This window comes from Pseudoalteromonas sp. BSi20652, assembly GCF_000239855.1.
In the GTDB taxonomy this organism is placed as follows: domain Bacteria; phylum Pseudomonadota; class Gammaproteobacteria; order Enterobacterales; family Alteromonadaceae; genus Pseudoalteromonas.
This window is the reverse complement of sequence record NZ_BADT01000094.1, coordinates 1-47,772: the sequence shown is the minus strand read 5'-3', so window position 1 is coordinate 47,772 and position 47,772 is coordinate 1. Positions and strand designations below refer to the sequence as shown.

General features: G+C 37.4%; 44 protein-coding genes and 2 pseudogenes. 8 read left to right on the top strand and 38 right to left on the bottom strand.

The window, feature by feature from the left end; genetic code table 11:
- A pseudogene (locus P20652_RS17990) lies at positions 1-743 on the bottom strand (hypothetical protein); the annotation flags it as partial.
- A 175-nt stretch (positions 744-918) separates the two neighbouring features.
- On the opposite strand from P20652_RS17990, the gene yvcK reads away from it, so the two are divergent.
- Positions 919-1,791, top strand: a complete 873-nt coding sequence (gene yvcK / locus P20652_RS10020) for a uridine diphosphate-N-acetylglucosamine-binding protein YvcK (RefSeq protein WP_008168442.1) — start codon at positions 919-921, stop codon at positions 1,789-1,791.
- Here yvcK and P20652_RS10025 read toward each other — a convergent pair.
- Entirely contained in the window at positions 1,782-2,120 is a 339-nt protein-coding gene (locus tag P20652_RS10025) for an Hpt domain-containing protein (RefSeq protein WP_008168440.1), read from the bottom strand. The two genes, yvcK and P20652_RS10025, sit on opposite strands and share 10 nt — an antisense overlap.
- A gap of 21 nt (positions 2,121-2,141) precedes the next feature.
- On the opposite strand from P20652_RS10025, the gene P20652_RS20895 reads away from it, so the two are divergent.
- Together P20652_RS20895 and P20652_RS20890 are read left to right on the top strand one after the other, a co-directional pair.
- A complete protein-coding gene (locus tag P20652_RS20895; RefSeq protein WP_008168439.1) occupies positions 2,142-2,657 on the top strand; it encodes a glycosyltransferase family 4 protein in 516 nt (171 codons plus the stop codon).
- A 2-nt stretch (positions 2,658-2,659) separates the two neighbouring features.
- A complete protein-coding gene (locus P20652_RS20890; RefSeq protein ID WP_237707113.1) occupies positions 2,660-3,184 on the top strand; it encodes a glycosyltransferase in 525 nt (174 codons plus the stop codon).
- Here the strand turns inward: P20652_RS20890 and P20652_RS10030 are convergent.
- The 19 genes from P20652_RS10030 to P20652_RS20855 form a co-directional block, all read right to left on the bottom strand.
- Positions 3,159-4,559, bottom strand: a complete 1,401-nt coding sequence (locus tag P20652_RS10030; RefSeq protein WP_008168434.1) for a sigma-54 dependent transcriptional regulator — start codon at positions 4,557-4,559, stop codon at positions 3,159-3,161. The genes P20652_RS20890 and P20652_RS10030 overlap by 26 nt on opposite strands.
- Before the next feature lie 88 nt (positions 4,560-4,647).
- Positions 4,648-5,211, bottom strand: a complete 564-nt coding sequence (locus P20652_RS20885; protein ID WP_008168432.1) for a PP2C family protein-serine/threonine phosphatase — start codon at positions 5,209-5,211, stop codon at positions 4,648-4,650.
- A 55-nt stretch (positions 5,212-5,266) separates the two neighbouring features.
- Complete coding sequence (locus tag P20652_RS20880) at positions 5,267-5,986, bottom strand: response regulator (protein WP_008168430.1); 720 nt, start codon at positions 5,984-5,986, stop codon at positions 5,267-5,269.
- Positions 5,965-6,129 (bottom strand): hypothetical protein, encoded by a 165-nt coding sequence (locus P20652_RS20875; protein WP_237707112.1) that lies wholly within the window; start codon positions 6,127-6,129, stop codon positions 5,965-5,967. The genes P20652_RS20880 and P20652_RS20875 overlap by 22 nt, the downstream gene beginning before the upstream one ends.
- Positions 6,116-6,820 carry an AAA family ATPase gene (locus P20652_RS17975; RefSeq protein WP_033017416.1) on the bottom strand — a complete coding sequence of 235 codons (705 nt, stop codon included), beginning with the start codon at positions 6,818-6,820 and terminating at the stop codon, positions 6,116-6,118. The genes P20652_RS20875 and P20652_RS17975 overlap by 14 nt, the downstream gene beginning before the upstream one ends.
- Complete coding sequence (locus P20652_RS10035; RefSeq protein ID WP_008168424.1) at positions 6,817-8,898, bottom strand: SLBB domain-containing protein; 2,082 nt, start codon at positions 8,896-8,898, stop codon at positions 6,817-6,819. Before P20652_RS10035 ends, P20652_RS17975 begins: the two co-directional genes overlap by 4 nt.
- A 3-nt stretch (positions 8,899-8,901) precedes the next feature.
- Complete coding sequence (locus P20652_RS10040) at positions 8,902-9,756, bottom strand: OmpA family protein (protein ID WP_008168421.1); 855 nt, start codon at positions 9,754-9,756, stop codon at positions 8,902-8,904.
- 18 nt (positions 9,757-9,774) lie between these two features.
- Complete coding sequence (locus P20652_RS10045) at positions 9,775-10,083, bottom strand: STAS domain-containing protein (protein ID WP_008168420.1); 309 nt, start codon at positions 10,081-10,083, stop codon at positions 9,775-9,777.
- 167 nt (positions 10,084-10,250) lie between these two features.
- Positions 10,251-12,029 (bottom strand): sugar transferase, encoded by a 1,779-nt coding sequence (locus tag P20652_RS10050; RefSeq protein ID WP_033017415.1) that lies wholly within the window; start codon positions 12,027-12,029, stop codon positions 10,251-10,253.
- A gap of 36 nt (positions 12,030-12,065) precedes the next feature.
- Positions 12,066-12,350, bottom strand: coding sequence for a glycosyltransferase family 4 protein (locus P20652_RS20870; protein WP_237707114.1), 285 nt, complete (start codon positions 12,348-12,350; stop codon positions 12,066-12,068).
- A gap of 4 nt (positions 12,351-12,354) precedes the next feature.
- Positions 12,355-13,143, bottom strand: coding sequence for a glycosyltransferase (locus P20652_RS17970; RefSeq protein WP_008168414.1), 789 nt, complete (start codon positions 13,141-13,143; stop codon positions 12,355-12,357).
- Position 13,144: 1 nt separating this feature from the next.
- Positions 13,145-14,638, bottom strand: a complete 1,494-nt coding sequence (locus P20652_RS10055) for a GNVR domain-containing protein (protein ID WP_008168413.1) — start codon at positions 14,636-14,638, stop codon at positions 13,145-13,147.
- Positions 14,639-14,870: 232 nt separating this feature from the next.
- Positions 14,871-16,007 (bottom strand): glycosyltransferase, encoded by a 1,137-nt coding sequence (locus P20652_RS10060; RefSeq protein WP_008168410.1) that lies wholly within the window; start codon positions 16,005-16,007, stop codon positions 14,871-14,873.
- A gap of 1 nt (position 16,008) precedes the next feature.
- Complete coding sequence (locus P20652_RS10065) at positions 16,009-16,716, bottom strand: acyltransferase (protein WP_033017414.1); 708 nt, start codon at positions 16,714-16,716, stop codon at positions 16,009-16,011.
- 4 nt (positions 16,717-16,720) lie between these two features.
- Positions 16,721-18,073, bottom strand: coding sequence for an O-antigen ligase (locus P20652_RS17965; RefSeq protein WP_033017413.1), 1,353 nt, complete (start codon positions 18,071-18,073; stop codon positions 16,721-16,723).
- The gene (locus P20652_RS10070) at positions 18,066-19,061 is read right to left on the bottom strand and encodes an oligosaccharide translocase (protein WP_237707111.1); all 996 of its coding nucleotides are present in this window, start codon (positions 19,059-19,061) and stop codon (positions 18,066-18,068) included. Before P20652_RS10070 ends, P20652_RS17965 begins: the two co-directional genes overlap by 8 nt.
- 154 nt (positions 19,062-19,215) lie before the next feature.
- Positions 19,216-19,479 carry an oligosaccharide flippase family protein gene (locus P20652_RS20865; RefSeq protein ID WP_008168401.1) on the bottom strand — a complete coding sequence of 88 codons (264 nt, stop codon included), beginning with the start codon at positions 19,477-19,479 and terminating at the stop codon, positions 19,216-19,218.
- 39 nt (positions 19,480-19,518) lie between these two features.
- The gene (locus P20652_RS20860; RefSeq protein WP_008168399.1) at positions 19,519-19,977 is read right to left on the bottom strand and encodes a glycosyltransferase; all 459 of its coding nucleotides are present in this window, start codon (positions 19,975-19,977) and stop codon (positions 19,519-19,521) included.
- Positions 19,974-20,642: a glycosyltransferase gene (locus P20652_RS20855; RefSeq protein WP_008168396.1), complete on the bottom strand. Its 669-nt coding sequence runs from the start codon at positions 20,640-20,642 to the stop codon at positions 19,974-19,976. Before P20652_RS20855 ends, P20652_RS20860 begins: the two co-directional genes overlap by 4 nt.
- A 205-nt stretch (positions 20,643-20,847) precedes the next feature.
- On the opposite strand from P20652_RS20855, the gene P20652_RS10075 reads away from it, so the two are divergent.
- Positions 20,848-21,768 carry a glycosyltransferase family 2 protein gene (locus tag P20652_RS10075; RefSeq protein WP_008168393.1) on the top strand — a complete coding sequence of 307 codons (921 nt, stop codon included), beginning with the start codon at positions 20,848-20,850 and terminating at the stop codon, positions 21,766-21,768.
- A 74-nt stretch (positions 21,769-21,842) separates the two neighbouring features.
- On the opposite strand, the gene P20652_RS10080 is transcribed toward P20652_RS10075, so the two are convergent.
- From P20652_RS10080 to corA, 7 genes are all read right to left on the bottom strand, one after another.
- Positions 21,843-22,790, bottom strand: a complete 948-nt coding sequence (locus tag P20652_RS10080; protein ID WP_008168392.1) for an endonuclease/exonuclease/phosphatase family protein — start codon at positions 22,788-22,790, stop codon at positions 21,843-21,845.
- A gap of 33 nt (positions 22,791-22,823) precedes the next feature.
- On the bottom strand, positions 22,824-23,276 hold the full coding sequence (locus tag P20652_RS10085) for a hypothetical protein (protein WP_008168390.1): 453 nt from the start codon (positions 23,274-23,276) through the stop codon (positions 22,824-22,826).
- Entirely contained in the window at positions 23,276-25,444 is a 2,169-nt protein-coding gene (locus P20652_RS10090; RefSeq protein WP_008168389.1) for an LruC domain-containing protein, read from the bottom strand. Before P20652_RS10090 ends, P20652_RS10085 begins: the two co-directional genes overlap by 1 nt.
- Positions 25,445-25,589: 145 nt before the next feature.
- The gene (locus tag P20652_RS10095; protein ID WP_008168387.1) at positions 25,590-25,868 is read right to left on the bottom strand and encodes a hypothetical protein; all 279 of its coding nucleotides are present in this window, start codon (positions 25,866-25,868) and stop codon (positions 25,590-25,592) included.
- A gap of 127 nt (positions 25,869-25,995) precedes the next feature.
- A complete protein-coding gene (locus P20652_RS10100) occupies positions 25,996-28,380 on the bottom strand; it encodes a phosphoketolase (RefSeq protein WP_202799044.1) in 2,385 nt (794 codons plus the stop codon).
- A gap of 70 nt (positions 28,381-28,450) precedes the next feature.
- Entirely contained in the window at positions 28,451-28,690 is a 240-nt protein-coding gene (locus P20652_RS10105) for an SHOCT domain-containing protein (RefSeq protein ID WP_008168384.1), read from the bottom strand.
- 180 nt (positions 28,691-28,870) lie between these two features.
- Positions 28,871-29,968, bottom strand: a complete 1,098-nt coding sequence (gene corA / locus P20652_RS10110; RefSeq protein ID WP_237707110.1) for a magnesium/cobalt transporter CorA — start codon at positions 29,966-29,968, stop codon at positions 28,871-28,873.
- 666 nt (positions 29,969-30,634) lie between these two features.
- On the opposite strand from corA, the gene P20652_RS10115 reads away from it, so the two are divergent.
- Entirely contained in the window at positions 30,635-31,450 is an 816-nt protein-coding gene (locus tag P20652_RS10115) for a PRC-barrel domain-containing protein (protein WP_008168380.1), read from the top strand.
- Between the two features lie 183 nt (positions 31,451-31,633).
- On the opposite strand, the gene P20652_RS10120 is transcribed toward P20652_RS10115, so the two are convergent.
- Entirely contained in the window at positions 31,634-32,350 is a 717-nt protein-coding gene (locus P20652_RS10120) for an HAD family hydrolase (RefSeq protein ID WP_008168377.1), read from the bottom strand.
- A 509-nt stretch (positions 32,351-32,859) separates the two neighbouring features.
- Between P20652_RS10120 and P20652_RS10125 the strand changes: the two genes are divergently transcribed.
- Entirely contained in the window at positions 32,860-33,051 is a 192-nt protein-coding gene (locus P20652_RS10125; protein WP_008168376.1) for a DUF2934 domain-containing protein, read from the top strand.
- 166 nt (positions 33,052-33,217) lie between these two features.
- Here P20652_RS10125 and P20652_RS10130 read toward each other — a convergent pair whose 3' ends face one another.
- Positions 33,218-33,925 (bottom strand): Crp/Fnr family transcriptional regulator, encoded by a 708-nt coding sequence (locus P20652_RS10130; RefSeq protein ID WP_008168374.1) that lies wholly within the window; start codon positions 33,923-33,925, stop codon positions 33,218-33,220.
- A gap of 749 nt (positions 33,926-34,674) precedes the next feature.
- Here P20652_RS10130 and P20652_RS17955 point away from each other — a divergent pair.
- Positions 34,675-34,878 (top strand): hypothetical protein, encoded by a 204-nt coding sequence (locus P20652_RS17955; protein ID WP_033017420.1) that lies wholly within the window; start codon positions 34,675-34,677, stop codon positions 34,876-34,878.
- Between the two features lie 94 nt (positions 34,879-34,972).
- On the opposite strand, the gene P20652_RS10135 is transcribed toward P20652_RS17955, so the two are convergent.
- From P20652_RS10135 to P20652_RS10165, 8 genes are all read right to left on the bottom strand, one after another.
- Positions 34,973-35,431 carry a hypothetical protein gene (locus tag P20652_RS10135; RefSeq protein WP_008168369.1) on the bottom strand — a complete coding sequence of 153 codons (459 nt, stop codon included), beginning with the start codon at positions 35,429-35,431 and terminating at the stop codon, positions 34,973-34,975.
- Between the two features lie 52 nt (positions 35,432-35,483).
- Complete coding sequence (gene hflC / locus P20652_RS10140) at positions 35,484-36,467, bottom strand: protease modulator HflC (protein ID WP_008168367.1); 984 nt, start codon at positions 36,465-36,467, stop codon at positions 35,484-35,486.
- Positions 36,464-37,405: an FtsH protease activity modulator HflK gene (hflK, locus tag P20652_RS10145; protein WP_008168365.1), complete on the bottom strand. Its 942-nt coding sequence runs from the start codon at positions 37,403-37,405 to the stop codon at positions 36,464-36,466. Before hflK ends, hflC begins: the two co-directional genes overlap by 4 nt.
- 497 nt (positions 37,406-37,902) lie before the next feature.
- A complete protein-coding gene (gene nhaA, locus P20652_RS10150; RefSeq protein WP_008168362.1) occupies positions 37,903-39,267 on the bottom strand; it encodes a Na+/H+ antiporter NhaA in 1,365 nt (454 codons plus the stop codon).
- 296 nt (positions 39,268-39,563) lie between these two features.
- Positions 39,564-43,739: a DEAD/DEAH box helicase gene (locus P20652_RS10155; protein WP_008168361.1), complete on the bottom strand. Its 4,176-nt coding sequence runs from the start codon at positions 43,737-43,739 to the stop codon at positions 39,564-39,566.
- A complete protein-coding gene (locus P20652_RS17950) occupies positions 43,732-44,226 on the bottom strand; it encodes a hypothetical protein (RefSeq protein WP_139048209.1) in 495 nt (164 codons plus the stop codon). The genes P20652_RS10155 and P20652_RS17950 overlap by 8 nt, the downstream gene beginning before the upstream one ends.
- Positions 44,227-44,267: 41 nt before the next feature.
- The gene (locus P20652_RS10160) at positions 44,268-45,740 is read right to left on the bottom strand and encodes a hypothetical protein (RefSeq protein ID WP_008168358.1); all 1,473 of its coding nucleotides are present in this window, start codon (positions 45,738-45,740) and stop codon (positions 44,268-44,270) included.
- Entirely contained in the window at positions 45,737-47,005 is a 1,269-nt protein-coding gene (locus P20652_RS10165; RefSeq protein WP_008168356.1) for a hypothetical protein, read from the bottom strand. Before P20652_RS10165 ends, P20652_RS10160 begins: the two co-directional genes overlap by 4 nt.
- Before the next feature lie 487 nt (positions 47,006-47,492).
- Here P20652_RS10165 and P20652_RS21445 point away from each other — a divergent pair.
- A pseudogene (locus tag P20652_RS21445) lies at positions 47,493-47,772 on the top strand (NUDIX hydrolase); the annotation flags it as partial.

Below are 47,772 nucleotides of genomic sequence, written 5' to 3'. Positions count from 1 at the left end.
TCTTCACGGTTTTTAATTAGTTGATTGAATTGCTGCCATTTATCAACATTTTTTTGCTCGCTCTCAGTAATTATATTTTCAATGCGATGACCCAAAAACATTTTGGTATAGACATCGCCAACCCTGTCTATATTACTAATGCTCTTAAATAACATCGACGAGTCTAAACGCCAAAACCATTCCTTACCTAAATCTTTGAAAAGAGACGATAAAGCAGTGAATTTATTGATAAGTGAAAGTGATTTATGTGTTTGTTTACTTAACTTAACTTTACTAATAATGGCATAAAATGCTTGCTGTAAAAGTATGTTAAACGTTGTCGTACTTGCAATATCATCACACTTATCAATGTCCACGTTAGTGAAAATAAATAAACTATTATTAACATTGGCGTTAATACTAATAATTAAAGCGTTTTTTATACTTACCTTTTCAATACAGTTTAAAAACGCAAAATCTAACTCCTGTTTAGGATTATTTGATAAAACATAGCCTTTCTCAAAAGCTGTGTTAAATAACTGACATTGAGGCCATGACTCATCGTTAAACTGTCTATCTGTTGTTGCAATTACCTCAAAGTAGCGATCTATGTATTGGTGTAAAGCAATACACTCTTCAAATTTTAACTGTGTTTGTAATAAATCTCGTAACAGCTCAAGTATTGCGCTGTCGTCTTCACAATCAGCTAAATCCATTAAGTAAGCTTGTAACTGATTAATGCAAAGTTGTTCCTTTTTTTCCATAACAGTTTTCCTCATCAAAATGCATCGCGTTTTGCAAAAAGCAATCTAAATTTTTTTAACTAATATTTAATATAGGATAAAATTTAATATAAATCATTAAGTTAATTAATTTACATTAGTTGGAATGTTTCATGCTTATTACAATATAGAACAATCAAAACACAAAGGCATAACAATGAAAATAGTGTGCATAGGTGGTGGGCATGGGTTAGCGCAAGTTTTAAGCGCAATTAAACCAATGTGTAGTAGTTTAACAGCCATTGTTGCTACAACAGATAATGGTGGCAGTACCGGAAAAATAAGAGAATCGCAAGAATGTATAGCACTTGGTGATATTAGGCGTTGTTGCTTACAATTAGCAGGAGAAAAATCTGCATTAAATTCTATTTACGAGCACCGTTTTGTAGAAGGTCAACTCGATGGTCATTCTTTGGGTAATTTAACCTTACTTGGATTAATTGAACTGACAGGATCGCCCACTAAAGCGGTGGCTTATTTTAATGCCATGTTAGGAAATACAGAAACTGTGTTACCGATGACTGAAGAGCCTACCGATCTTATGGCCGAGCTTAGCACTAATGAGGAAATATTTGGCGAATGCGCCATTGATGCACTGAGCACTTTACCCACAAAAGTATTTTTATCTAAAACAGTGTCTGCGGCACCTGGATGCGTTAAAGCAATCCTAGAAGCAGACTTAATAATCATTGGCCCTGGTAGTATCATCACAAGCGTTATGCCTGCTTTTTTAGTCGAGGACATATCGTCAGCCATTCAAAAAACATCGGCCTGTCGTATTTTTATTGAAAACAGTAAAACTGAAAACAGTGTAATGAAACATACGCACACAGCCGGAGTTGATTGGTTGCAAGAGCAACTAGGATTAAAAATTTATGATTTAAGTATCCCACCTTCTGCCATTGAAGAAATTTTACATGACAGCAAAAACATCATGAAATCTAGAACACATTTACATGATATTGATGAGTTAAAAAATGTTTTTTCGGGGTTACTTAAAATGCCAATACAATTAAGCGGTCAATCCTGAGCACTTTGTATGATAGTGCTGAGCATTTCAAAGGTAACCTTACTTTGTTCATCTGCTGTTTTTATCAAGCTGTTTAACTGTTGCGGTGTGTGCTCTATTTTTACTAACGCTTCTATAAGCTTACATGTATCACCTAAACTTGATGCACCAAAGCTATAAGCACTACTTTTGAGGCTATGAGCATTGATTTCTATTTCGCTAAGCTCATGTGTATTTACCATATTGGCGACGGTTTTTTTTGACTCGTTAACGAAAACCTTTAGCAATTCAATAGCTAAAGCATTACCAACATCGTCCTTTAATTGTTCAATTATTGCGTGATCAATCATATATCTCTTTTGGGGTTAATTATGAATTACAAGGTTATTTTGTTTGTTGACTCTTCTATGATGGGGGGGATTGAAACCCACCTAATTGAATTGTCAAAACTACTCAGTAAAAACCATATTAGCAGTTCTATCTTATTTTATAAAAATCACTCTAACCAACGTTTTTACAATATGCTTGAAAAAGAAAGCATACAGTATGATTTCCTGCAAGGGAATATCAAAAGCTTACTTATAAAGCTTAGCCATTATAGTGATAACACAGTTGTTCATACCCATGGCTATAAGGCAGGAATATTAGGTCGTTTAGCGTGTAAAATAATGAAAAAATACTGTATCAGTACATATCATGCAGGCGAAGCTGGTACAGGAAAAGTTAGTTTTTATAATAAAGTAGATAAATGGCTTTCTCCTCTTTCTACAAATTTTGCTGTATCAAACAAAATAAAAACACACTTAAAAATGCAAGTTTACTCGAAAACTTTATTTCTCTGCAAGCGCCTAAACAGCCCCTTATTCATAAATTCACTAAACCGATAAAGGTGGGGTTTGTTGGTCGACTGTCATTTGAAAAAGGACCAGACATATTTTTTCAATTAGCAAAAAATATGCAAAATAATCATGATATTAAATTTCATGTGTTTGGCGAAGGACCTTTGGAGAACGAGATACCGAATATAAGAAATCTCCACTATCATGGATTAACCGACCGACGTGATATATGGGAGCAAATAGATGTGTTACTTATTTGTTCAAGAGAAGAAGGCTTACCTATGACCTTACTTGAAGCCATGTCTGAGCAAAAGTTAGTTATAAGCACTGCTGTTGGTGCTATACCCAGTATTATAGATAATAATAAAACAGGGCTTTTAATACCTGAAGTAAGTGCAAAACACTGTCAACAATGTGTAGAAAAACTACTTATGATGTCTAATATTCAAAAAACAAACATGTTGCATAATGCCTATAATATGCTGGAGGAGCGATTTTCCGGAAAAAAACAATTTTTACGGCTTCATCATGCATATACAGGTCATGACGTTACTGATTTTCTTCCCAACTTTTGATTTTTCTATAAAGTGTTGATGGGCTAACATCAAGTAACGATGCTGCTTTGGGTATATTTGACGAACATATTTTTATAACGTGCTCAATGTATTCTTTTTCTGCAAGCCATAGTGCTTTTACATCGCTTTGTGCATTAGGTAAATCAAACGTTGTGTCACCGGTTGGCGCAATTTCATTGGTAATAGATTGCTGCTCAACCTGCTTTTTTGAACTCGCTGGTAGAGCTGGGATCATATCACTGTCTATGTATTGTTCCGGATGAAGCACCAATACATTGCGTATCACATTCTCTAGCTGCCTAACATTTCCTGGCCAACTGTATTGCATTAACAGTTGTTTCACGTCCTCTGATATGCCTTTGAAAGGATGGTTTTCATCTTTAGCTATTTTAACAAATAATGCTTCGGCAATTTCTATAATGTCTTGCCCGCGCTCTCTAAGGGGAGGTAGTTCTATGGGGATAACGTGTAATCGGTAATATAAATCTTCTCTAAATCGGCCATTTTCCACTTCAACAAGGGGATCTCTATTTGTTGCGCACACAAATCTAACATCCACTTTAACTACTTTCTCACTACCAACTTGCTGATAACTACCTGTTTGTATAAAACGAAGGAGTTTACTTTGTAAATTAATATCCATTTCACAAAGTTCATCTAAAAATAATGTACCACCATTAGCTTGACCTGCAGCACCGACTCTATTCGCTATTGCGCCAGTAAAGGCCCCTTTTAAATGCCCAAAAATCTCACTCTCAATTAAATCTTTCGGAATAGCTGCACAGTTCAGCGCAACAAAAGGTTGATTAGATCGACTAGACGCTTGATGCACAGCTCGCGCGCACAACTCTTTACCTGTGCCGCTTTCACCTGTAATAAATACGGTTGCCTTACTTACAGAAGCAGAGCTTATAATTTGATAAACAGACTGCATTTGCTTTGAGCTGCCAATTAAATCAAAATATTTACCGTTCTCGTATTTGTTTTTATATTGTGTAACGGTTTGCTTTAGGGTTTTAATTTTAAGCGCATTATTAACAGTAATTCTAAAACGATCGGCTTCTATTGGCTTTTCTAAAAAATCACTTGCCCCAAGCTTTATTGCCTGAATGGCCATTTCTTTTGTTGCATGACCTGTTAAAACAACAACCTGAGGGCAGTTATCTGGCTCCAATGTTGCTAAAATATCAAGCCCATTCATGTCTGGTAACATGACATCGAGCACGATTAAATCCGGCTGTACCTTTTTAATAATATCTATGGCGGTTGCGCCATCACTTGCCACAAGCGTATTCACACCAGTAGGTAGTAAGTAAGATTGGTACATCATTGCAAGAGATTGAGTATCTTCAACAATTAAAACAGTTGGTGGCATTTTTCATTCCCTAGTTAGCAGATCAGCAATGTTTAGAACACTAATATTTCCCTAATGATTTAACTATAGAATGTTAATTAAAGCAAATTCAATTAATTACAATAAGCGATGCGTCATCTATTTCTTTGGACAGTGTTACTTGTGAGTTTTTCCACAATGTATGAGCAAAGTCTTCACCTGATTTATAATTCCTCGGTATAATTTTACCTATCTCACTTATTTCATCTTTATCAGTAAAACGATTTTCAGTCCAACCATCGGTATAAAGTAGAATATGTTCAACATCATCAAGGGCAGTTTCATAAAGGGTATAGTTATGGTCTTTTGAAAGACCTAAAAGAGGGCCTGTGCCTGACAATTGCTTTATTTCACCTTCGCTGAGTAAAACAACCGGCGGTGGGTGACCTGCATTTAACCAGTACATTTTATTGTTTTCAATAAAGCAAATAACAAGCGTTACTAAGCTCGATTTACACAGCTGCTGCTTGTAAAGCGCATTATTAAGTGCGGCTAACATATGTTGGTAAGGGAGCCCTGTGGCTAAAAAACCACTTATAAATCCCTTAATAGCAAAACTTTCTTTAAGTGCCTGCAAACCATGTCCCATCATATCGCCAAGGACAAATGCACTACACTCATGGTTAATGGGCATAAAAAAATCGCCGCCATTACCTAAGCTAATAGAACCAAAAAGGTGAGCACTTTTATCATTTTTGCATGTGTATTACAGCGGGTGTTGATTCAAACGTAGTTTGATAAGATAAATACGCAAAACGGTGCGTCACACGTTCAATACTTTGCAGTAATTTATTTTTTTTAACAGGCTTAATTAAGTAGTCATCTACACCTAATCGATTTATTTTATGAATAACTTCTTCACTATCATCCCCTGTTAGCATTACCACCGACAACTGTGACTTTAAATTAGACTGATTAAGCTTTTCTAAAAGAGGCTCGCAAGTGCCATTTTTTAATTTATGATCGAGCAATAAAATTCTCGCATCGGCGGTTAAAATAGCTTGCCACCCCGCCTCTATGCTTTGGCATGCAATCACTTGAAATTTATCTTTTAAATACGCACTCATCAACGCAAGTTGGGTTACATCATCATCAACATAAATAACCGTGGGTCGGCTGTCTATGTGCTCTAAAGGAAAAGAAAAATAATTTTTACCTTCATAAGTTATATAATCTGCTTCTTTAAAATAATGGCGGATGAGCTCCACTCCCATACCGCCTTCAACTAAGTCACCTGAATCGATTTTCCACGTTGAATTGTTGTTTTTAAAAAGATTATAAGGGGTCAATTCGTCAATAAATGTGAATGTATAGCTATCATTATTAGCCTTACTAATTCGAAGTAAAATATGGTGTTCAGAGCCCTGATTATGCCTAATAAGGTTAGTTAGGTACTCAGTCGCGACCAACCCGGCAGCATCAACTTCATCTTTTTTACATTAAGAGCGCCTAAAACATGTTTAAGAATTTGGCGTATTTCACTCAGCGTTGGCCATAACAGTTCAAAACGTCGTTCAAATAATATATCCATATTGCCCTCAGTGGTGCTCAAATAACCATCTTTGTTTGTTGATTTTTGCCATAAGGTTAGTGCATAACTTTGGCCATTTAGCACTATGCTTTTGTAAAAATTTGACTATGCGTTCGCCAAGTGGCGCAAAATTATGCTGGCTAATCAGTATTTTTATATTGCTGTGCCCTGCTTGTTTTAATTCTTTAATACCTTTACATAACGACTCTTCATCGTTAACGCCTAATGCCACTGTAACAAACGTGAGTTCGCTGCAAAGACTCAATGAATGCAACGGTACATTATTTCTATTTAATTTTAATGCCGGTGACATATCTATTAAAATGTAGTCGTACTCTTGCTTTAATCGAGCCACTGCATCATTGAGTACATGCTTGTTTTTAGCAGGCTCTATAGCCGCTAAGTTTTTGATAGTTAATAAACTAACCTCTTGATAATTTGTTACGCCTAGCTGACACGAAATATCATCAAATCGCCATGGGTTGCATGCTGTTGGCAATTTATCGTCTGAACTAAACGTATTTATAGGGTTTAAATCTATGATCAGTACCGACTTGTGTTGGCTTTGTAGCCGCTTAGCAACACTTACACAAGCACTCGATGACCCCTCAGAGCCGCATAATGATATAAATGTAACGCAACGAGCACTGTCGTCAATCATCGTATTACAGATTACTTCTAGTTCATGATACTGCTTAGGTATAAGCTTCATAGTCCCACCACTAACGCTAAAATAGTAATCACATCTAAGAAATTATCTTTAAATTGACTCAGTAAGTCTTGACCTTTGTCTGGTACGTATAGCGTATCACCCGCTCTTAATACTGGAATATTTGCCGAGTTAGGTGACTTAATAAATGCCTCTAAATCAAATATCCGAGACTGCTCTTTACAACATGAGTGATTAATAACCACTATTTTATCAATAAGTGCCGAGTTAGAAGGGCCTCCCGCCTCTGCTAATACATCTAAAATAGACATAGTATCGTCAAAGTTATATCTACCTGGCTTTTGAACAGCCCCCATAATGCGCACAACGCGATCTTTTGGTGTACGTAACCAATCTTTGTTTTTTTCAGGAACAAAAATAGTATCGCCGGGTAACACATTGGGAAATAGCGTTTCGTCGCCCGTTTCAAAATACATTGCCAAGTCTAACTTACTCACTTTAGCCCGGTTACCATTTCGATGCGTTATTCTAATGTTGCGTATATCCGCGCTGCCAGTCGGACCATCTGCTGCAGCCAAAATATCAATAAAATGCATGTTTTCGTTAAATGAATAACGCCCAGGCGATCCTACTTGTCCCATAATATAAATAGATTTACTTGATTCTTGACGTATCCACTGAGATTTATTATCCGCAGGGTCAACGGGTAACTCTTCAACAATTACGGTGTCACCCGCCACCAAGTTTGGCAGCGGTGTATCACCATCAGTAATGGTGTATTTTTCTAAATCAAAGCGTTGTGTTACATCGCCGTTACGCAGTATTTTTATATCATTGATATTTGCGCCTTTGGTTGGTCCACCTGCGTGTGCGAGTAAATCCGTAAAATCCATTTCATTGCTCCACTCATACCGACCAGGAGATTGAATAGCACCTATAATTTTAATGGCACGTTTGGTTGGAATTTTAAGCCAGCTTTTTTCGTTTACATCTGTTTTCTCAGGCACAAAAATAACATCCCCTGGGTTTAAATCAGGAACCTTGGTTGTCACAGTACCTTCACTGTAACCTTGTAAATCAAATACAATACTTTCGCCTTCTGGGGTTAATATTTTAATATGGCGGGTTTCTGCAAAACGGGTTGGTCCCCCTGCATTGGCTAAAATATCTAAAAAATTGGTACTGTCGGCTGCCTCATACGCCCCCGGTTTTTGCACTTCACCCATAATATACACCGTGCGAGAGGTTGTATTTACGTCATCAACCATAATCGGCACATACACAGTAGAGCCCGGTTGCAGCAATTGCATGGTGCTATCCGACGGTTTATCTAAATACGCTTTTAAATCAAAAATGACCGGTGCTTTGTCTACAATAACCCTTATTTTTGTCACATCAGCATAACGCGTAACCCCTTCTGCACGCATCAAGGCATCTAAAATACTCATCTGTTCTTTAAATGAAAAACTGCCCGGATTATGTACTTCACCTAAAATGGTTATTGCATTACTGTCGTTCGCATCGCCCGTGGCGCTAAGTGTTTGCGCATCAAAGTCTATTTGTACATTTCCCAGTAAAGGCGATACCGGCACAAATACAGTGTCTTTACTTTTTAGTACGGGTAACAAGTTAATATTACCTGAGTCTAGGTAGCCCTTGTAATCAAACTCAATAATTTCATCACCACGTCTTATTTGCATTCTGTCTAACTGGGCGCCTGGTTTTAAACCGTCCGCCTTCGAAATAACCATTTGAATATTACCATCATCGGGAATACTCACTTGCGACGGTGTATTTACATACCCCAGTACATTTATAAGAATGTCTCTACTGCGTATTTCTATATAAAAGTCATCCATTGCAACAAACAAAGCGGCAAGCACAGGAACAAGTTCTTGCTCAATTTGTGAAATCGTTTTGTCGGCTACATTAAATTGACCTATTTCTGGCAGATTAATTTGTCCTTTTTTATCAACTTCAAATGTGGTATCAAAGTCTATTTCGCCTGGGATGTATAAAAATAATTTGTTGCCGACTTGCACTTCAGAGTCAATATCATCGTTAGCTGAATAAGCACCAAATGAAAAAAGTAATAAAGCAATCGTAAATAGATATTTCATAACTTACTCCTGTTTGCTTTTAATAATTTTGGTCCAATTAACAAGCGATTTAGCTTTGTTATCTTGTAAATTATTATTGTTAGCGTCCAGTATAATTGCCTCTACACGTCTATCAGAATGTCGCACGCTATCGGTTTTAGGCTGCTCGCTATATGGTTTTAAACTACCTTGTGTAAGCGTTGTAATATTTTGCACCGGCACTCCATAAACAACGAGCCAATGTTTAACTGTTTCAGCTCTTTTTAGAGCAAGCTCATAGTTACTGCTCATTTCACCTACAGAGTCCGTATGCCCGACTAACAAAATTGAAATACTCTCTAGTTGCTTAGCTAAATCGGCAGCTTGTGCGAGTCTTACGGCATATTTAGGTGTGATCTCAAACGCTTTAAATGCAAATTGATTATCACTATTGAGTAAATCAGTAACTTGCTTTTTAACCGAAAACAAAGCCGGTTTTGAGGATTTAACAACAGCACATTGAGTCAGCTTTTGAACCGTATCAAAGTGGTTTGTTAACTGATTAAGCCCATGATAATGAATAAGTAAATCATGTTCTGCGTCTTCCCACATTTGTGCACCAATAAGCCTGCGAATACGGTTTTCATATATTTGCGCCCTTAAAAGCTGAGCTGGCATACACGCTTTAATATCTTGTGACTTTAAAAGCTCTAGTTTTAAAACAAGATGTTCAAATTCACTTCTTACTACATCTTCTGGTTGTGTGAAATTATTATCTCTTTGATCATCTTCCAAAGGATAATTTTGGTACTTTTCTGCCCAACCTCCTTGTCCTTCATCAGGCCAAGAAGCACACCCACTTAAAAGCAACGATATGATTATAAAAATGTGTGCTTTCATATCCCTCTCCTTATACCGTTAAATTGAATCAATAAATGGAATGGTTTTATCCACTCTAAGCAAATTCATTAATTTAAAGGGCTGCCCTGTTACATTGAGCAAAGATAATTTGTGGCTTTTTTTCTCGATTCTTTTGTAAAGGAATACAACGGCACCAATACCTGATGAATCTATAAACTCAGTTTTTGAAAAGTCTAAAATAATAAAATCAGTGTCCGTATCAACTAACCCTTCAAACTCATCTTTAAATCCATCAACTGCAAACCCTGAAAAGTCATTAGGAAGTGATACTATTTTATGCGCTTGTGCATTGGCTAAATTTATCATGGTCGTTACCTGTTAAATAATTAATTTCAATATAACTATTACAAGAAACGATCCAACTTTAAATTATTGATAATTAATGAATTTTAATTTTATTGAAGAATGTTGAGAGAAAAATAAAGCATAATGCAACTGAGTACTGGGAGTACTATTGCATTATGCAAAAACAATTATTGCCCTTTGCCAGTGAATATAACAACTAAGGTTTTAAAAAATATTGTCAGCTCCATGTAACACCAACTGCGTGGTGATGAAGTGCTCAACATATACGCATAATCCCACCCTATTTTGTTTCTTGCATCATCAATGCTTTCATCGTAGCCGTTCATAACTTGCGCAAGCCCAGATATACCCGGTTTAATACCGTATGTGCGCTGTGAAAAATAAGGGATATCCTTCTCAAGCTTTGAATAAAACACTGGCCGCTCTGGCCGAGGGCCAATAAGCGACATATCCCCCATAAGCACATTCCACAGTTGTGGTAATTCATCTAATCGGGTTTTACGAATAAATTTGCCTATCGGAGTTATTCTTGGATCATCTTTAACAGCCCACACAGCACCGCTTTTAACCTCAGCATCAACAACCATAGAACGAAATTTAAGCACGTCAAACAACGCTACAAAAGTATCACTACTTTCACCTACGCGTAGTTGGTTAAATAATATCGGACCTCGAGAGGTAAGCTTTATCATTACAGCAACCAATAACATAACCGGTGACAACAAAATTAACCCCGTCGCAGAGCCTACAATATCAATGCAGCGTTTAATGATTTTAATTGAACCATTTTGTTCACTATTGCGAGCATGCACTCGTTGCCAATGTTTTTTATAGTCACCTCGCTCAAATTTAATAATGCCCCACAGTGCTAAAAAATAGGCATTAAGAATGTAATTTACTTTATCTACAATAGGGATTTTTACCGAGATCTTAAATACTTTTTTACACAGTTCAATACCATGTAGTAGCACGATGGCACCGCATAATAATTTGGGGAATAGTAAACTTGAAAAAAGCAACATACAAAGCAATAAGCTATAAATTAAGGCAAGCAAAATTGGCATCACCCCCCTTAGCACTTTATGCGAAATAAAATTAAAACTAACCCACCCTAATTTAGGGCTTAATAACTTTATAAGTAGTTTAATTTGTTGCCAATTACCTGCACCGAGCCTTACACGTCTTGCATAATCATGGCTCTGCTCATCACATTCTCTTTCAACAATATTAATATTGGCGTTTACCACGGCTTTCCCACCGTCTTTTAACGCATTCATAGTAAGAATAAAGTCATCATTAATTGTGTTTTCATCAAGTAAATCAGTGTGCTCAGAACGAATAGCAAACATAGCGCCCGGTACACCAATCACAGCCCCGAGTGACGACTCCATACTTTTCACATTATTTTGATACTGCCAATAATGTTTTTGCTCCGCTGTTGCCTCATCATCTAAAATATAAACGCCTGTAATGACATTAATTTTTGTGTCTTTAAAATCATCATCAATATTATTTAGTACATCAATACTGAGTAATGCACTAACATCTGTAAACAGCAACACATCGTAATTTGGTTTGGCTAATTTAATTAACTCATTGATACCATACGCTTTACCACGATTTTGCTTATTAAAATGCAAATGACACACTACATTTTGCTTAGCTAAATGCGATTGAGCCAGCATAGCCTCTTCATAAGTGTTATCTGTACAACCATCTAAATAAACATGAATGGCATACATTTGTGTGTTGTAAAGCATAGCGCCCAAGTTATGCAGTTTTTCTTTAATGTGGGCTTGCTCATTGTAAGCACAAATTAAAATACCAAAACGCGTGGTCGCTTTTGTGTTTTTAGCAAACACAAAACGCTTATAACTACGGCGACTAAAAAGCGTTAACAACGCTACATATCCAACATGATGATAGACAACAAGTACAATTAACATCACCAGTATAATTAATAAAAAGTCATTATTTTCTCCTTATGATGTTAAACCGTTATAAAAATGGTCGTACTGTGCACTCATTTTTTTTGCATTAGCAATTGAAATTATATGCTCTCGTATACAGTCACCTTGCTTAATATACATTGCTTCTATAAGCGCAGTTTTCAGCCCTGTTTCATCCCCTGGTTTTACTAAAACGCCTTGTTCACTAGTAAGTACTTCACTAATTCCGCCCACGTCTGTGGCAACTATAGTTTTCCCACAAGCCATTGACTCTAAAATAGACAACGGCAATCCTTCTCTTTGTGAATACAGGCACATAACATTAATCGCGGAGTAAAATAGCGGCATTTTTTGTACATTTCCTAAAAAAGTGTACTCGTTCTAAAATTCCAAGTGCAGTGGCGTATTCAACTAGTCTATTGTGTAAGCTACCACTGCCTGCAAACACTAATTCTGTGTAAACGGGTAATGAGGACAATAATCTCAAAAGTGCAAAATGCCCTTTGCCAGGCTCTAACCTGGCCGAACAGCCAACTAAATTAATATCCAGCGGCAAATTTAACTGTTTGCGCGCTTGTGATTCGTCAATACAAATAAACTTATTAAAATCAATACCGTTGAGTATTGTTTTATCTGCTTTGATTGCAGTTTCATTATAAAAGTCTCTGGCCACAACCTGTGCATCGGCAACCCAGTGTATTGTGGTTAATTTATTTAATACTTTGGTTATTAAGCGCTGTTTAAAATCTTTTAAATACCACGCATCATGAATAGTCGACACATGTTTAACGTGTCGGTTTATTAAGCACGTTATACCTGCATAAAGCATAGGGCCAATATGGTGACTATGTATAACGTCTATGTTGTGCTTTTTAATGATTTTAGAAAGCTTTTTAACCGTGTTTAAATCAAATTTTTCTGCCTTATTTAAACAGATTAACCGATGTTGAAATAATGCTAACTTAGGCCACTCTTCGATTGCTTCACTCAACGTTCCCTCAAGAGACACAACCACACTGGAATCAGCAAATTGGCTTTTTTGAATCAAAGTAACGGCCATTTTTTCAAGGCCCCCTATTTTAAAATGTTGAACCAAATGCAGTACATTCATGTTATTTCCCCTGTTCAATAGAGTTTATTGATGAGTTAAAGACCAAATCAACGGGTGTGTTTTTCACAATGGGTAAAATAGTTACGACCTCTAAAGCAGATATTTTTTCTATGGTTTGAATATCTTTTAGATGGCTATCAAATAAGGTGGCAACAAACACAACGGTGCTACTTGTGAATAGACCTAAAACGATGCCTACAATGATTGATACAACTAAAGACGTGTTAATTGGTTGAGTTGGGCTGTATGCGCGCTCGATAGTTTTTACTTTATCGGGGCCTTCATACTTCACAAGCTTTCCTGTTACCTTCGCCATTTCGTAGCGGCTTAACATGTCTTTATAAAGCGACTGCTTAACATCGTAATCGCGCTCTAATTTTCTTAATTGTTTTTCAACATCACTGGTTACTAAAAGTCTTTCAGACAAAGTATTAACTTGCTGTTCAAGCATCTCGAACTCTTGCTGATGTTGAGTCACGGCATTTTTAGCCTCTTCTAATTTTAAAATTTGTGACACAAGTACGCTGCTTTCGTTATCTTTGCCGCTAGGTAAGGTGTTTGCCATTTGCCATAACTGCTCAATATTGGTGGGATCTAAATTTTTGCCATTTTCAATCAATAACTGCTGAGAGTTACGAACACTTTGCAGCTCGCGTTTTTTAGAAATAACCTTGCTGTGCTTTTCGGTATAGCGTGTTTTTAAAAAGCTCAATTCTGACTCTGCAATAATAATTTTTTCCTCTATGCGACCTAAAATTGGGTTAGCTTGTCCCATTTTAGTTGTCAGTGCTTTAAGCTTTGCTTGTGCACCTGATAAAGTAATGGTCTTTTGCTGTTGGTCGCTCAACAATTTATCAAAGGTTTGACGATTACTATTTAATACCGCAGGAAGTGTATTGCTATTTTTAGCTTTAAATATTGCTAACGATTCTTCTGAAAGCTCAAGCTCTTCACGCAGACTCATCAGTTGTTGATAAAAAAACTGCTCAGAGGTATCTAATGATGCGCGTGTAGGGGCTAATAAACGTTCAATAAACTTTTCGATTACTTTTTCTAATACTAATTTCATTTTTGATTGGTCATGCCAAATAAAGTTTACCCGAACAAGCTCATCTCCAACCAACGACAGCGTAAGTGATTGCGATAGCTTTTGATGGATTTTTTCTATTTCTGCCGGTGACGCATTTTCTGGCACTAACTGCGTTTCTTTTGCCACTGTTATGAGTACTTTTCTACTTATAACTAATGTGCGAAGCGCCGCCATTCTATTTGATAAATCAAAAGAGAAAGATAGGTCATCAAGGTATGGGTTAAGTAACGCAGACTCTTCAATTAAAATAGTCGCGTGATTTGTATATTGTTTTTGCGCTGTGGCCGCTAATAAAATAATCACCGAAGGAATAATTAAAAGCGGTATTACAAACAGCTTTGCCCTTGTATACATCGCATACAAGGTTAAATAAAGTAGCCGTTTAATTTGCTCTCTTACTAACATAATCCCTACCCGTTTATTTGCATATTGCTATGCGAAATTTAACGACTCTTTGCAAAATAAAAATTTAAACTGCAAATATCGTTCTTTAGTAAGGGAGTTGCACAGGCCGCGCCAATATGACGATTAATGGGGTATGATTATTTTTTGAGGTTATATTTTAGCTTTGTACTGAGTGTTCATACTGAGCTTTAGCTATGTTTTGGAGTATTTTTAAAATGTAATCACGCCAACACTATACGGCGTGATTTAAAGTAGACAAATCGTGTTGAACCGCCAACGCTTTTGACTCCCAGCTATGACCTTGAGCTAAACGTTGCTGTGATAGTTTGAGTGCACATAATTGGTTTTTACTAAGCCCAATGGCCTCATCTACCTTACTAATAAACTCGGCATGTGTTTTAGCGATATAAATGTCTGATTCGTATCGCACAACAGCGGGGAATTTCGTAGCAACGATGGGAAGCCCCAGTGCTAAATATTCCTTTAGCTTTAGTGGATCACACGCTCTAATTTGCTCGTTGTTTACAAACGGTAAAATAGATACATCCCAATGCGAAGCAAAACTCACTAAACGTTCATGATCTACAGCCGGTATATGCGTCACATTTTTAAATTGCAGCAGCTTTGATGTGCACGAAACAATATCTCCCACCAGCACAAGTTGATAATTGGGCCTTTGTGCAACCAGTGCAATTAATAACGTAATATCAAGCCACTCATTAATACTGCCGTAAAAACCAATGATAGGTCCGTTTAGAGTGTTTATTTCAGAGGCTATATCTGTTTTTGAAGTAAACAACTCGTAACTCACACCATGGCTAAGCATTTTAGTTTTATAGCTAGGCATTTTATTCATCAAAAATTGGCTTATAACGTAAATTAAATCGGCTTTGTGTATTAAGTTTTTTTCAAATGGTGCAACTAAACGAGCGTCTACACCTGCAAGAGCGTTAAAGTCATCACCGCAATAATAAATCAGTTTATCGTGAGCATGTTTTGTAAATAAGTATTCTGCGGTGGGAACACTTAGCCAATAGGTAATAGGTTCATCACGGTTAACATGCTTAAAACACGTAGAAAAAACCCACTTATTAAAACGCATTACCAAGGCGTTATCATGCCAGGGTAATACCGGTAATTTATAAACCTGCATAGAACGTGGCGTTTTAATTGCTGTGTTAGTTGATTTACTAAAAAACTGCTTAAACTTGCTCCATACACGTTTTAAATCATTGCGTTTAAAGCATGGCTTACGCATCCCGATTGAATTTATCCAGTGAATTTCGTGATTTTTAGCCAGCTGCGCAAATAAATGCTGAGTGCTACTGGGGTGACTTGCCCAATCTTCACCAAAAACAATATATTTCATGTTATGACTCCTTTATGTTTTTTACTACTTTGGCCGGATTGCCCGCTGCAATAGTAAAAGCAGGAATACTTTTGGTCACCACACTGCCTGCACCAATAATGGCGCCCTCCCCAATTGTGACACCCGCAAGCACCGTTACCCCCGTGCCTAACCATGCTCCGCGTTTAATGATAATATCGCCAATTTGAGACTCGTCATCACTTTCGCCTTGAGCTCTGCGCTCACAATCAACCGGATGCCCAGGAAAGCCAGCTAAAAAAACACGCCCAGCTAAACGTACGTCATCTTCAAGGGTAATATTTCGCCCTACCGAAAATGCATTTTGCCAGCCAATATCAACATTATTACCTATTGTTAATGAAGGGATAATTGATCCTCCTACTCGCCCACAAAATGTAGAAATACCTGACATTCTCACGTTATTACTGCATTCAATATTAAGCTGCCCGAGTACTTGTGGCATACCCGAATACAAAAAAAGTTGCTTTTTACTGCCGTTTATTTGGCTTTTAAAAAGCGGTGTGTAATAAACAACTCTTAACAGTTCGTGGCAAAACTGCTTTAAAAATTGATGAATAAAATAAAGCGATGAATGAACAAGCGGAATGACCACCATTTGTGGATTGCGAATATTTTTTGCAAAATGAAATAGCGACTTTGCAAAAGGATGAGGACTACTTTTAAGCCAATGTTTAACATGTACCATCATAGTGTTATTCCTTATTGCCTTCGATTGTGACTTTTTCAAGCGCAATAGTAAGCGCTAAAATAATATAAAGCGGCCAAGTAAATGCTTGCGTTAAAAATGTACCTGCAACCATAAAGCCTATTAAGCCTGCTTTTAACGCATTCGCGTTCACAGCAACTTGGTCATTATAATTAAGTGAATTAATGCAATACACTCTAGAAAGGCTACGGTAAATACTGGCTATTAAAAGTGCAAATATACCTATGCCTACAAAGCCAGTCTCTCCTAAAACCTGAAACCATGTACTATGCACTGCATGATTCTTGCCATCCCAATGTGGGCTGTAAAAATAATAATTCACATAAAAATTATCAACACCTACTCCCGTTAATGGGTTTGAAAGAGCCATATTAATTGCAGCGTGCCACGCATAAATACGCCCCATAGCAGACTCATCAACGCCACTTTCAACAGCACCACCACTTTGTCTGTCGCCAATGCCTGCAAATACCATCATTGCCACCATGGCGACGGCTGCACACATACCTACAACAATCGGGTTTTTGACTTTTTGATATAAGAAAAAGCTCAAAATAGCTGCAATTCCTAGCAAACCTCCTCGGCTCTGCGTAGCAATAACCCCTGAAATAGTTAACAACAATCCCACTGCTGCAAAAATTCGACGGTATTTGTTACTCCCTGAATCAAACAGCTCTGCGGCTAAAAATGAAACAGGAAACATGAGCACTAACGACAAATCGTTTGGATCACCCAACTGTGAACGATACTCCCGTGAAATTGTCACGCGCGTGCCTTCCACAAGTCCTATACCATTCATTTTATTACTCAAAGCCACTAAAGCGACCGTAATACCAGAGATCATAATGCCCATGCGTACAAAGCTAAAATGTGAGAACCGCGTAAGCCACCAGCTAATAGCAAACACCATAATAAACACTTTAACCAACACTCCAATCCAGTACTCAATTGCCATTGCTTTGTTGGCTGCACTAAATACACACACAGTTAGCCAAGCAAACCAAATTACAAACACCAAATGTGTTGAGCTCCAGTGAGGCTTTAATGATTTTGAGATAAATAAATGCCATGCAATTGCTAACAAAGAAGCTAATGCGAGCAATTTTGGGATTTTGAGAGGCATTAAAAATACAAAAACTTCGTGTATCCTAAAGTAACTAAATAAGATAAATAGGATGATAAACACGGTACTGATTTTTATAGCAATAAATCCAGCAAATGGCAGCAGCAGTAATGCAAACGCCGCAATTGGACCAAATAGCGTATACAGCATCAGTGTTAATAGGGTTACAAAAAACCCATTTATTATTAAACAATGTTGTTTGTACCAGTTAATCATGTACTTTACCCCGCACTAAATGCTGGGTAAGCGCCATAATTGTTTGCTTGTATTTATAAAAAAGAATAACTATAAAACTGATAAACGTAACACTTTGCCATAATACATATTGCACCAAATCAAAAACGCTCAGTATATAAATCAGTAAAAAACACCCCCAGCTAGGGGCTAAACTTTTTACGCTCAATGGTATCTTTTCAAGTTTTTGGCTTATCATCACAAGTAAACTGGTTTTAATTAGCTGAGCAGTCGCCAGTGCAATAACCACCCCAAACACATTATAGCGAGGCACTAAAACAGCCAACAAAAACAATACAACCAATGCGCTAATTGCATTAACGACAGTTACAAAAACCCCATTGTATTGGGTGTAGCAACCTATATTGAGTAAATCGCTGTGATGCTTAATAACCACAATAAAAATGAGGCTAGGCAACAGCCAAGTATTTAGTTGATACCCTATTGGTAACACCAAACTAAACGCATGCGGAGTAACTATAAGCATTAATGCGCATAGTAAAATGCCAATATCTAAGCACAGCTCGCATAAATACGCATAGCGCTTACGGCTTTGGGCCAACTCATTAAAGCGACGAGAAAACCACCACATTCTTATTGGTTCAAAGGTAAATGAGGTCATTACAGCAAACTGTAAAGCCACATAATATTGAGCCAGTTTTTCTTTCCCCTCACTTGCCACTATAAACCAGTTTTCAGCCCCATTATTTGCATACACAAACAGTGAAGACGCAATAATACTGATTAAAAACAATCCATTTTTATAACTTATATTCCATGAGATAAATTTAAAACTAATACCAAGCTGTTTAACAACTAACAATAAAGCAATAAATAGCACTGCAGTACTTGATACTACGCCCGATGCCATAACCCCTGTAACGCCATACCCTAAATAAAGTAAAACCAAAGTAAAGAGCGTTTGGCCAGCGCCTTGAAGTACGGCTAAAATACAAAACTGCTTAGCCATTTCGTAGTATCTAAAATAGCAAAACAATATTGAAAGCACCGACGATAGCGCCAAGTTAACCGCTAACAGTTTTATATCTAATGGATTTAATGTGACTGGAAGAAGTGATCTAAAAGGCTCAATATAATAAAATAATATACATACAAACATACAACTAAAAAACGACGCATAAAATCAGTGCATCTCGAAATAGAGCGCGTTTTTGTTGTGGATTGCTCATTTGTTGCTTAAACAGAAGCTCAGGTAATCCTAAGCACAAAAACAACGACATGACCGCCGATATTGAGACTAAAAAATTTAACTCACCAAACTCAGCTTGCGTTAAAATACGTGTAGTAATAGGTAACAAAGCAAATCCTAACACTTTAAGAAATAAAGTAGATAAACCAAAGTATGCGATTTGCTTAATTCCATTCATAATGACACCTAGAGGCTTTGTACCCAGTGAGAAAGCTTTTTAGCTTGAAGAATTTGCATTAAACTTTTTTAGCAACGACTTTTTTTTGTCATTTAGCCCTTTGGCATGTCGCTCATATGGGTTTAGCTCACAGAACGCAATTAACATCTTCTCAAGACCCGAAATGCTCGAAGGCTCGCATTTTAATCCAACTGAATCGTTAACAATTTCCTTTGCCCCCATCAACTCAGTTGTCAATACAGGAATACCACTAGCCATCGCCTCTTTTAATACAATAGGACCTGTATCGCGATCGCCATTTTTAGATACACAAAATGGCGCGATTAAAGCGGAATAGTTACTGGTGTTTATTGATAGCCATTGTGGACTTTTTACACCTAAAAAATTCACTTCTTTCACAATTCCCAGTTCTTCACATAGGTATTTTAAATCGTTTAATAAAGGACCATCACCAACTATATCTAAAGATATAGGGTATTTTTTACTTAACTTTTTCATCGCAGGTAATAAAAATTGCAGACCTTTTTTTCAATTAATCGACCAACAAAAATAAGGTTTACCGATTCACTTAAACGCTTTGGTTTATTGTTAAATAAACTCAAGTCTATACCGCAGTGCAGTAGCTGAATTTTACCTGTACTGTATTTACTAAGCTTTACTGCCATGTCTTTGCACACTGCAACTGAGAAATCACATAACGATAATTTAAGCTTTAAATCAGCATCATTTACATATACATCGTGACCATGACCAATGGAGGAGACGGTCACACCGGCAATTTTGCTGGCAATAATGGAGTACGCAAGCGGCGCATGCATAAAGTGACAATGAATATGAGAAATTTTACGTACGCGAATAATCTCAGCAATATTAAGCCCATAACCCATTAACGACATGACTGAAATAGACGAAAACTGACTGGCTATAAAGCTGCTTTTTAACGCCATTAGTGGCCTTTTTAATGCAGCGTTAATAGCCAGTTGCGTTGATTTTTTTATTACAATAATTTGCACATCTTTGTTTAAATTTACGCAGTAATTTAAATTTTCGAACGTTAGTACACTTACTTTGTGCCCTGCATTCACAAGGGCATTAATTTCAGTTACAACAAACGTCTCTGATGGAATGTGGAAGCTTGGAACGACAATACCAATATGTTTCATAGTAAAAACTCCAGATAAACTTATCTGTTACATCGCAAGAACCATGCCCGCTGAAAAACAGCATGAATACGGGTTTAAAACTCAATTTGCGAAGAACTATCGCAATATGCAAACCATTAAACGAAAAACAGCGCTGTGGAGCATTAAAATCATTGGCGCTTATCTTGCGTAGTTATCATCATTGTAAAACACGAAGGTGACTAAAATGAGCATTGAAGTAAGCATTATTATTCCTAATTACAACTGTAAGCCCTATTTGGCTAAGGCAATAGCAAGCATTGTTAGGCAAAAAAATATTAGTTACGAGATACTCATAATCGATGATGGTTCAACCGATGGCAGTATAGAATGGCTCGATAATGTAAAAAAAACGCTGCCTAATATTCGAGTTATTAAGCAACAAAATACAGGGGTGGTTGGTGTAAGAAATAAAGCCATTGCAGAAGCTAAAGGTGAGTATATTGCCTTTTTAGATGCGGATGACTATTGGAGTGATGACAAGCTATTTGATCAAATAAACTACATGAATACACATGGCCGCTGCGTACTCAGTTTTACAAATTATATGCATGTGAATGAACAATATGAACCGATTATTGATTGTTTTTCATATTGGCCTGAATTTTCAACGTGTATAAATAGAGAGTGTACGGGGTATCAAAACCTTAAATCTCCAATGGATTTATTGTTATTTGCAAACGTGATAGGCACGTCATCCGTCGTAGTAAAAAAATCTGCGATTAACTATGTCGGTAATTTCGATAATTCACTTAATAGCGCAAGTGATTGGGATTGCTGGTTAAAATTAGCCAGAATTGGCGACGTTGCTTTTTCTCAACAAATATCTATGGGGTATTTAATGAGGGCGGGTTCCATTTCAGCGAACAGACAAAATAGATTAGACGCGATGAAACAAATTATCGAACGGTGTAAAAATGACATAGGTGTTAAAACACGTCTCAAAGCTCGCGCTAGAATGTGTGAATGTTATGGGGAATATTACCGTGAATTAGGGTTTAAATTTAAAGCGCTATGTTTAACCACAGCAGCTTTTATGTTGTTTCCTCACAAACGTAACTTTCAGCACTTAGTGCATGATATAAAACAGTCTTTAAAGTTCTCTTAACATAAGATTTAAAAAGGCAAACACCTTTAAATATAAAGTATATTATTAAAGGCTCTGAGTTTAACTCAGAGCCTTTAATTTATAGTTAAATCATAACTCAGCATCTTATGATCGCTGCCTTTAAAGTCATTAACTTCTAATCTGTGTAAGCTGATTTTCTCGCTCATTATACAATGATCAATAGGCAACCCAGTTAAAGTAGAACGTCCTTTTTCAAATGGCATAAAACTGACATAACGACTCTTATCAAAACATGTTTTACTGTCAGACCAATTAAAATAGCTAGACCAAGGCACGGTATTTAAATCACCAGCTATTATCCACGGGTTCTGCTCTTCGTGCGCAGCTGTATTTAATGCCGCCAGTAAGGTATTTCTATTTTGCCAATGCTGTTTTGAGCGTGGTGAGGGTGGATGAGCTACAAACGCCGTTAAAAGCTTATCATCAAACAAAAACTTTATTTTGAGGTAGCCTAATCTGTCTGCATCTAATTTAATTTGATGCTTATACACCATAGGTATGCGTGATATAACAACAATACCGTAAGGAATACCTTCAACTTCTTCATAACCAAACATATCTGTTGTGGTTAAAAACCGACTCAAGAGGTTGCGGTTTTTATCGCTAAACTCTTGTAAAATAACTATATCCCATTTTTGCTGTAATAATATTGATAAGTGCGTTTCAATGTCTTTATTATTATAATTTAAGTTTATTTGCTTAACTGTAAGCACTCGTCCATCAGTAGAAGATGGGCTCGAAAAACTAAACAAAAGCGGAGCAAGTCCAATCACGCAGATTAGCAGCACCCCACCTCCTATTTTGTATAATTTAAGTGCTAGCAATAATAATCCACATACAAGCGCTAAAAATAATAACTGTATACGCAAAGAGGTAAACACATCTGCATAAAAATTATTTAATGGATTATATGCAAGTGCAATAAAAACCAGCGCTGCAGATAAAAAAATAATTCGCAAAAATAGACTTTGCGAACTATTGAACCCTAAGGTTTTAAACATAAATTTCCAACCTGTTCCCGTTTTATTAAAAGTTTATCGCATTATAAATTGCTGCTGCTCTGCAGTTGATTCATATTGCCACGCGTATAAAAGCGGTGCGGTTGAGGTATCATAAAACCAAATTTCGGCTATTAACTCAATGTCTTGCCTGCTCAATACCAACTGTGTTTCAAGTATCGAATTACTAAGTGGTCCTCTGTAAATACAATTATCATAATCTGCCCGCTGTTCTGAGACTTTCTTTTGACATACGTTTAAATACGCTCTTACATCACCAAGACCTAAATCAACATCGAGTTCAAGTGAATACTTAGTAGAGAGATTAAATTGCTCATCTACTTTTACTGCACTCAAGCCAGTTGCTTTACTGGTATCTGCCAAAGAGGATACAGTGGCTACAGCCGGTGCTTTGGTTTCTTGTGAGTCCCCACCGCCGCAAGCAGTTAAACCCACCGATAATGCTAAAATGACAATAGACTTATTCATTATTGATCCCCTTTTACAACAACATTACTAATACTGTAATTGTTAAACCATTGCGGTTTTTGTTTACCTGATGACTGTGCAAACTCTGCAAAACTGCTGTATGCATCAGTTATATCAACGCCCTCAATCGGATGTAACCATTGCATACCTACCTCCATTGCCCAAGGTAATCCGTTTTCACTTAAAAAATACAAACCATTGCCAGACACACTGACATCATCAGAGCCAGCATACTTAAATAATGACGTGTCAAACGCTTCTGTCGGTGCCTGATTTTTAATATGTACTTCCCAACCTCTTGTTTCTTTATCGACTAAAAAGTCACCATGATAAAAACCCTCGGAGGCAAAAATAAATGGGTCTAGGAGTGTTCCTGGCGATGCAGCTTTTGCTTTTGGGGTTTTTAAAGGAATAGTCATGCTAAATGTTACTTTTACATTTTCATCGCAATTATCTTCTGTTCTAAAATAACTACAGCCAGACTCTTTAGCTACATGTGCCCACGTATCTTTCATAAATATTAATATGGCTTCGTTTCTATCCGCTTCTAAATAAGTGCCGTTTTGTAGCTGCCCATCAATCACAAACGCAATTGCATCTTCATCTACTTCATCTCGAAAAATAGTACGGGTACTCCCCGCTACGGTCTCTTTTAACCTGACCGCAAAGCCATTGTGGTACGTTGCGCCAATACCAATTAATTGCCCATCTATTTTATAACCGACAACGTTACTCCCCTCTATTAACTGGGTAGTTCTGTAATTAAGTACTAAATCGTTAAAATCGTAATCACCAGCAAACGGCCATTTATCTTCATAGGCAAGAGTTACCCAATCGTTTTCACCCGGGTATACAGAACTTGCGAACGTGGTTATTTCATAATCTTCAACCTCACCGCCCAGCACACCACCTGTTGCAGTAATAAGTGACGCCTCTGTGCCATCTGTTACTCTAAAACGCGCCCATGTTTGACCTGATTTGGTATTACTAGGCACACTAACCAAAATACTATTATCACCTTGGTTAACTGCAAGCTTGGTAATCATTCTCTCGTCTTCACTAAAAGTGCCATTTTGATCCCAATCAAACCACGCATATAAAAAGCTCGCTGCTGACGCGTTAACAATAATTTGAGTGTTTTGCCCAGCTGATATTGCCGTTACAAAACTCACTCCATCGTCTGATGCATCAATTGGGGTATTAATTAAATCTGCGTCGGTATTAATATTTTCGCCATCGACCAAATCACCTAAGTAAATTAAATCACTGCCAGTGCTGGTTGGGTCAAATAAATGCCGTGCGCCACTTTTGTCTAAACTTGTATTATAGGGTGCTGGTGCATCACCAAAATCAATTGAGCTGTCTGTTACTTTTACATCAGCAATTGCACAGCGCGCACCATCGTTTTGACTTGATTTGGGGCCGGAGGTAAATACATTGGCAACAGGGGTGTAGCCAACAACAGGGCTAATACTTAAATCAACTTTATGAATTTTACCGCTTTTATTATTACTAAAATAAAATTGCCCATTAATATCAAAATAAGCTGCGCCAAATGCACCGGTGTCATCACCAATATCGACTTGTGTTATAAACTTACTGGTACTGGTTAGTATATCTATTTCATGTAGGTCACCGTTAGACTCAACTGCGTAAAGTAAATTACTGGTAGGATGAAAGGCAAAATCAAATATACTCAGCCTCCACGTATTAGTATTAGGAAGCCGGCTTGCAGTAATCGGCGCATTTAAATCACCATCTAAGTTCATCGCGTATAGACCAAAGTTTGGATGATACACATAGTATGACGCGCTCTGACTTACCCCCTCCCCAGTCACCTGAATATCACCCACGTAAAAGTTAGTTACAGGTAAGCCTTGTACATTGATGCGCTTCATTTCAAAATTTTCGCCAATTTGTACAACACTACTCGGTAATTGTTTACTAAAACCATACAAATACTGATCTTTATAATTAAACCCGACAGCATTTACACTTTCATTGTTAACTTCATTCTCAAAAGTAAGCTCTGACGATAAGACGGTTGGTTTTGCAGACACTAAATCGATCCCATAAAGTTGGGCTTTAGCGTCCTGTATTAAAAAAGCTTTACTCGGACAGGTTTCAAATGGTTGGCTGTACACGGCACACGGAAAAAAACTAGGCATGCTGTGGCAAATTGCGTTAGTTTCATAATTTCGCCCCTATTGATTAAGTGTAAGTATCAATGCAGGCTTCATTCCAAAAGTTAAACGACTGAAAAATATAAATAAACTATTTTGCATTGCACGCTTAATGCATGTTGCAATCTATTTATTTGCATAATGCAAAATTGTATTTTATTTTAGCAGGTAGATTGCCACCACGATCTAGCGGTACCAGCACATCAATTACTTTTATACCGGTTTCAAAAACCTCTGATTGGGTTGACCGTTCGGTTAATGGCACTGGCTTATTATTTACAGAGCGCCACGGAACATCTTTAAGCTCATCACCGCCATCAAGCGTGTTACCAAACACATCAAACATTCTCGATAAGGTTCCTTTAGCAACAGGGGTAAGTAACGGTCCGCCACTGTCAACAACTTCCATGCCACGCGCAAGTCCTTGTGTAGGCGTGAGCGCAATTGCTCTTACATGATGCTCATTGCGCTGCCGCGTGTAGTGGTAATTGTACCGAGATTTTCAAATTTACTAATCGTGGATTGAGCTACAAATTTCATTGATGCGCATGCCACTGCCAATTACGAATTTCAGGGAGATCTTGCCCATGCTTATTAATATATTTTTTATGCTCAACAAGCTTTTCTTCAAGCTGTTTTTTTAGTGCGTCTCTTTTTGTACCCAAGTTTGGCAGGCGTTCCAGTGTGTCTAACACTAAATGAAAACGATCAATCTCGTTTAATACCGTCATGTCAAAAGCGGTTGTAATAGTGCCCTCTTCTTTATACCCGCGAACATGAATATTATGATGATTATTACGCTTGTACGTAAGCCTATGAATAAGCGTTGGGTAGCCATGAAATGCAAAAATAACCGGCTTATTAATAGTAAACAGAGTGTCAAAATCCTCTGCAATTAACCCGTGAGGATGTTCGGTATTAGGCTGTAAACGCATCAAATCAACCACATTAACAACCCGAATTTTAAGATTACTAAAATGCTCGCGTAAAATCATAACGGCTGCCATTGTTTCCAATGTTGGCACGTCACCACAACAAGCCATCACCACATCAGGTGTTGCATCTACGCTATTACCCGCCCATTGCCAAATGCCAATCCCTGCCTCGCAATGTTTAACAGCTGCCACCATATCTAACCATTGCGGCGCAGGATGCTTGCCTGCAATAACAACATTAACGTAGTGACGACTTCGCAAACAATGATCCATTACCGACAGCAAGCAGTTAGCATCAGGCGGTAAATAAACGCGCACAATTTCCGCTTTTTTATTAATGACATGATCGATAAAACCCGGATCTTGATGGGTAAAACCGTTGTGATCTTGTCGCCATACATGCGATGCCAGTAAATAATTAAGTGAAGCGATTTTTTTACGCCATGGTAAACCTGCCGTCACTTTTAACCATTTAGCATGTTGATTAAACATCGAGTCAATAATATGAATAAACGCTTCATAACTATTAAACAAACCATGGCGGCCGGTTAATAAATACCCTTCAAGCCAACCTTCGCATTGATGTTCACTCAGCATTTCCATTACTCTGCCACTAGGCGCAAGCTGCTCATCGTTGCTATGGGTTGCTGCATTCCACTGTCTATCTGTTACCTCTAACAGTGCACCTAAACCATTGGATACCGTTTCGTCGGGCCCAAATACTCTAAAATTACGTTGCTCGTCATTAAGCTCAACTATATCTCTCAAAAATGGACCTAAAACTCTGGTATCACCAATTCCTCGTATACCGGGAGAGGTTACTTCGCATGCATAATCACGAAAATCAGGCATATGTAAATCTTCTAGCAGCAACCCACCATTCGCATGAGGATTTGCCCCCATACGGCGATTCCCCGTTGGGGCCAATTCAGCAAGCTCTGGTAATAAACGCCCTTGTAAATCGAAAAGTGTTTCTGGATGATAGCTACGCAGCCAGCTTTCTAATAATTGCAAATGTTCTGGATGAGCTGATGGGCTAGAAATAGGAACTTGATGCGCACGCGATGTTCCCTCTATCTGGAAACCATCTACGAGCTTTGGACCCGTCCACCCTTTAGGTGAAATGAGGATAATCATTGGCCAACGTGGACGAGTTGGATCGTTATTATCGAGAGCCTCTTTTTTTATTTTTTTTATTTGATGTATTGCGACATCAAGTGCTTTAGCCATAGCCTGATGCATTAGCTCAGGCTCATGCCCTTCAACAAAAATAGGGCTCCAGCCATAACCGAACATTAATTGCTCTAATTCTTCATGGGTAATACGTGCTAAAACGGTAGGATTGGCAATTTTATACCCATTCAAATGCAATATAGGGAGAACAGCACCGTCACTGATAGGATTAAGAAACTTATTAGAATGCCATGCAGTTGCAATAGGCCCTGTTTCTGCCTCACCATCACCCACCACACAAGCAACTATTAAGTCAGGATTATCAAATACAGCTCCAAACGAATGACTCAAAGAATAGCCCAGCTCGCCACCTTCATGAATCGAGCCCGGACATTCGGGCGACACATGACTAGGAATGCCACCGGGAAACGAAAACTGCAAAAACAGTTTTTGCATACCTGCTTTATCTTGGCTTATATCAGGGTAAATTTCACTGTAGGTGCCCTCAAGATAAGTATTAGCAACCATAGCTTGCCCGCCATGCCCTGGGCCAGATACATAAATCATATTTAGATCGTGTATTTTAATAACGCGATTTAAATGCGCATAAATAAAATTTTGCCCGGGTGTTGTTCCCCAGTGCCCAAGCAACATTTTTTTAATATCACTTAGTACCAGTGGGCGCTCTAAAAGTGGGTTATCGCATAAATAAATTTGACCTACCGACAGGTAATTTGTGGCACGCCAGTATGCGTCAATTAACTCTAATTCTTTTGATGTTAATGAAGGAAGAATCATATGCAGGGTTTCCATCTTGTCGCATCCAAAAATGCTTAAGCCATGCTCAATATAAGAGCATGGCGATGATTAGCCAGCGCACTAACTACGCAGTGGTAGTTATGTCCTGTTTTTTTTGCTCGAACTCTTTTTTGTCAATATCGCCGCTGGCGTATCTTTCATTAAGAATATCAATTGCTGTTTTATTAGACTCTAACCCATAGCGTCTATGAGTTCGGTAGCTATAACCCCAATGGCTTAAACTCGATATGAGCAATAACCACATACCAAACCATAAAAACCAACCCCAACCTGAGTACCACTCACTCCAAAATTCATGACCCATTTTAATCTCCACTTAATATATGGAGCGCAAAACACTTACACCCCAATTAATACAATGAGTGTAAGTGAGTCATATTATTGGTTCTGTTCGCTAGCGTACGCATTTATTATTGTTAATCATAAGTAGTTGTTTTATTGAGTATTTACTTACTGTTTCTATTAAATTTTGTTTCTATTAAAGTTAATTTCTATTAAGCCAACCTTTACGCCAAAAAATAAATATCATTGCTGCCGTTATCACAATAAAAACACACCACAAAACGGGATATGCCCAAGTCCAGTTTAGCTCTGGCATGTATTTAAAGTTCATTCCATAAATTCCAGCTATAAATGTTAACGGTATAAAAACAGAAGATATAATAGTAAGCACTTTCATAATTTCATTCATACGGTTTGAAATAGCTGACATGTATAGCTCACTTAAACCGCTTACCATTTCACGGTATGACTCAATAATTTCAACAATTTGAATATTATGCTCATACACATCTCTAAGATAAGGTCGCGTAGAGTCATCTATTCTGCCTCCTTCCTCGCGATACAAATGGTCGATAACCTCTCGCATAGGCCAAACAATTCTTCTTAATAATGCCAATTCTCGTTTAATACTATGGATATGATGCAGTATGTGGGGAGTTGGATTTTCAAGTGTCGTTACTTCAAGTTCCTCAAGGATATCGCCATATTGTTCAAGTACCGGAAAACATTTATCAACCAGTTCATCAAGTAATGCATAAAGTAAATAACCAGTACCATTTTTGCGAATACGACGATTTTCTGTATGTAGACGACCGCGAACGGATTGCCACACGTCTCCTGGTTTTTCTTGAAAACTCAGTAAAACATTGTCATATAAAAGTAAGCTAACTTGCTCAATATCAAGGATTGTATTATTAGGCTCATGCGTCTCTAGCTTCAACATGCTTAATACAACAAATAAATGATCGTCAAAAAATTCGATACGAGGTCGCTGAGGAACATGTAAAATATCTTCTGCGGTGAGCGTATGAAATGCGAAATGATGTTGAAGTAAACCAACAATATAAGCGTCTGTATTACTCACGTGGATCCACCTCACTGTTGCCCACTCAGGTTGAGGCGTTTTTAAAAACTCATCAATATCGCTAACCTCTTTGGCTTCTATACGACTAGCTGAATAATCTATATAACGTATAACAGCATTGTTTGATCTTGTTGGCGCTAAAACACCAGCAACACATTCAACTTTGGGAGACTGCTCAGAAATAGTGTTATATTTATGTTTTCTCGACTTGCGCACGTTATATAGCCCCAATGCTGGAGCACCCAACTTTCTCTTTTTATTATGTATTAACATTATATGCTCGATTACTTTATTTAAAGTTAGCTGAATAAAGTGAGTATTCTCAACACTTACAGCGCGAATAAAAGTCAGACAAAAAGCTACGCTACTCAAAAATAAGCATAGAGTCCGTGCGCTATCACTCAAATATAATGTCAGTTTTAAAAATACACTTCCCACGTTCTAATTATTCTTGTTATAGCGCTATCTAAAAATCAATGAAAAATAACATTGCTTGTTCGTCAGCGCACAGACCTTTGTTTTTAAAAAGCCGAGACTGGAGGTATTCATCTTCTTATCGTGTGTACTTTACAGCTTATAAAAGCATGGATTTTTATAGATAAGGATTAGGGACTACTGACCTTTTAAGATAGAAAGTTGTTCTATCTAGGGGCTATTTAATCGCGGCGCAAGGTTTGCAACCTAGCGGGCTCGTTAAATACCGAGCAAAGCTTCCGCATCCTGCTCACGCTCTAGGACGAACCCAAAGGGCTGCGCATGTTTAACCTCAAAAGATAAACGTGCCCTAAATCATAAGAAAGCACTTGATAAGTAAAAGCGCGTTAAAAACTGCAAAAATAATGCATTACAAATGCAAATAACCCACTAAAAAGGATCGTTATTATGTTACGTAGTATGAAAGACTTAGAAGGTTGTGCAATCGCTGCTAGTGACGGTATTGTAGGCAAAGAAAAAGATTTTTTGTTTGATGACCTAGCATGGGTGATACGTTATTTTGTTGTAGAAACAGGCACGTGGCTATCGAGTCGCAAAGTTTTAATTTCTCCTATTGCGGTGCAAAACCCAAATTGGGATGAAAAGATTTTCCCTGTTTTAATCAGTAAAGACCAAGTTAAAAATAGTCCTGGTATTGATACTAATAAACCCGTTTCACGACAACATGAAATGAATTACCTAGACTACTATGGATACCCGTACTACTGGATCGGTACTAATTTTTGGGGAAGCGGGATATATCCCTACTCCTTATATCCTGGTAATGACATTTTTGAACATAGTGTCGAAGGTGCCCGCAGCGCAAATCTAATTCATAAAAGTATAAAAAGTCAGCATGATCAAAAAGGGGATCCTAATCTTCGTAGTTGCAAAGCTATTATTGGCTATAACATACACGCTAAAGACGGAGACATTGGCCATGTATCAGGATTTTTAGTTGAAGAAAATACATGGGCGGTTCGTTACCTAATTGTTGAGACGAGCAATTGGTGGGGAGGACATCAAGCACTTATCCCGTCAGCATGGATTTACGAAGTGCAATGGCTCGACAACTCAATTTCAACTGATTTAGTTCGTAAAGCGATAAAAGATGCGCCGGTATATGAGCCAAATAAAGAGATAACTCAGGACTTTGAAGCAGCTGTTTTTCATCACTATGAACTTGCTGCATACTGGGGAAAAATTGCTAAAACAGTAAAATAAACAAACTTAAACAGGCACAAATTCCAAAACAAGCGTGTCTTAATCTGCCTTTTATAACACTCTTACCAGGCAAATATTCAAGGACGATATTTGCTTTTATACTTAAAAACATTTCCTCCAAATGCTATTTGTAAAACTCAGATAAAATTCAAATAAAATAAGAGCAATACACAGCAATACACATCAATATAAAAACAATTTTTGATTCGAGTTTAAATTGTATTCAATTAAATCCACTTTATAAGAAAAACCGTAGTTGAGTAAATCACTTATACTATTAATACTCGTATCCGCTTTTCGATAGGTAAGTAACTGCTTAATATCGTGGGCATAATGTCCTTGACGTGGAAATATAGTTGTTAAATCATTTTTCCACTGCGCTTTCATAGCAGCTAAAATACGTAATTTATCATCCACCATTACATAATGTTTTGCGGGATACTGCTCTTTTATTGCTGCAAGCCTTTGCTCTTTGTGAACATATATCAACACTCTTCCCTCCACTGCATCCCATAAACCGGAGCGTAAAATTTTAAGTGGTTGTAATACAATATCGCCATCAGACAAAATAACGGTGGGGCCAAATTTTTGTAAATGTTCAATCACAGCAAGTGCGTTAGGATAAAGCCTTTCTTTATAAGGATAATTAATTAAAAAAGAAGAAATCAGATGCAATCTCGAATCATCAGAATGTTCCATTCGATAACACTGTAGTGCGCCCAAATAGTCGGCATAACCGAGTTCCTTACGAAGTTTTTCAAAAATAGACCAGTAATGGTCACTATTTTCACAGCCAAATTCACCTTCTAAAAAATCTTTCAGATGGCTTAAAATAGTATCGCTATCGAGCAAAGTGTTATCAACATCCAGTAAAAATACGATATCGGGAACTGTGTGCACGCGCTGTCCTTAAAATAATTTAAGTGCTTTATATTTTATTATATGAGTTCATTAATATTGACTCTGTACGGTATCGCGCCAAACAGCATATTATAAAAGTAAATATGTTTACCACTCGTCACCTTCTCAAAATCACCATAAATACAGATAATGGGTAATTTATGTTCGCTGTGGCACAGACTCAAAATTACAAAGGCATTAGGATAAAGCGGTCATACAAATTGTAGAATAGTCTTTTAAGCTATATGTAGTACTGCTTTTATACCAATTTGCTTAATTAGGTGAGCTATTTTGAGGTAAGAAAACCGTGTCGATAACAAGGCAGAAATTTTTAACACGGTTAGCGTCAGGTTTAAGCCCTCAAATCAATCAGTATTATTGCACATTGGTATTACTATGATAAATCGAGCTTACATTCAATTTAAGATTGAGAATAATGTAACTACATTCAATGTTTTAATTTGGTATTAAGTTTTTATTTTATCGAGTAATATTTTAGGAATAATCACATGAGTAATAACATCTCAAGTAATTCAGTATCAAAAACTAAATCTAATTTTAATAAAGAAGGTCTTAGTCGACATGACATGATTGAAGCTAAAGCTTACTCATTAGCCAGTGATCGTGACTTTAACGGTGACAATCACTTAGATGATTGGCTTGAAGCTGAAAAGGAAGTAGACGGACAACCACCAAAGTAGGTTAAATGTAAAAGCCCACAACAGCAGAACATATACAAATTTTAAAGCCCAGGCTCAATGAGCAACTTGCTGGGCTGTTTTGAAGCTATTACCGGATTTTATTTTTATGTAAATAAACTTATTAGATACCAAAATATATTAACTGATAATGGATAGTTCTTTCGTGTTAGGTTTTTTCCATATAAGACTCCAACCTGTCTGTTTCTCTTTTTACAACCTCATAGCACTCGCAAGACTGGGACTCTAATTGAGGTCGGTCTATCACACTAATATGACCACGTTTATAAGTAATAACGCCTAGCTTTTGTAGTTTACCAGCGGCCTCAGTTACTCCCTCGCGTCTTACGCCTAACATATTTGCTATTAACTCTTGAGTCATTATTAAATTATTACTCGGTAAACGGTCAATCGAGAGTAAAAGCCAGCGGCTAAGTTGCTGCACTATACTATGATGACGATTACAAACTGCGGTTTGCGCCGTTTGGGTAATCAATGATTGCGTGTAACGTAACATGAGCATACGCATATCAGGCTCGCTATCAAATTGCCTGCGTAACTCACAAGCGGGTAAGCGATAAGCGGTACCAGCACTTTGCACAATAGCCCGATTGGGGGTGCTTTCTCCCCCCATAAATACAGCTATACCTACAACTCCTTCATTACCGATAACTGATATTTCAGCAGATGAGCCATCAATCATCACATACAATAATGAAACAATACTATCTATTGGAAAATAAACGTAATCGAGCTTTTCACTTGTTTCATAAATAACTTCTCCAAGGGATAAATTGACTCGCTTTAAAAGCGGAAACATGCGGTGTTGTGCGTCAGTAGATAAAGCATTAAGCAGTGTGTTCTTCAATTGACCCATCGAGTGTGAATTTCCTTTTTATATGCCCAACTTATAACTAATAAAACCTAAAAGTAATGGCTTTGAAAGCATGTAAGTCAGGATGTTTTAATAATAAACTCGGATTTGTTTATACAGTTATTAGGCGCTAAAAATGAAAGGTCGTTGCTTTTTGATAATAAAAATTGTCCTATTTTTATTAAAGAATTTTAAGGTGCCTTTAAATGCTTATCCACTTTAAATATAAGCCGACACTCCCAGCTGTACTTCACTTAAATAATAAAATACTCAATATAACAAGGCGAATATGTACGCTAACACACATAGTTTAAATTTATCTGCCTTTAGTTGATATATATCCATAATGATTGATGGGGGTTAAAGATAATCTACACCACAATATAGCGACAACTCCCTGTTATAAAAAAATCGAACACTACTATTAGACTATGTGGGTTTACGAACCGACCCTTAACGTAGCTTGATATATGTTGGTGTATGTATTCAGCAATAAGATAAACTTTATGAACATTTTTAATGGTGCGCTATTGATTCAGTAGGTGCAAAGTTAGTGCAGCTAATAATGAGCGCTAAGCAAACAATGTCGTCTTGGTAACAGCATTTAGTAAATAGCGATGATAAATTAATCCAATTACTCGCTCCCTTGCACCCTAACAATGCCAACCCATATTACCCTTTGTAAAAATCAAGCCAAGCTTGAATATACGCCAGTAAACAGCTTTAAAAAAACACAACGAACGGGACTTATTATGACTAATGAAATTCAACACTCAATCGCAAACTTTGCAGCCTTAGAAACTTCAATAGCAAATGGGGAAGAACAATCGGTAAAAGAATTATTAGCAAATCAGTCAATGCAAGAGCTAGAAAAAAGCTACCTGTTAGACTTAGCTAAACTCGGTAATAACAGCGCTATCATAAAGCTATTAAATGATATTCCAGTAACAAAATAAATTTAACTGGTTGCGCTATAGTACAAAAAATTAGCTAAACATATTTTTGGTCAAACTGACATTTTTCAGAAATATTGTCAGCTTCTCCTATCGATTACATATCTGAAAATCGGTTAGCCGATTGCACAATTCTTTTTATCTCATTTTCTTCAATATCTTTTATTGTATCAAGCAACGTTTTTGCGCTTTCGATATCTACACGAGAATATATATGAATGTATAACTCAATAACTTGTTCATGATGGTTTACTATTTTCTCCATAATGTCCGAGATATCGAGCTCTTCAAAGAGTGAGTTGCAATCAACGCGCTCAATAATTGAGTGCTTTTCGATGTAATCAAAACACCAGGTGTTTAGCGCTTTTTCGTCTGCCGTATTTTCAAATCCTTGTACAATATTCTCTAAACTCTCCTCATGCTCAGATAGGTAGCGAAGCATCATTCGTGCTCCCTCATCCTTATTTTGTTTAGAGCTCTGGTTTAGGCTATTTTTTAAGTTTTTGTGAAATAAAACGGTCCAATTGAGTACATCTCTAATTGTTTCAATTTGCATTTATTGCTCCTAAGTTTGATGATATCTATACAATATTTAAATATGAAGCATGCTAATTTTTAGGATTAGGCTCACTCGCCTGAGTGTGTTGTAAATACTGAAATAGCTCACTGTCGGTCGATAATACCAATGTTGTGTTTTGGCTAAGGGCAAGTTCAAGCGCCTGCAACGAACGGGTGAATGCATAGAATGCGACTGCTTGATCATTTTTGTTATAGGCTGAGGCGTAAATAGCGGCTGCTTTAGCATCAGCTTTACCTCTAATTTCTGTTACTGCTCGGTAGGCTTCAGATTGAATTTTATCTAAGTCTCGCTCTCTGTTACCTTGTATACGGGCAGCTTCGCCTTTTCCTTCTGACAAAAAGCGTTCTGCTATTTGACGACGTTCGCTGATCATACGTTCATAGATTTTAGGGCGTACACTTTCATTATAATTAATACGTTTAAAGCGAATATCCATAAGCTCAATACCAAATACGCGCACTTTTTTTGCCGCCTCATTAAATATATCTTGCTCGACAACTAAACGTCCCATGCTTATAGGCACTAAACTACCAATATTCTGCTCTTTTTCAGCCTCGGTGAGTGACGAGTCACGCAAAGGTTGGCGACCTTTCGTTGTACGAATAATTTCGATTAATTCATGTGTCGCTACTGCATTACGCGTTTCACTACCAAAAATATCATCGAGCCTAGACTGTGCGCTTCGCTCATCACCTAAGCGTAAAAAATACTGCAACGGATCGGTAACCTGCCACCGCGCATAAAGACTTACAGAAATATAAAGCTTATCTTTGGTCGGCATATCAGAAGGTGTTCCTTCCCATTCCAGCACGCGCTTATCAATAAAATTAACTTGTTGAACAAAAGGCATTTTGAGTTGAATACCCGCCTCTCTAATTGGCTCTCCAACCGGTTTACCAAACTGAGTAATAACGACCTGCTCTACTTCGTTAACCGTATATAAAGCGCTATACAAAGTAGCCCCTACAAGTGCAGCTAAAATACTGCTGCCAACGATTAAATAAGATTTCATGGCTGCTGTCCTTTTAGTGACGTTAAATTGAGTAAAGGTAATACACCGCGTGCTTCGCTATCTATAATAATTTTATTTTTTATCGTTGGCATAACATCTGTCATTGTTTCTATATATATTCGTCTGCGTGTTACCTCAGGTGCCAGTTGGTACTGTGCAAACAGCGCATTAAAACGCAGAGCGTCGCCTTCAGCTTCATTAACTCGCTTAAGGCGATAACCGTCGGCTTCTCTTATTCGTTGGTCGCGCTCCCCCTCAGCAAGCGGAATAACGCGGTTATATTCGCGACGCGCTTCGTTAATCAACTTTTCTTTTTCTTGTTGAGCCTGATTAACTTCATTGAACGACCCTTGTACTGGTACGGGTGGGTTAATATTTTTTAGTTGAACCTGATCAATACTAATCCCCATTACATATTTGGTTGCCAATGCCTGCATTTTTTGTAATGCCTCAATTTCAATCCCTTGCCTGCCAATGGTAATTACTTCATCTACAGTTCTATCGCCTACAACTTCACGCATAACTGATTCAGACACATATCGTAAAGTGCCTGCCGGGTCGCGCACCTCAAATAAGTACTTTTGGGGATCGGCTATCCGATATTGAATTACCCATTCAATCAGCGCAGTGTTTAAATCGCCCGTTACCATTTGAGTTTCTTCGCGTTGATTTGTTGCAGGTGAAATTTTTGGCGCAAATGCGCGAATATTATTTTCAGGATTAATATTTTGATCAGGGTCGGAGGCTCCAGGAGTAGAAAAACCAAACTCCTGCTTTAATTGACGCTTAGTAGGCACTATTGTGACGTGATCAACACCTAATGGGATTTTTACATGTAAGCCCGCAGGCAGAATTTCTTGAAACTTACCAAACCTTAATACCAAAGCAACTGAATCACTGGGAACGGTATAGACTGCGCTATAGCCTGTAGCAATCAATCCCAAAAACAATACTATGGTTAAACTTGTGCTAAATTTTCCACTCAGCAGCTTCTTATACTTTTGCAGCGCACCACTCATCACTTTATCGATATCTGGCGGACCGCTTTTACTTTTAGAATTTGGATTATTTTCGTTTTGTGTAGAAATAATATTCTCCTTTTTAAGAAACCAAAAATATGGAGCCTTATTACTACTTTAGATTGTCATAAGCGCTAGCGTGCTTCGCAATCTAGGTGATAACTTCCTCTGTATAATTTAAGGGTAATAATTTAGGGGTAATGATTTAAGGAATAGTTTTAAGGTTTAAATTCATGCACTTATAGATTAATTTAAAGCCAATAAACCTTAGTAAGACATTAGCGTATTTATTTTAATTGGTCTGTTCGCTACAACACATAGCGTGTTTTAAACAATAGGTTTAATTGATAAATAAAGGGTTAAGTAAAACTAATGAGTACACACTATTGAATACCCATTAGCCCCTTCACGCCCTATTATGGCGTTGAATTAATTGATTTATTGGTCTTTTTTGAGGCAACCACTCGAATATATAAAACCCCAAGTATTGCAGAAAGAACCGAAGCCACTAAAACCGATGTTTTTGCGTTATGAAGATGCTCGGCTTGCCCATCAAACCCCAACGTAGCAATAAAAGTAGACATGGTGAATCCAATCCCGGCGATAAGTGAAGCACCGATAACATGCTGAAGATTGATACCCTCTGGCAAGCAACCTATTTTGTAGCGTAAAGCAAGCCAACACGCACCCGAAATACCAATAAACTTACCAACAACAAGACCACTAATAATACCTAAACCAACGGGATCACTGAGGCTCTCAACAAATGAACTAAAGTTAAAAACCACACCCGCATTAACTAAAGCAAACAGCGGTAAAATAAACAGTGCGACAGGCAGGTGTAGCACATCTTCCCACCGACGCAAAGGTGTACCTGCATTTTCGGCTAAATCACGAATTTCGAGTACCTGTTTATGATCCTGCCTGCTAGCCAGAACATCTACTTTCTCTATTTCTTTTTGCATAGAGGTAATGGTTGTTTTTGCCTTTTCAAGCGACTTTCCTGAGCCCAACATTGAGCGTGCAGGAGCTGTTAAAGCAATAGCAACACCTGCTACAGTAGGATGCACACCTGACTGTAACATCATCCACCAGGTGGCAAGACCAATGACAATGTAAAAAAGCGGCTGCCTTATTCCGGCATAATTGGCGGCTACTAAAAAAGCAAATAGAACAACGGCGCATGACAAATACATCACTGATATTTCTTGGGTATAAAACACAGCAATAACGAGTATTGCCCCCACATCGTCAACAATCGCAAGACCTACAATAAAGGCCAACAAGCTTGTTGGTATATGTTTTCTTACAATTGTAAGCACACCTAATGCAAACGCAGTATCGGTTGCCATGGGTATACCCCAACCAATCAATGAATCTTGCCCCCAGTTAAACAGCGAATAAATACCAGCTGGCACGACCATTCCGCCTATGGCGCAAAAAATGAGCATGTGTCTATTTTTAGGCTCAGCTAAATCTCCAGCAAGTACCTCTCGTTTTATTTCAAGCCCAAGCAATAAGAAAAATATCACCATCAAACCATCATTAATAATGTGTTTAAGAGAGGTTTGTAGTTCAAAGTTTCCTAGAGAGACGCCAATAGGCGTATGCACTAAGTTCAGATAGGTAGCTGAATAAGCTGAATTTGCCCACCATAGTGCAATGATTGTAGATACCAGAAGAAACAAACTAGAGGTGGTTTGAGCACGCATAAAATTAGAAAATGGGTCGTGCATATAGTCTAAGCCACGATTTAGTATGTTTTTAGAATCGTTAGGCATATCAGGTAGCCTTATAAATTGTGGGTGTTCGTTTTATTAAAACTTTTAAGATTTAAGTTCTCCAGTTTTACTATCAGTCTACTGTAGTGGTCAATAAAATTTGGCCACAGTTTTTCAATTCTTGCTTATTGGTATAGTCTTCTTCTACCATTAATTTGGCATATTCAAGTTTCTGCGGTGCAATAAGTGTGACTCTTGATTTTCTGGTCATATTGATACCTTTTCGGTTTAGCTCATTTTATGCTATAAACCTGTCCAGTTTCATTAGACCATTACAAAATCTGACGCTACAGTTGCTATGAATCAATATTATCTGTTGAAAAGTGTTTAAAGTCATTGGCGCAAGCTTGCTTCATAAACTTAGAAGTATTACCTCTCATTCGTTGGATAACATTAGCCCAAGCGGTTAAAAACAATTCATTTCTTCCATCCAGCATCAATGCTGGATGATATATTGCAAACCACCGGATTTTCTTTTCATCATTCTGACAGGTATAAACTTTAATACTATTAAAAGTATCAACTTCTGACCAGTATCCATCATTGTCCATATGGGGAAGATCAACATAATCATCCATAATTAATTGTGGAGACCTTCCGTTTATCGCAGTGCTTATAGCCAATTCCCAGACTAAAATAGGTTCACCTGACTTTATTCCTGCAATATCGTTTTTACTCATATCAAGAAATGACTGTAAACAAAACCTTAATGCTGGCGTTGGTGGCATAGACAAATGAATAGTTCCGTTACGTAATAACTGCTCACTTTTTAAAATATTATTAAATATTAATTCATCGTCTATGCCCATTTCACCAGCAAGTCTAGTAAGAACTTGGTCAAAGATGTTTTTATGCCAACGTCCAATATCAGCACGGAAGCTTTTATCTTTTCTTATTTTATGGATAACTTGGTCATTGGTAACTGCACCTCCTGTAATCTGATTAAAAGAACTGTTTGCTTTATAAGTCCAACTTTCATTATCCTGTGCTGTGAATAATTGTTGAAGGCGATCAGCCGTTTCAGAAATACGATGTGTCATATCATCAAAACGAGTACCTAGCTTTTCTGGATAAAAAATTAAGCAGCAATACCAAATGACATCATTATGGTCATTAATATAACCCCAATTCCGTTTGTTATTTTGCTCACCTATCCATGTCGCTAATTCTTTATCATCCAACCCTAGATCTGCAATAGAAACAATAGGCGATCTCACTAGTAAAAAGCTTCCAAGATTTTCAAGCATAATCATTTGCTTTCTATCTGTGGTTTGCTTGAAAGGCGCGTCGTGAGTAACGGTCATAGCAAGCGTATTTAAGGCTTTATTAAATTCAAAACTTTTGGCTTCAGGAAGCGAAAATACTGGTGTAGGTTCCACCGTATATTCTGAGCTTGTAAGAGCGGCTACAACTGAAGACATTTCATTTTCAGTCAAACCTAGAGGTACCAAGACCTCATAACTTTCTATCCACCGTAGCTTTCTATTTACTTTCTTGTATTTCCATTTTGTTTTGAGATTATCGCCTAGCGTTCTAGCGTATGAGGTTTGTTCTTTGACACATTCGTATTGAACAACTAATGCAGGCATTGGATAAATATCTTTTACAGTGATATTAGTTTGGTTATATTCACGCTTTTTCAACTGCTGATTGATATTACAATGACTAAATGGAAAAGAGTTTTCTTTAAGCAACCCATTTTTCATCTGAAGTGATTTAGGGATAAACTCTCTTATTTTAAGCACTGAGGAAAGGCCTCTTTTTGATGACATATTGTTAAAAACATCATCAACTGAAATGTCTTTAATCTCATCTTCACGCTTACCAAAGTCCATTCGAAGATCACTTAACATCTTTTCATTCACAACGCGTTTTACTTGATACTGATCCAAGGTGCCAGCTAAGAAAGGGAATCCAGCTTTTAATTTAGGAGCTAAATCTCTACTTTTTGAATGACTATTAATACGTCGATTGATTAAACTGTTAAGCCTGTCTACACGACCTATACGTTGCTCTAAATCGCCAGAAGTCCAAGCTACACCGTAGTGAATAACCTCATCACAAAACAGGTGCATGTCTACACCCTCTTTTAACACATCAGTGCATATAAGAATATTTGGATAACAAGGCATTTTAAACTGAGTTACTGCATATTTATTTGAAATATTTCCAGAACGTCCTACAACAGGACCCATCCGGCTAAACTCAGCATCAATTTCAGTTGTGTTACTCTTAAAACATTTTGATTTTATTAGATCGAAGTGAAGGCACCATTCTTTAAGTCGCTTTCGCCAATTGTTGAAATAATCATGTAAATCAATAGATATTGACTTAAGGTCGCTATCCTTACTCTTTTGGAGGATCCAAATAAGCTTATCACTTAAAGTATTAGCTCCTTTGATATTCGTAAATCCATTCAGTATATATAGATCAACGATGAAATCAGAACGACGCATACTCTGTAAAATACAACGCTTAAGCTTCAATATATCCTCAGCATGCTTTTGTTGAGTCAACCAAGCAGGCCGTTTATCACCTCCATCAAAAATAACATTTAATAGGTTGTTCCATACAGGTGACTCACAGTGATTAACTTGTTCCCCCTCACTAGGAACCAGAAATGCTAATGGACTGTGTCTTTTACCATCTGCACTTGACGGTTGTAATAAACGGGTTAAAAATGAATACAACATCCCATTGCGTTCTTGTTTATGATTGTTTTTGCTTATTGCTTCGTAGTACGGTAGATCGGGCTCATCAAAATTGGCATCACCGTCTTCTTGCTCGGTTTCAATTAAATCAACACCGTCGGCAGGATCGTTCATATTCCAAAAGTCATTAGAACTTGAAAATGTACGCTTCTTCCCATCGTTGATCTGAAGCCCCTCAATAATGGATGGCCATTTATCAATTCGCATATCAATCAGTTTTTGAAAGCGTTGTTTCAATAAATCGATCAACTCTTCTACAGTCGCTAAACGTCTAACAAATACCAATGTTTTATGGTTTGGTGCATTCTTCAAACAGTTTTCCACCAGTTGATCAACAACATGATAGAGTTTAGGGTGTGGTATATTCTTTAACTCTGCACCTTTTTCAGTAGTAAGCTTATTATCAACCAGCACTTGTCTTAGTGAATTATTCAACTGATCTATATCACCGCGATCTGGTGGCACATCCGAGTCATAGTTATTTCCTGAAGGCTCTATTTCTGGTTTTGTATACGAGATGCCGTCAACATTTTTATGCACAACACTTTTAACCGAACTGGCTAAAGATTCAAAAGACGAGCATTCTCCCTGGCGAAATCTATTATTTTGACCACTTAAAGACTTAACCAATCGTTTTTGAACCAATGCAGTAACCATGCTTGAAAATGCATCATTGGTTGCAACGGCTGCATCCGTTTTATAGTTTCGATAATTAACCTTGTCATAGTTTTCATTGATAGAGTCACTATAGTATCGGGGTCGTCTGACAAGAAAATCATCTAATACATCTATCACATCAGCCTTACTTTGGCCTTTTAGTGTCCCTTGCATCCTCGCACTGATATTAACGCATGATTCGTCAGCGCACTCATAGGTTTTACTATCCCGCTGATGTGTACAAATATAATGGTCAAGGCTTTTAATATCACCTTGTCCGCTATGTAGTGGAGTAGCACTTAAAAACAACCATTTATTAGGTTTAGAGCCAAGCGATAAATTTAGATGTTTATTTCTAGAATTCCCAGTATGGCGAAGATACTGCGCCTCATCACAAACAATAAGATCAATAGGTCGAGTATCTTCATTAAACAATATTTGTATCCGACGTGCATATTGAGTATTTAAATAAGCAGTTAGTCCCTTTCTCCAGTCATCATTTTTCATATCAACAGAATCAATTTTTTCTTCTTCTTTATCATTGATATCTGTAATGCCAATTTCATTTAATTTTTTCTTGTACAACGCTTTAATTTGTTCTTGAGAATCTTTGCCATTAAAGCCAATTGGGCGGCTGAATGAGGAATAGCGTAAAAGATGTAATCGTTCTTCATCAAGTAATAATGAATTTGCAAACTCAGCTAAGCGATCATGCAAAACTAAAGGCTGCTTAACGCTACTATCCAAAGCTGATTTCAATATGCCATCATTAAAACGTAAACAGCCTGACACAAATAAATTCCACTCTGATTTCCACTGCTCTTGTAAAGGCCTTCCAGGGCAAATTATTACAACCCGTGAATTAGGCTTATTTAAGAACTGAGTCGCAATAACCCCCATAGCTTGGCGAGTCTTCCCCATCCCTACTTCATCAGCTAAATATGCAAAATTATTTTCTTGAATTCGGTGCCATAACGCTGCAACTCCTATGCTTTGCATCTTCGCTTGATCGCTATGATCTTCGTCACCTGTACCATTAAATGCTATGTATTTGCGAATGTATGAAGCTTCAGATTCTAACTTATCTTTAATTGTATTATCCATGTGTATAATCCACCTGCTCCTTGAACCATCCTAATATCGCCTCGACAGCACTTTGATCAATAGAGTCAGATTGAAGAAACTGTTTTAGTATTCTTGATTCACTCATCAACTGTTTAAAAGGAAGTTCTAAGTCGGCTACAATCATTTCAATTTTATCTATCAAAACACTACTATTCTCAAAAGTAGAGTTAGTAGCCAACACTTTTGCGGTTGATACTAATTCACTAAGAAATATAAAATAATAAATTACGTCTTCATTATTCAGCTCACCAGGTTTTAACATTCTATTGTCAATTTCAAGACTGATTGCGCGAAACATGAGCGCAATAGAAAACACCGTCCCACTATTAAAAGGATCTTTCTCGGGGTGACTGAGGAAGTATTTTCTTAATTTGTAAAAAGCCTGATAAATTGAAAAAAAGTCGAATTCTCTTTCTTCTTCATCCTCTTTTTTCTCCGGGTTCTGTTGCCGAACCTTTGCTACCACGAGCACCTTTTGGACCTTTCATAGGATCTAGGGCTCTGAGATCATCCATTTATTTTTGATAATTGTGGCTTGGGGCTGTAAACAAGCTCATCTTCCTCAGCGTTCCATTGCGCTACCAACCCTTGGTAAACACACAACTCGTTATTATCATGATCGACAAAGGGGATTTCTATTAGATATACCGGTTGTCTAACACTCAATTTCAAACTAGCAAGGTAGGTGCCATCTGCTTGTTTCTTAAACTCTAAATTCTTACAATTAAAGCGTGGTCCTTTAACTACAATGCGTTTATATGCTTTTTCACTGCACTGCAAAACACAATTAAAGTATTGTGTTTTCCAATTATAGGATGCATAGGTTACGTAAGGTGAAGCCTCAGGTGCCTTTTCTTCAGCCTCTAAATCATCTGCCCAATTCATATCACTTTCATTTAGAGTAATAAAACCAATATCTGTCGGAGCAGCTCCTTTTATCTGGTAATGTAACATCGCTTCTACATTCCCCTGATCCAACCTCCCCATAGCTGCTTGAGTAAAGTTTGCAGACCCTATAAAACAATGTGTTGCATTTTTTGTAATTAAACTGACATATTTTGCATGGGTATAACGATCATCATTAGCAAACCCTTCGTAACCAAAACAGGACTCTTTGATAAAATCACGCATATCAGAGGGAAAGCAATAGCTTCCCTCATGATTAACTGAAGGTACAAAAGTTACATTTTTACTACCCTTTTTTTCAAACAAAGTATCAAGTAATGGCTCAAGTTTTTCACGATTCGACCAAAACGGAGAGACTATTCGGCAAGACGTAACTGGCTGGCTTACGCCGGAGGTTAATAAGTCAAGGTAGGTTTTACTTGTCTTTGCGGAAGGTAAACGCAGAATTAATTTAGGGCTTGAATCGATGTTTTTCCGACGCTCATTGGTTAGAAACGTTTCTATAGATTTAAGGTTCTGCCTAATATTCCCTTCTTCATTAACATCATCATCTTCAGTATTAAGATAATCTACTTCATCTTTTGCCTTCTTTGATAACCATTGAATTAGCGGTAGTAAATTATCAGCTTGCTGCTTACCTACTTTACAAGTTCCCGCCACTTCACGATTTAACCCCCAACCACTAAGTGTCAAATTACAGCTACCTACAATTAACTCTGCTGCAGACTCTCCATTTTTTAACGTTCCTGTTGCCAATATAATCTTTGGATGAAAAAAAGCCCCCTTTAAACCTACGGCCAACTGGCCGTAACGATAATTACTCTTAGGCTCAGGAAATGTAGAACGGTCACATACGACAGTAATCTCAGTTTTTGCCAATGCCTCATTAAGTTGTGCTGCCGTTATGCTTCCAGCATCTTTGATTGAACAACCTGCAGCTAGTGGCAATACATTATTTTCAAAAAAGCTAGCTGAAAAATTAAAACTCGTAAATAAAAGGGAATCTATATTTCCGCCATCAAAGGTGTCTATTAGTTGCTGAAATGCGTCGCGAATTAATGAATTACTACTCATTTTTCACCCTTAAGTTGTTTATATATACTTGCAGATGTATTAATGTAATAACTATTTTTCCAAGGGCTATTATCAAGAATCGAGTCTAACAATATTGTCTCATCTGAAATGTAAACTTTAGATAGGACACGAAGGTTACCTTCATCTAGAATGACCATTGGAGCGGCACTACGCCTGCTCATAATAGTCTGATGATAGCCTAGCAATGCTACTAAGAATGCTTTTACATCAGCTCCTTCCAGCATACTAGCCATATCCAACAACAATCTAAATCGACCAGTTTCATAGTCACTGTTCCCCGATACTACTCTTTGAAATGCAGTGGCCTTCATTTGCATTAACTGTTTTATATTTTTTCTAGCTAACAGAAGTTCAAGTTCAGATAATTTTCTACTGTCATACAGTTGCAGCAACTGAAAACAGTCATCTAACAATGACAAAAATGGTTCGGTGTCTTTAATCTCTTTGAGTGCACCAAAATATGGCCAGTTCTTTTTGTTAGCCGTAATATATGCTTCTAAGTGCTGTGCCAGATTGGCCTTGGAATCATAGCCCTGCTCTGCACGAAGGGAGCATACAGAAGCACAAGCACTCGCATAATACTCAAGTTCACTATCTGCATATAAGGTTTCATTTATATACGCCTTGAGTTCATTAGATGTGAATATAGCGTCGAATAAATTGGCTATCTCTTTATCTAAAAACAGTTTTTCTGGCTTAATTGATTCTTCTTTGGCTAATACCTTTTGCTCTATTAGGTGTATTAGATTCTTAATTCCCGCAGAGTATTTTGAGCATATCGGTTTAATAATTTTAACCACAGCATCATCTAGCTCCCAATTACTAGATAACATACCTGCTCGTCGGCAAGTACCACGATAAAACTGATAAAGCCCATTAACTGTCGTCACGCTAGTGAATTTTATTTCTACGTCTCGACCATTTCCTTTTAATAACCGTGAACCATAGCAAGGAGCAACTTCTAATAAATGATGTAGGTAGTACTCAATAAGCGCTTCCATATAGCGAAAAAAATCGCGAAAAGCATTGGCCTGATTTAAACTTTTAGGCACATGTTCTGTTTCAAGATAATAAATAAAAAGAACAGCCTCCAGCCCACGATAAGAACCAATAGCGCCTGAGAGGTTGGGCTCCAATTTTCTAGCTATTTGACTCCATACAGGTACTAATCCTAAATAATCTCGAACACTTCCTTGCTTTAATAACTCACTATCTTTATTACTGAAGAATGGTTCTGTATTCACTTTTTAACCTCCAAGTTTGTTCGAAATGACCCAAATATTAATATAGGCCCATAATTATTTATGCATTTTTACATTGGAATAAAGTAAGGTGTATCTGAGGTCGCTTCCTAAGGATTTGTGAATAGCTAAGGCAAAAATTGGTTCATCGTATAAAGAACTTATTTCTTGAAATAGAATTATAATATTCTAACTATTGCAATGGGGTCTAGCAGCAGAATCTCTGTGTAGTAATTACTTCAACATTTGTATAATTCCATAACCAATCTATGGTTTTACCTCTAACCTACTAATACCAAAATAGATATCGTGACTTAACAATCATAATAAACTGTTCAATTAAAATATTCTATATACACATTTTACTGCGGTTCTCCAGATTAAAAAAACTGTAATTTAATATCGTCATCTATTGCTTCGTCAGCTAACATATTCAAACTTATTATAACATCTGATAGATTTTGGCTTACTGCAGCTTTCTATTATTTGAATGATTAATATTGTTTACTACTCGCTCGTTCGCTTTGAAGAAACTAATCTTGTCAGTATAACAATGCTTTAGAGTGTGAATAGCTTGATGTAAATAGTGAACCGGCTTTAATGTTTGACCACGCCGATATTTTAAAAAGCGGCCTTGATTACTTACGTTATAAAGTAAGGCACGAGCCGATTGGTTTTAGCTTACTTCCAGAAAAATGTACCCTGCTTGAGCTACAAGTAATTTACGAGTCGATTTTAAATAAATCACTCGATAAACCTAACTTTAGACG

What these genes read in the sequence shown, in the direction of transcription:
- yvcK (WP_008168442.1), top strand. Translation starts at nt 919, where the DNA reads ATGAAAATAGTGTGCATAGGTGGTGGGCATGGGTTAGCGCAAGTTTTA.
- P20652_RS10025 (WP_008168440.1), bottom strand. Translation starts at nt 2,120, where the DNA reads ATGATTGATCACGCAATAATTGAACAATTAAAGGACGATGTTGGTAAT.
- P20652_RS20895 (WP_008168439.1), top strand. Translation starts at nt 2,142, where the DNA reads ATGAATTACAAGGTTATTTTGTTTGTTGACTCTTCTATGATGGGGGGG.
- P20652_RS10030 (WP_008168434.1), bottom strand. Translation starts at nt 4,559, where the DNA reads ATGCCACCAACTGTTTTAATTGTTGAAGATACTCAATCTCTTGCAATG.
- P20652_RS20885 (WP_008168432.1), bottom strand. Translation starts at nt 5,211, where the DNA reads ATGCCCATTAACCATGAGTGTAGTGCATTTGTCCTTGGCGATATGATG.
- P20652_RS17975 (WP_033017416.1), bottom strand. Translation starts at nt 6,820, where the DNA reads ATGAAGCTTATACCTAAGCAGTATCATGAACTAGAAGTAATCTGTAAT.
- P20652_RS10035 (WP_008168424.1), bottom strand. Translation starts at nt 8,898, where the DNA reads ATGAAATATCTATTTACGATTGCTTTATTACTTTTTTCATTTGGTGCT.
- P20652_RS10040 (WP_008168421.1), bottom strand. Translation starts at nt 9,756, where the DNA reads ATGAAAGCACACATTTTTATAATCATATCGTTGCTTTTAAGTGGGTGT.
- P20652_RS10045 (WP_008168420.1), bottom strand. Translation starts at nt 10,083, where the DNA reads ATGATAAATTTAGCCAATGCACAAGCGCATAAAATAGTATCACTTCCT.
- P20652_RS10050 (WP_033017415.1), bottom strand. Translation starts at nt 12,029, where the DNA reads ATGTTAATTGTACTTGTTGTCTATCATCATGTTGGATATGTAGCGTTG.
- P20652_RS20870 (WP_237707114.1), bottom strand. Translation starts at nt 12,350, where the DNA reads ATGTGCCTGTATTCACAAAGAGAAGGATTGCCGTTGTCTATTTTAGAG.
- P20652_RS17970 (WP_008168414.1), bottom strand. Translation starts at nt 13,143, where the DNA reads ATGAATGTACTGCATTTGGTTCAACATTTTAAAATAGGGGGCCTTGAA.
- P20652_RS10055 (WP_008168413.1), bottom strand. Translation starts at nt 14,638, where the DNA reads ATGTTAGTAAGAGAGCAAATTAAACGGCTACTTTATTTAACCTTGTAT.
- P20652_RS10060 (WP_008168410.1), bottom strand. Translation starts at nt 16,007, where the DNA reads ATGAAATATATTGTTTTTGGTGAAGATTGGGCAAGTCACCCCAGTAGC.
- P20652_RS10065 (WP_033017414.1), bottom strand. Translation starts at nt 16,716, where the DNA reads ATGATGGTACATGTTAAACATTGGCTTAAAAGTAGTCCTCATCCTTTT.
- P20652_RS17965 (WP_033017413.1), bottom strand. Translation starts at nt 18,073, where the DNA reads ATGATTAACTGGTACAAACAACATTGTTTAATAATAAATGGGTTTTTT.
- P20652_RS10070 (WP_237707111.1), bottom strand. Translation starts at nt 19,061, where the DNA reads ATGGCTAAGCAGTTTTGTATTTTAGCCGTACTTCAAGGCGCTGGCCAA.
- P20652_RS20865 (WP_008168401.1), bottom strand. Translation starts at nt 19,479, where the DNA reads ATGAATGGAATTAAGCAAATCGCATACTTTGGTTTATCTACTTTATTT.
- P20652_RS20860 (WP_008168399.1), bottom strand. Translation starts at nt 19,977, where the DNA reads ATGAAAAAGTTAAGTAAAAAATACCCTATATCTTTAGATATAGTTGGT.
- P20652_RS20855 (WP_008168396.1), bottom strand. Translation starts at nt 20,642, where the DNA reads ATGAAACATATTGGTATTGTCGTTCCAAGCTTCCACATTCCATCAGAG.
- P20652_RS10075 (WP_008168393.1), top strand. Translation starts at nt 20,848, where the DNA reads ATGAGCATTGAAGTAAGCATTATTATTCCTAATTACAACTGTAAGCCC.
- P20652_RS10080 (WP_008168392.1), bottom strand. Translation starts at nt 22,790, where the DNA reads ATGTTTAAAACCTTAGGGTTCAATAGTTCGCAAAGTCTATTTTTGCGA.
- P20652_RS10085 (WP_008168390.1), bottom strand. Translation starts at nt 23,276, where the DNA reads ATGAATAAGTCTATTGTCATTTTAGCATTATCGGTGGGTTTAACTGCT.
- P20652_RS10090 (WP_008168389.1), bottom strand. Translation starts at nt 25,444, where the DNA reads ATGCCTAGTTTTTTTCCGTGTGCCGTGTACAGCCAACCATTTGAAACC.
- P20652_RS10095 (WP_008168387.1), bottom strand. Translation starts at nt 25,868, where the DNA reads ATGGAAGTTGTTGACAGTGGCGGACCGTTACTTACCCCTGTTGCTAAA.
- P20652_RS10100 (WP_202799044.1), bottom strand. Translation starts at nt 28,380, where the DNA reads ATGGAAACCCTGCATATGATTCTTCCTTCATTAACATCAAAAGAATTA.
- P20652_RS10105 (WP_008168384.1), bottom strand. Translation starts at nt 28,690, where the DNA reads ATGGGTCATGAATTTTGGAGTGAGTGGTACTCAGGTTGGGGTTGGTTT.
- P20652_RS10115 (WP_008168380.1), top strand. Translation starts at nt 30,635, where the DNA reads ATGTTACGTAGTATGAAAGACTTAGAAGGTTGTGCAATCGCTGCTAGT.
- P20652_RS10125 (WP_008168376.1), top strand. Translation starts at nt 32,860, where the DNA reads ATGAGTAATAACATCTCAAGTAATTCAGTATCAAAAACTAAATCTAAT.
- P20652_RS10130 (WP_008168374.1), bottom strand. Translation starts at nt 33,925, where the DNA reads ATGGGTCAATTGAAGAACACACTGCTTAATGCTTTATCTACTGACGCA.
- P20652_RS17955 (WP_033017420.1), top strand. Translation starts at nt 34,675, where the DNA reads ATGACTAATGAAATTCAACACTCAATCGCAAACTTTGCAGCCTTAGAA.
- P20652_RS10135 (WP_008168369.1), bottom strand. Translation starts at nt 35,431, where the DNA reads ATGCAAATTGAAACAATTAGAGATGTACTCAATTGGACCGTTTTATTT.
- hflC (WP_008168367.1), bottom strand. Translation starts at nt 36,467, where the DNA reads ATGAAATCTTATTTAATCGTTGGCAGCAGTATTTTAGCTGCACTTGTA.
- nhaA (WP_008168362.1), bottom strand. Translation starts at nt 39,267, where the DNA reads ATGCCTAACGATTCTAAAAACATACTAAATCGTGGCTTAGACTATATG.
- P20652_RS10155 (WP_008168361.1), bottom strand. Translation starts at nt 43,739, where the DNA reads ATGGATAATACAATTAAAGATAAGTTAGAATCTGAAGCTTCATACATT.
- P20652_RS10160 (WP_008168358.1), bottom strand. Translation starts at nt 45,740, where the DNA reads ATGAGTAGTAATTCATTAATTCGCGACGCATTTCAGCAACTAATAGAC.